The 57671-nt window shown below is 55.0% G+C and carries 53 protein-coding genes and 1 riboswitch; of the genes, 29 read left to right on the top strand and 24 right to left on the bottom strand.

The window, feature by feature from the left end; all coding sequences use genetic code 11:
- Positions 1 to 66 precede the first annotated feature (66 nt).
- From QEN58_RS04840 to QEN58_RS04830, 3 genes are all read left to right on the top strand, one after another.
- On the top strand, positions 67 to 996 hold the full coding sequence (locus QEN58_RS04840; RefSeq protein WP_280106029.1) for an alpha/beta hydrolase family protein: 930 nt from the start codon (positions 67 to 69) through the stop codon (positions 994 to 996).
- Positions 993 to 1577 carry an O-methyltransferase gene (locus QEN58_RS04835; protein ID WP_280106028.1) on the top strand — a complete coding sequence of 195 codons (585 nt, stop codon included), beginning with the start codon at positions 993 to 995 and terminating at the stop codon, positions 1575 to 1577. Before QEN58_RS04840 ends, QEN58_RS04835 begins: the two co-directional genes overlap by 4 nt.
- Before the next feature lie 101 nt (positions 1578 to 1678).
- Entirely contained in the window at positions 1679 to 2110 is a 432-nt protein-coding gene (locus QEN58_RS04830; protein ID WP_280106027.1) for a YybH family protein, read from the top strand.
- 241 nt (positions 2111 to 2351) lie between these two features.
- On the opposite strand, the gene QEN58_RS04825 is transcribed toward QEN58_RS04830, so the two are convergent.
- Both QEN58_RS04825 and QEN58_RS04820 read right to left on the bottom strand, forming a co-directional pair.
- Positions 2352 to 2702: a cupin domain-containing protein gene (locus QEN58_RS04825; RefSeq protein ID WP_280106026.1), complete on the bottom strand. Its 351-nt coding sequence runs from the start codon at positions 2700 to 2702 to the stop codon at positions 2352 to 2354.
- A gap of 176 nt (positions 2703 to 2878) precedes the next feature.
- Complete coding sequence (locus tag QEN58_RS04820) at positions 2879 to 3067, bottom strand: tautomerase family protein (RefSeq protein WP_280106025.1); 189 nt, start codon at positions 3065 to 3067, stop codon at positions 2879 to 2881.
- A gap of 204 nt (positions 3068 to 3271) precedes the next feature.
- A riboswitch (TPP riboswitch) is annotated at positions 3272 to 3426 on the top strand.
- Between the two features lie 87 nt (positions 3427 to 3513).
- Between QEN58_RS04820 and tenA the strand changes: the two genes are divergently transcribed.
- From tenA to QEN58_RS04805, 3 genes are all read left to right on the top strand, one after another.
- Positions 3514 to 4197 (top strand): thiaminase II, encoded by a 684-nt coding sequence (gene tenA / locus QEN58_RS04815; protein ID WP_280106024.1) that lies wholly within the window; start codon positions 3514 to 3516, stop codon positions 4195 to 4197.
- Between the two features lie 27 nt (positions 4198 to 4224).
- Positions 4225 to 6114, top strand: a complete 1890-nt coding sequence (gene thiC / locus QEN58_RS04810; RefSeq protein WP_280106023.1) for a phosphomethylpyrimidine synthase ThiC — start codon at positions 4225 to 4227, stop codon at positions 6112 to 6114.
- A gap of 260 nt (positions 6115 to 6374) precedes the next feature.
- Positions 6375 to 8084, top strand: a complete 1710-nt coding sequence (locus tag QEN58_RS04805) for a hypothetical protein (RefSeq protein ID WP_280106022.1) — start codon at positions 6375 to 6377, stop codon at positions 8082 to 8084.
- Positions 8085 to 8324: 240 nt separating this feature from the next.
- Here the strand turns inward: QEN58_RS04805 and QEN58_RS04800 are convergent, their stop codons facing one another.
- Together QEN58_RS04800 and QEN58_RS04795 are read right to left on the bottom strand one after the other, a co-directional pair.
- Positions 8325 to 8462: a BCCT family transporter gene (locus QEN58_RS04800; protein WP_280106021.1), complete on the bottom strand. Its 138-nt coding sequence runs from the start codon at positions 8460 to 8462 to the stop codon at positions 8325 to 8327.
- An 82-nt stretch (positions 8463 to 8544) separates the two neighbouring features.
- The gene (locus QEN58_RS04795; protein ID WP_280106020.1) at positions 8545 to 8751 is read right to left on the bottom strand and encodes a hypothetical protein; all 207 of its coding nucleotides are present in this window, start codon (positions 8749 to 8751) and stop codon (positions 8545 to 8547) included.
- A 489-nt stretch (positions 8752 to 9240) separates the two neighbouring features.
- Here QEN58_RS04795 and QEN58_RS04790 point away from each other — a divergent pair, with 489 nt between their 5' ends.
- From QEN58_RS04790 to QEN58_RS04775, 4 genes are all read left to right on the top strand, one after another.
- The gene (locus tag QEN58_RS04790) at positions 9241 to 10317 is read left to right on the top strand and encodes an HlyD family secretion protein (RefSeq protein WP_280106019.1); all 1077 of its coding nucleotides are present in this window, start codon (positions 9241 to 9243) and stop codon (positions 10315 to 10317) included.
- Positions 10314 to 13091 carry a ribosome-associated ATPase/putative transporter RbbA gene (gene rbbA, locus QEN58_RS04785; RefSeq protein ID WP_280106018.1) on the top strand — a complete coding sequence of 926 codons (2778 nt, stop codon included), beginning with the start codon at positions 10314 to 10316 and terminating at the stop codon, positions 13089 to 13091. The genes QEN58_RS04790 and rbbA overlap by 4 nt, the downstream gene beginning before the upstream one ends.
- 1 nt (position 13092) lies before the next feature.
- Entirely contained in the window at positions 13093 to 14217 is a 1125-nt protein-coding gene (locus tag QEN58_RS04780; protein ID WP_280106017.1) for an ABC transporter permease, read from the top strand.
- 412 nt (positions 14218 to 14629) lie between these two features.
- The gene (locus QEN58_RS04775) at positions 14630 to 14932 is read left to right on the top strand and encodes a hypothetical protein (RefSeq protein ID WP_280106016.1); all 303 of its coding nucleotides are present in this window, start codon (positions 14630 to 14632) and stop codon (positions 14930 to 14932) included.
- A gap of 206 nt (positions 14933 to 15138) precedes the next feature.
- Here QEN58_RS04775 and QEN58_RS04770 read toward each other — a convergent pair whose 3' ends face one another.
- The gene (locus QEN58_RS04770; RefSeq protein ID WP_280106015.1) at positions 15139 to 16218 is read right to left on the bottom strand and encodes an NAD(P)-dependent alcohol dehydrogenase; all 1080 of its coding nucleotides are present in this window, start codon (positions 16216 to 16218) and stop codon (positions 15139 to 15141) included.
- A 206-nt stretch (positions 16219 to 16424) separates the two neighbouring features.
- Between QEN58_RS04770 and QEN58_RS04765 the strand changes: the two genes are divergently transcribed.
- Positions 16425 to 17891, top strand: coding sequence for a DASS family sodium-coupled anion symporter (locus QEN58_RS04765; protein ID WP_280106014.1), 1467 nt, complete (start codon positions 16425 to 16427; stop codon positions 17889 to 17891).
- Positions 17892 to 18015: 124 nt separating this feature from the next.
- Here the strand turns inward: QEN58_RS04765 and QEN58_RS04760 are convergent, their stop codons facing one another.
- The 4 genes from QEN58_RS04760 to QEN58_RS04745 all read right to left on the bottom strand — a co-directional run bounded on the left by QEN58_RS04760 (position 18016) and on the right by QEN58_RS04745 (position 21607).
- On the bottom strand, positions 18016 to 18201 hold the full coding sequence (locus QEN58_RS04760; protein ID WP_280106013.1) for a CsbD family protein: 186 nt from the start codon (positions 18199 to 18201) through the stop codon (positions 18016 to 18018).
- Positions 18202 to 18324: 123 nt separating this feature from the next.
- Positions 18325 to 19434, bottom strand: a complete 1110-nt coding sequence (locus tag QEN58_RS04755) for a DUF2955 domain-containing protein (RefSeq protein WP_280106012.1) — start codon at positions 19432 to 19434, stop codon at positions 18325 to 18327.
- Positions 19424 to 20485, bottom strand: coding sequence for an HlyD family secretion protein (locus QEN58_RS04750; protein ID WP_280106011.1), 1062 nt, complete (start codon positions 20483 to 20485; stop codon positions 19424 to 19426). Before QEN58_RS04750 ends, QEN58_RS04755 begins: the two co-directional genes overlap by 11 nt.
- Before the next feature lie 201 nt (positions 20486 to 20686).
- A complete protein-coding gene (locus tag QEN58_RS04745; RefSeq protein WP_280106010.1) occupies positions 20687 to 21607 on the bottom strand; it encodes an EamA family transporter in 921 nt (306 codons plus the stop codon).
- A gap of 195 nt (positions 21608 to 21802) precedes the next feature.
- On the opposite strand from QEN58_RS04745, the gene QEN58_RS04740 reads away from it, so the two are divergent.
- Together QEN58_RS04740 and pta are read left to right on the top strand one after the other, a co-directional pair.
- Positions 21803 to 22987 (top strand): acetate/propionate family kinase, encoded by a 1185-nt coding sequence (locus tag QEN58_RS04740; RefSeq protein ID WP_280106009.1) that lies wholly within the window; start codon positions 21803 to 21805, stop codon positions 22985 to 22987.
- Positions 22984 to 25164, top strand: a complete 2181-nt coding sequence (gene pta, locus QEN58_RS04735) for a phosphate acetyltransferase (protein WP_280106008.1) — start codon at positions 22984 to 22986, stop codon at positions 25162 to 25164. Before QEN58_RS04740 ends, pta begins: the two co-directional genes overlap by 4 nt.
- A gap of 90 nt (positions 25165 to 25254) precedes the next feature.
- On the opposite strand, the gene cyoE is transcribed toward pta, so the two are convergent.
- From cyoE to QEN58_RS04705, 6 genes are all read right to left on the bottom strand, one after another.
- A complete protein-coding gene (gene cyoE / locus QEN58_RS04730) occupies positions 25255 to 26178 on the bottom strand; it encodes a heme o synthase (protein ID WP_273190206.1) in 924 nt (307 codons plus the stop codon).
- Positions 26136 to 26465, bottom strand: coding sequence for a cytochrome o ubiquinol oxidase subunit IV (gene cyoD / locus QEN58_RS04725; protein WP_280106007.1), 330 nt, complete (start codon positions 26463 to 26465; stop codon positions 26136 to 26138). Before cyoD ends, cyoE begins: the two co-directional genes overlap by 43 nt.
- A gap of 1 nt (position 26466) precedes the next feature.
- On the bottom strand, positions 26467 to 27087 hold the full coding sequence (gene cyoC, locus QEN58_RS04720; protein ID WP_280106006.1) for a cytochrome o ubiquinol oxidase subunit III: 621 nt from the start codon (positions 27085 to 27087) through the stop codon (positions 26467 to 26469).
- The gene (cyoB, locus tag QEN58_RS04715; protein WP_280106005.1) at positions 27087 to 29081 is read right to left on the bottom strand and encodes a cytochrome o ubiquinol oxidase subunit I; all 1995 of its coding nucleotides are present in this window, start codon (positions 29079 to 29081) and stop codon (positions 27087 to 27089) included. Before cyoB ends, cyoC begins: the two co-directional genes overlap by 1 nt.
- Before the next feature lie 3 nt (positions 29082 to 29084).
- A complete protein-coding gene (cyoA, locus tag QEN58_RS04710; protein WP_280106004.1) occupies positions 29085 to 30092 on the bottom strand; it encodes a ubiquinol oxidase subunit II in 1008 nt (335 codons plus the stop codon).
- 344 nt (positions 30093 to 30436) lie between these two features.
- On the bottom strand, positions 30437 to 31219 hold the full coding sequence (locus tag QEN58_RS04705; RefSeq protein ID WP_280106003.1) for a DeoR family transcriptional regulator: 783 nt from the start codon (positions 31217 to 31219) through the stop codon (positions 30437 to 30439).
- A 330-nt stretch (positions 31220 to 31549) separates the two neighbouring features.
- On the opposite strand from QEN58_RS04705, the gene QEN58_RS04700 reads away from it, so the two are divergent.
- From QEN58_RS04700 to QEN58_RS04665, 8 genes are all read left to right on the top strand, one after another.
- Positions 31550 to 32395 carry an outer membrane protein OmpK gene (locus tag QEN58_RS04700; RefSeq protein ID WP_280106002.1) on the top strand — a complete coding sequence of 282 codons (846 nt, stop codon included), beginning with the start codon at positions 31550 to 31552 and terminating at the stop codon, positions 32393 to 32395.
- Between the two features lie 168 nt (positions 32396 to 32563).
- Positions 32564 to 33847 carry a NupC/NupG family nucleoside CNT transporter gene (locus QEN58_RS04695; RefSeq protein ID WP_280106001.1) on the top strand — a complete coding sequence of 428 codons (1284 nt, stop codon included), beginning with the start codon at positions 32564 to 32566 and terminating at the stop codon, positions 33845 to 33847.
- Between the two features lie 85 nt (positions 33848 to 33932).
- A complete protein-coding gene (gene deoC, locus QEN58_RS04690) occupies positions 33933 to 34727 on the top strand; it encodes a deoxyribose-phosphate aldolase (RefSeq protein WP_280106000.1) in 795 nt (264 codons plus the stop codon).
- Positions 34727 to 36082: a thymidine phosphorylase gene (gene deoA, locus QEN58_RS04685; RefSeq protein WP_280105999.1), complete on the top strand. Its 1356-nt coding sequence runs from the start codon at positions 34727 to 34729 to the stop codon at positions 36080 to 36082. The genes deoC and deoA overlap by 1 nt, the downstream gene beginning before the upstream one ends.
- Positions 36079 to 37323, top strand: coding sequence for a phosphopentomutase (locus tag QEN58_RS04680; protein WP_280105998.1), 1245 nt, complete (start codon positions 36079 to 36081; stop codon positions 37321 to 37323). Before deoA ends, QEN58_RS04680 begins: the two co-directional genes overlap by 4 nt.
- A 12-nt stretch (positions 37324 to 37335) precedes the next feature.
- On the top strand, positions 37336 to 38061 hold the full coding sequence (deoD, locus tag QEN58_RS04675; protein ID WP_008957683.1) for a purine-nucleoside phosphorylase: 726 nt from the start codon (positions 37336 to 37338) through the stop codon (positions 38059 to 38061).
- Between the two features lie 56 nt (positions 38062 to 38117).
- A complete protein-coding gene (gene cdd / locus QEN58_RS04670) occupies positions 38118 to 38525 on the top strand; it encodes a cytidine deaminase (RefSeq protein ID WP_341870835.1) in 408 nt (135 codons plus the stop codon).
- A 136-nt stretch (positions 38526 to 38661) separates the two neighbouring features.
- Complete coding sequence (locus QEN58_RS04665; protein WP_280105996.1) at positions 38662 to 39786, top strand: aminotransferase class V-fold PLP-dependent enzyme; 1125 nt, start codon at positions 38662 to 38664, stop codon at positions 39784 to 39786.
- Positions 39787 to 39842: 56 nt separating this feature from the next.
- Here the strand turns inward: QEN58_RS04665 and QEN58_RS04660 are convergent, their stop codons facing one another.
- Together QEN58_RS04660 and QEN58_RS04655 are read right to left on the bottom strand one after the other, a co-directional pair.
- Complete coding sequence (locus tag QEN58_RS04660) at positions 39843 to 40532, bottom strand: CBS domain-containing protein (RefSeq protein ID WP_280105995.1); 690 nt, start codon at positions 40530 to 40532, stop codon at positions 39843 to 39845.
- A 164-nt stretch (positions 40533 to 40696) separates the two neighbouring features.
- Positions 40697 to 42127 carry a hypothetical protein gene (locus QEN58_RS04655; protein WP_280105994.1) on the bottom strand — a complete coding sequence of 477 codons (1431 nt, stop codon included), beginning with the start codon at positions 42125 to 42127 and terminating at the stop codon, positions 40697 to 40699.
- 114 nt (positions 42128 to 42241) lie between these two features.
- Between QEN58_RS04655 and QEN58_RS04650 the strand changes: the two genes are divergently transcribed.
- A complete protein-coding gene (locus QEN58_RS04650; protein WP_280105993.1) occupies positions 42242 to 43258 on the top strand; it encodes a J domain-containing protein in 1017 nt (338 codons plus the stop codon).
- Positions 43259 to 43334: 76 nt separating this feature from the next.
- The gene (locus QEN58_RS04645; protein WP_280105992.1) at positions 43335 to 43766 is read left to right on the top strand and encodes a hypothetical protein; all 432 of its coding nucleotides are present in this window, start codon (positions 43335 to 43337) and stop codon (positions 43764 to 43766) included.
- On the opposite strand, the gene QEN58_RS04640 is transcribed toward QEN58_RS04645, so the two are convergent.
- Entirely contained in the window at positions 43683 to 46217 is a 2535-nt protein-coding gene (locus QEN58_RS04640; protein WP_280105991.1) for a mechanosensitive ion channel domain-containing protein, read from the bottom strand. The genes QEN58_RS04645 and QEN58_RS04640 overlap by 84 nt on opposite strands.
- A gap of 143 nt (positions 46218 to 46360) precedes the next feature.
- Here QEN58_RS04640 and QEN58_RS04635 point away from each other — a divergent pair, with 143 nt between their 5' ends.
- Entirely contained in the window at positions 46361 to 47371 is a 1011-nt protein-coding gene (locus tag QEN58_RS04635) for an amidoligase family protein (protein WP_280105990.1), read from the top strand.
- A gap of 61 nt (positions 47372 to 47432) precedes the next feature.
- On the top strand, positions 47433 to 48122 hold the full coding sequence (locus QEN58_RS04630) for a gamma-glutamyl-gamma-aminobutyrate hydrolase family protein (protein WP_280105989.1): 690 nt from the start codon (positions 47433 to 47435) through the stop codon (positions 48120 to 48122).
- Here QEN58_RS04630 and tpx read toward each other — a convergent pair.
- Positions 48105 to 48605 (bottom strand): thiol peroxidase, encoded by a 501-nt coding sequence (gene tpx / locus QEN58_RS04625; RefSeq protein WP_280105988.1) that lies wholly within the window; start codon positions 48603 to 48605, stop codon positions 48105 to 48107. The genes QEN58_RS04630 and tpx overlap by 18 nt on opposite strands.
- 136 nt (positions 48606 to 48741) lie before the next feature.
- Between tpx and QEN58_RS04620 the strand changes: the two genes are divergently transcribed.
- Complete coding sequence (locus tag QEN58_RS04620; RefSeq protein ID WP_280105987.1) at positions 48742 to 49458, top strand: glutamine amidotransferase; 717 nt, start codon at positions 48742 to 48744, stop codon at positions 49456 to 49458.
- Positions 49459 to 49488: 30 nt separating this feature from the next.
- Here the strand turns inward: QEN58_RS04620 and nfi are convergent, their stop codons facing one another.
- From nfi to QEN58_RS04605, 3 genes are all read right to left on the bottom strand, one after another.
- Positions 49489 to 50175: a deoxyribonuclease V gene (gene nfi / locus QEN58_RS04615; RefSeq protein WP_280105986.1), complete on the bottom strand. Its 687-nt coding sequence runs from the start codon at positions 50173 to 50175 to the stop codon at positions 49489 to 49491.
- 145 nt (positions 50176 to 50320) lie between these two features.
- Entirely contained in the window at positions 50321 to 52036 is a 1716-nt protein-coding gene (locus QEN58_RS04610; protein WP_280105985.1) for a DEAD/DEAH box helicase, read from the bottom strand.
- A gap of 91 nt (positions 52037 to 52127) precedes the next feature.
- Complete coding sequence (locus tag QEN58_RS04605; protein WP_280105984.1) at positions 52128 to 52316, bottom strand: hypothetical protein; 189 nt, start codon at positions 52314 to 52316, stop codon at positions 52128 to 52130.
- Between the two features lie 228 nt (positions 52317 to 52544).
- Between QEN58_RS04605 and QEN58_RS04600 the strand changes: the two genes are divergently transcribed.
- Together QEN58_RS04600 and QEN58_RS04595 are read left to right on the top strand one after the other, a co-directional pair.
- The gene (locus QEN58_RS04600) at positions 52545 to 52742 is read left to right on the top strand and encodes a CsbD family protein (protein WP_027959898.1); all 198 of its coding nucleotides are present in this window, start codon (positions 52545 to 52547) and stop codon (positions 52740 to 52742) included.
- Between the two features lie 151 nt (positions 52743 to 52893).
- Complete coding sequence (locus QEN58_RS04595; RefSeq protein WP_280105983.1) at positions 52894 to 53382, top strand: PRC-barrel domain-containing protein; 489 nt, start codon at positions 52894 to 52896, stop codon at positions 53380 to 53382.
- 115 nt (positions 53383 to 53497) lie between these two features.
- On the opposite strand, the gene QEN58_RS04590 is transcribed toward QEN58_RS04595, so the two are convergent.
- Both QEN58_RS04590 and QEN58_RS04585 read right to left on the bottom strand, forming a co-directional pair.
- Complete coding sequence (locus QEN58_RS04590) at positions 53498 to 54490, bottom strand: glutathione S-transferase family protein (RefSeq protein ID WP_280105982.1); 993 nt, start codon at positions 54488 to 54490, stop codon at positions 53498 to 53500.
- A gap of 90 nt (positions 54491 to 54580) precedes the next feature.
- Complete coding sequence (locus tag QEN58_RS04585; protein ID WP_280105981.1) at positions 54581 to 55504, bottom strand: LysR family transcriptional regulator; 924 nt, start codon at positions 55502 to 55504, stop codon at positions 54581 to 54583.
- A gap of 435 nt (positions 55505 to 55939) precedes the next feature.
- On the opposite strand from QEN58_RS04585, the gene QEN58_RS04580 reads away from it, so the two are divergent.
- Positions 55940 to 57661, top strand: a complete 1722-nt coding sequence (locus tag QEN58_RS04580; protein ID WP_280105980.1) for a peptidoglycan DD-metalloendopeptidase family protein — start codon at positions 55940 to 55942, stop codon at positions 57659 to 57661.
- Positions 57662 to 57671 lie beyond the last annotated feature (10 nt).

Below are 57671 nucleotides of genomic sequence, written 5' to 3'. Positions count from 1 at the left end.
GACCTCTGGCTAAATTAATCGCAGACAACATGGCATCGCCCTGAAACGCACCAGAGGATCGAGTTCATGCAGCCACAGCCAGAAGACGACATCACTCAGACCCTGAAGGCCATGGCCAAGGGGTGGAGTCAGCCCGGGCGCTCACCCGTGCTCAGGACACCGGCAGATGAGGGACTTGCCTTCGAGAATGTGACCTTTCCGTCACAGGATGGGGTGCCCCTCGAAGCATGGTACATCCCTTGCCCCGACTCTCGTCGACTCGTCATCGTCAATCATCCACTGACGTTCAACCGCTATGGCCTGGCCAGCCACTTGGAACCGTGGCGATCCTTCGGCGCCGCCGGCGGTAACATCTTTGAAGTCGATTATGTGGCCGACTATCGCATACTTCACGAGGCAGGTTATCACGTGCTCACCTACGATGAGCGCAACTTCGGGTTGAGCGGATCTGCCAATGGCGGACTCAATAGCGGTGGTCGATTCGAGGCGCGCGACGTGATCGGCTCACTGCGCTACGTGCGCTCGCGGGCCGATCTCGAAGGCGTGACAGTAGGGCTGTTTTCGCGCTGCAACGGCGCCAACGCGACGCTCTTCGCGATCCATACCGAACCGCAGGAATTCGACAAAGTGCGCTGCCTGGTGCTCTGTCAGCCGCTGTCGATCAGCTCGGTCATGCGTCGCGAATTGGAAATGATGAATCTAGTCAATCACCTCGATACGCTAGAACGCGAGGTGCAACTCGCCTCCAGTTTCACCTTCGACCAGATGTCGCCCAACGACTGGGCGCGCAGCGTTCACACGCCGACATTCATATATCAGGTGCACGACGACCTGATGACCACCCCCGCCGATGTCCAAGCCACCTTCGACTCGCTTCCGATTGAAGAGAAGTCGCTGCACTGGATACACGGCACCAAGGCCCGGTGGGATGGCTACCTGGAGTTCCAGCGCCGCCCCGAGCCGATGCTCAACTGGCTCAACAGGTACATGACATGAAGGCTGCGAATGTCGAATCCGATGCTGCTCGCTTCGAAGCCTTGCGGGCTGAAACCGATGAGCATCGTCAGCGTCACGGTTGCAATGCCTATGTGTTCGAGGACGGCGCTGGACTTTTGGCATTGGCAAGAGCAGAGCGCCCCGAGCGTATTCTCGAGCTGGGTACAGCGATCGGCTATACCGCTTGCCTGCTGGCAAGTGCAGAAGATCGTACTCAGGTAGATACCATCGAGCGCGATCCCTGTCACGTGGCTTTAGCTCGTGAGAACCTTGAGGCCGCTGGATTCGCAGAACGGGTCCGCGTTCACCACGGCGATTTTTTCGACGTTCTCGCTGATCTGCCCGGCCCTTACGATCTCGCATTCTTCGATGGTCTTGCCCCATCGCTGTCGCTCATCGAGCACCTGTACGAACGGCTCAAGCCGAATGGACTGCTCATCTGCGGCAACCTGTGTCTTGCACAGGGTGCCAATCAGCGCCTGCTCGACGCCGAGTTCGCGTACGCCGAACGCTGGCATATCGATGGCCATATCGAAAATGGAGCCACGTCGCTGATACGCAAGAACGGCGGCTCGACTTGACGCGGATCTCACCGGGATTCGCCTCAATCCTCTGTTGACAATGCCCTGACACTGACACACGTCAACATGTTCACTTTCTCAACCAACCCAGGAACCGACCCATGAACCATGATGAGAGACAGATTCGCGCGTTGCGCGCAGAATGGAAAGCTGCAGTGCAGTCACGCGATCTTGACCGAACGATGGCCACCTATTACCCAGGAGAAGAGTATCTCGGCTTCGATGTAATGCCACCCTTCTGCTTTGAAGGCTGGGAGTCCTTCCGCCAAAATTGGATCACCTTCTTCGAGATGTTCGACGAAGACCCCGTATTCGAGTTCAAGGACATGAAGATTCATTGTTCCGGCGATGTCGCCTTCACCACCGGCTTCACCCGCTTCATTGGTTCTGTGGCCGGCAACAAGATCGATCTGTGGACCCGTGAGACCATCGGTTTGCGGAAGCTGGATGGCCAATGGCTGATGATTCACGACCACGTGTCGGTACCCATCGACCTGGACACCGGCGTCGGTGTGACCAATTACCGTCCCTGAGCGCTCCCATCGACGCCGTCGCGTATGAAGGCATAATCACGAAGAAGAACATGTGCCACAACCAGCTAGTGGGCATATCTTTCAAGAGTCATAACGTATCCTCGTGATGTCTAAAGCCACGTTAAGTAGTGAGCAACGCTACCACCTATACCTCAGCTACTGCACCGTAAACACAAAACCCAACCTTGGGCTGAGAACCCCAAGCGTTGGGAACCTGCCTTAAACGCCTTGTTATGGTGATTTACTTTAGGCTTGCTTGAATGATTAGCAACTCAATTTCACTGTCCGAGGTATTAACCAAACCATGGGTGCCAAAACGTTTATTAACTATCATATCTCCTGAAGCCACTTTTCTTTCCTCACCTTCAATGGTCATAGTGCCTTCACCTTTCAAAATGATATACATTTCTTCATCATCTCCATGAGTATGCTCGCCCATGGAGCTGCCCGCTGGCATGACAACACGAATAGCGAAATCCCATGCACCATCAAAATCTTTACGCCTGAACGCACGATAGATGTCTATTGATCCTTCGCCATCATGACTATTTTCATCCACTTCTTTATCGCAAGTATAAAAATTACGTATCACCTTTCCCGAACTCCTTTCCGATTGTTTCCCGCAGATATGCTGAGCGCTTCAACGCACTGCTAAGGGGTGAGCAACGTAACTACCAACTCAACGCATAGCGCCGTAATCACGAAAACCGCCGCACAACAAAAATGTCACGCGTATTAAAGAAATCGACTTTTATTGACTGGAAGAAGTCAAGATCGCTCAGAATGTAACTTCCCTCCTTTAGCCCAATGCTCGTCGTCAAAATCTTGTAAAAAAATTGTGACTGCCTCGGGGCTTGTTCCATATGCTTCTGAAAATGCTTCGGTTATCCGCTGCACTAAGAGTTCACGCTGCTCTTTAGTTCTGCCTGGAGACTGCTGAACGGTTACGATTGGCATATAGATACCCTAATAAAATCCAAGATATATAGGTTTAAATGAGGCAGGCTGCACCACCTTATTAAACCTTACGACCAGTTCATTTAAGTTATGTAAACCCTAGCACGACTCTACTCCACTTTTTCACAACCAAGCAAAGCCTAATTCGGCAGCATTACCCTTCCCCTTGCATCTCCCCCACCCGCCTCCTACACTCCATCAACGAACAGCTTGACGGGGTGCCGGTGATATCCGGCTGAGATGGCGCAGGGTGTGCATTTTGCTACCAAGCGCTGGTCCCGCTGAACCTGATCCGGCTAATGCGCAGCTTTTTTAAGAGCGGCGCGGGTACCGGCGTAGGGATCAAGCGATGGCCATGGCTAGCTCTCACGATTGCACGCCACCTCTCTGCGCCATTTTCTCGATCTCTCCCGCCTGCCCTCCGGATCATTACCACCGGAGGCAACATGGGCTACCGCTTTACTGATCTCACCACCGCCTGCCAGGACGATTGGCGCGCCTATATTGAGCACGATTTTGTGCGTCAACTAGGCAACGCCACGCTGCCTGAAGCGTCGTTTCGCCACTACCTGAAGCAGGACTACCTGTTTTTGATCCACTTCGCCCGCGCCTATGCGCTGGCCGCCTACAAAAGCCCCACCCTGGCGGATTTGCGTCAAGCCCATGAAGGCCTGAAAGCCATTGTGGATGTGGAGCTGGGCCTGCACGTGGGCTTTTGCCAGGAGTGGGGGATTTCCGAGCAAGAACTGGAGGAGCTTCCCGAAGCCCGCGCAACGCTTGCCTACACCCGATACGTATTGGATACCGGCAACCGAGGCGACTTGCTTGATTTGCATGTGGCGCTGGCTCCCTGTCTGGTCGGCTACGGCGAAATCGCCAACTGGCTGAACGACCAACCTTCTACCCTGCGCGGCAGCCAAAACCCTTATGACGCATGGATTGCCATGTACGAAGGCGAAGAGTTTCAGGCCGCCATGCAAACGGAGCTTGAGTGGCTGAATGCCCGCCTTGCCGACGTTACTCCCGCCCGCTTTGCCGAACTGAGCAAGATCTTCCGCGATGCCACCCGCCTGGAAATCGACTTCTGGCAGATGGGCCTAGAGCTAATAGACGAAGACCTCACACATTAATGACTAACAACTAAAAGGAATCTAATCATGAGCAAAACAAGCCATTTTCTAGCCGAAACCGCCCAGGTCGATGCCGCCGCCATTCAGCCGCTACCCGGCTCGCGGAAGGTGTACGTCGAAGGCTCCCAGCCGGAAATCCGTGTGCCGTTTCGGGAGATCACCCTGTCACCGACCAAAACCACCGGCATCGATGAAGAGAACCCGCCGCTACTGGTATACGACACCTCCGGCCCTTACACCGACCCCGATGCGCAGATCGATCTACGCCGTGGCTTACCGGAGCTACGTCGTGTCTGGATCGAAGCGCGAGACGACACTGAATTTCTATCAGGCCCCACGTCTGATTATGGCAACCGCCGCGCCAACGACCCCACCCTTGCCCAACTGCGCTTTGATCTAACACGCACCCCACGCCGGGCAAAGCCGGGTAAAAACGTAACCCAGCTGCACTACGCCCGCCAGGGCATTATTACGCCGGAAATGGAGTTTATCGCACTGCGCGAAAACCAGCGTCGCCAAACGCTGGGGACCGCTGAGGTGGAGCGGATTCTGGGCCACCAGCATAAAGGTCAAAGCTTTGGCGCCAGCTTGCCGGAGGAAATCACCCCAGAGTTCGTTCGCGATGAAGTCGCTAGAGGGCGGGCCATTATTCCCAATAACATCAACCACCCGGAAAGCGAGCCGATGATCATTGGCCGCAACTTCCTGGTCAAGATCAACGGCAACCTGGGTAACTCGGCGGTGACGTCTTCCATTGAGGAGGAGGTGGATAAGATGACCTGGGGTATCCGCTGGGGCGCGGATACCATTATGGATCTCTCCACCGGGCAGAACATCCACGAAACCCGCGAGTGGATTCTGCGCAACTCGCCGGTGCCGATTGGTACGGTGCCTATCTATCAGGCGCTGGAGAAGGTCAATGGCGTGGCCGAAGACCTCACCTGGGAAGTCTTCCGCGATACGCTGATTGAGCAGGCCGAACAGGGTGTGGACTACTTCACCATTCATGCAGGGGTGCTGCTACGCTATGTGCCGCTCACCGCCAAGCGGGTCACCGGCATTGTCAGCCGCGGCGGCTCGATCATGGCCAAGTGGTGTTTGTACCATCACCAGGAGAGCTTCCTGTATACCCATTTCGAGGAGATCTGCGAGATCTGCAAGCAGTACGATGTGGCGTTCTCCCTCGGCGATGGCCTGCGCCCCGGCTCGGTGGCCGATGCCAACGACGAAGCACAAATGGCGGAACTCAAGACCCTCGGCGAGCTGACCCATATCGCCTGGAAACATGATGTGCAGGTGATGATTGAAGGCCCCGGCCACGTGCCCATGCACCTGGTGAAAGAGAACATGGACAAGCAGCTGGAGTACTGCGACGAAGCGCCCTTCTATACGCTTGGCCCACTAGTGACGGATATCGCCCCCGGCTACGACCACATTACTTCTGGCATAGGGGCGGCGATGATCGGCTGGTTTGGCTGCGCCATGCTCTGCTACGTCACCCCGAAAGAGCATTTGGGTCTGCCAAACAAAGATGATGTCAAAACGGGCATCATTACCTACAAGATTGCCGCCCATGCGGCGGATCTTGCCAAGGGTCACCCGGCAGCGCAGCGGCGTGATAATGCCCTCTCCAAGGCGCGCTTCGAGTTCCGCTGGGAAGACCAGTTCAACCTGGGGCTAGACCCGGATACCGCCCGTGAGTACCACGACGAAACCCTGCCCAAGGATTCGGCCAAGGTGGCGCACTTCTGCTCCATGTGCGGGCCGAAGTTCTGCTCGATGAAGATCAGTCAGGAAGTGCGTGACTATGCCAACGAGCATGGCCTAAACGGGGATCAGGAAGCGGTAATGAAAGGCATGGAGGAGCAGGCGGAGAAGTTTCGCAACAAAGGGAGCGAGCTGTATCAGGAAGTTTAAAAGCATCTGATAAAACAGCCCTGCTGCTGACCGTGGCGCCTGAATGAAACCTCAGGCGCCATTTGCGTACCAAGCCTAAACTTGCCGTTTAATAATCAATTTCTCGTTAGCCTTGACTGAATCTGCGCTTAACGTGTGAAACGTATTTGCTATTCAAGCTTAAATTAATTATACATTGCCCGTGTGTGATTCTCATTTGCAGAGTATCCTATTCGCCACGCTTGATTTAAAACCACCAACTTGCAAAGAACTGAATTCAGATGAAAACCAACCTTTCCATGGCGGTATCCCTTGCCCTGTTAAGCACTTTACCGCTAAGTGCCTGCAGCGAAGATAACGAACCAACGGTAACTGCCACAGAGCAGGAAGCGCCGAAAACAGTCACTGCCCCCATGCTGAAATATATTCCGGCTGACTCCCCCTATTTCATGGCTACGCGTGAAACAAAGCCTGAGCAAGAGGCTTTTGATCTTTATCGGCGCATGCAGCCTATGGGGAGCCTTGATGCTGATCTGGATGAACTACGCGAGACACTGCCGGATATAGAAGACGAAGTGCAGCGTTCGTTGATGACGCTGTTAATCTCCATGGGTGAAGAGCTGGACAGCGTTGAAACATTGGACGATGCCCATGCGTTGGGTCTCAAGATGGGCCCTCAGGCCGCTTTATACGGACTGGGGCTGATGCCCGTACTGCGCATGGAACTACACGATGAAGATGCCTTTCGCGAAACGCTACAGCGTATCCTGACCAAGGCAGACCTCAACCCGAGCACGGCCACCACCAACGGCACCGAATACTGGGTGCTGACGCCAGAGGGTCCCATCAAAGCAATCCTGGCCATTGACGATCAGCAACTGCTGGTTTCTATGGTACCGCAGGATGCCAGCGACGATCTGCTCGCCCAGGTGTTGGGTAAAACCCTGCCCGAGAGCAATATCGATGATACCGGTGCATTGGCAGAGCTTGAACAGCGCCATGACTTCACGCCTTACGGCGCCGGACAGATCTTCTCCTCACGTCTGTTTAATGAGCTGAGCACGCCCACGCATCAAGGTACTCAAGCGCTTATGGAAGCAGTGGATGCTGAGCCACTGGATCTATCCAGTTGCCAGGCAGATATCGACCGCATTACCAGCCGCCTCCCCGGCCTGGTAATGGGTATGCGTGAATACAATGACGAACGCATGGAGATGAACCTCATCCTGGAAACCGATGAGGATATCGTCAGCGATCTGCGTGCCCTGACCACTCAAGTTCCGGGCTTTGGCAGCGCAGGGGGAATGGCCAGCTTTGGATTGGGCCTGGACCTGCCTGTATTGACGCAGACTATTCAGAAGTATGCTCGGGAAGTGCGTGAGAATCCCTTTAGCTGTGATGAGCTACAGGATTTGAACAGCTCTTGGAACGAGATCAACATGACGGTCAACAACCCGATCACCCAGATGATGGGTTCTTCGCTGTCTGGCTTCAATGCGCGTATTGACAGCCTGGCAATGAAAAACGGCGACCCTATCGCCACCGGCGTCCTGGCCCTCGCCTCACAAAACCCTATGAGCCTGCTCTCTACAGCAAGCACCTTCTTACCTGAACTGGGGGCTCTTGGCCTTGAACCTGGTGGAGAAGCCAGGAAAATTAAAAGCACGCTGCTACCACCAGATATGCCAACGCTCTATGCCGCTATGTCTGACACAGCCATTGTGCTGGGCGCGGGCATCAGCGACTCAGCAACACTAAAAGAAGAGCTGGATGCCCCTGTATCAGAGCGCGACCTGCTGCTACATGGCCACATGAGCGGTGAGTTTTATCATTCGCTGGCTGATGTACTGGAGCAAGTACCCACGGAGGAACTGACCGAGTCTGATATTGAAATGTTCAAGCAGTACGGCGATATCTACGAGAGTATGGAGTACTGGTTCAGAGTGGATGATGCTGGCGTTGAAATGAGTTTCTCGCTGGAATTGAACTAAGTCCAGACTGTCCCAGCAATTCGGAAAACCCGCTATTGAGTGTATGAATTATCGCTGTATAAGCGCTCGTTAGCGGTTTTTTTCGTCGGCAGCCTCACCGCTGAATGTGGCGCTTGAGTTTTAAGAGACCTCAAGCGCCACTTTCAATACGCCGTCGCGCTGGTGGGAGAAGGGGAGTAAACGCCAAGGCTTGATAGCGTTCGGCCGGGCTTTAGTACGCGCAAAGCGGACTCGAACGTTTCAAGCCCAGAACGCACCGTCAATGGCAGGTTCCGGGTTCATTCCTTCAGCTATAAAGGGGTTTACCTGGAATTGCAGAATGGGCTCAGCTACCGCCCAGCATAAAACACCTACCACAGTACCAGCAGCAAACAGCATTGAAATCCAGGAGTAAAAGGTGAACTCTGGCTGTTCGCCCCCCATAGACTTAGGTTTTTAAAGTGTCTAACACCTAGCCAAATCATAAAAAGTAGTAGAACCCCACTAGCAAGACGCAATACCACTCGAGAAAAGGATTCACTAGGTTGCGTATGCGCTCCAGTACATCTGCGAGATGCTCGGTAAAAAAAGCTTCATAGCACAATGTGGCGGTCACCATGATGATGGAGATCATCGTGACCTGGACATTAATTCCTTTAAACAAACCCGAAGTGGCTTGGCGATGCATTACATCTCCTTGCTTGGCAATCTTGTATTTACCTTCACTCTCTTGGCGCAGGCAATGATATATCTAGCGCGCGGCTATAGCTTAAAAGCCGACCAGTCAGTTTTTAATTGACCAAGATCAATGCTTAAATTAACAAGACAAGGATAATTGAACTAATTTCTAATCTAGCCCCACGTTTTACTTTGAGTATGGCAGCGGCATAGATGGTTTCACTTCTTTATATTCCAAGGACACAGTGTAAGCCTACACAGTACTTGTGCTTTAGCTGATCGGTTGCATCTCCCTCACTGCGTTTCACGCCTTATATTGAGCGGCCCTCTCGCTATCAAGATGGGGTTGTAAATACATCAACATCAAGCAATACCAACCTTCGCTGAAACCAACTAGATTCAGGCCAAGCTTGCTGAGCCATAATAGCCACATCAATTATGCGGTGGCTCGAACGTAAAGTTAACCTATTAACCAACTGCCAACCGTGGATTCGATATTATGAAGACAAGTAGTAAAGGCAAGTTGATCAAGAGCCTGGTAGCCCTTGCCGCTATCAGCATCGTGGCTTGGTTTGTCTGGTGGGAGCTACAGCCAGATGGCCTAGGCGAGGGTATCACTGGCGGCAACGGACGCATTGAAGCCACTGAGATCGATATTGCCACCCGCGTCGCCGGCCGCCTCGACGAAGTATTAGTCGAGGAAGGCGAGTTTGTCGAGGCCGGTCAAGTGGTCGCTCGCATGGATACCGCTACCCTAGAGGCCGATCTGGCCCAGGCCAGAGCACAGACTCGCCGAGCTGAGAACGCACTGGAGACAGCCCGGGCCATGGTTGCTATGCGTCAGAGCGAGCTGGAAACCGCACGAGCGGTGGTCAATCAGCGACAGGCTGAGCTGAATGCCTCTCGAAAGCGCTACGAGCGTTCGTCTGAATTGGTGGAGCGCAATGCCATTTCCCGCCAGCAATTCGACGATACCCTGGCCGACTACCAAAGCCATCAGGCAGCACTGGCCTCAGCCAATTCCCAGGTACTCTCTGCCCAGGCTGCTATCCGCGCTGCCGAATCCCAGGTTATTGAAGCCGAGTCAGACATCGACGCAACCCAGGCCGCCATTCAACGCATTGAGGCTGACCTGGACGATAGTGAGCTGAAAATTAATCGTTTGGCCCGAGTACAGTACAGGGTGGCCGAACCGGGCGAGGTACTCGGCGCGGGGGGAAAAGTGCTCAACTTGATCGACCTCACCAAGGTCTACATGACCTTCTTCCTGCCTACTAGAGAGGCTGGTCAGGTTGCTATCGGTGACGAGGTTCGACTGGTGCTGGACGCCGCCCCGGACTATGTCATTCCTGCCCGGGTCAGCTTCGTGGCCAGCACTGCTCAGTTCACACCCAAAACCGTGGAAACCGAGAGCGAACGGGAAAAACTGATGTTTCGAGTTCGCGCTCAGATAAATCCTGATCTGCTGCTCAAGCACATCAATCAGGTTAAGACAGGGCTACCCGGCATGGCCTACTTGAAGATTGAGGAAGAGGTGTCCTGGCCCGACTATCTCGAGGTCAATGTTTCACCATGAGCCAAGAGATACTCTCTGTCGCCCGCGTCAGTGCGCTAACATTGCGCTACGGACGCATCACGGCGCTTGACGCGCTGGATCTGGAACTGCCAGCAGGCTGCATGATCGGCCTGATAGGCCCAGATGGTGTCGGCAAATCCAGCCTGCTGGCCCTGCTCGCTGGCGCTCGTAAGGTGCAAGAAGGCGAAGTCACCGTGCTAGGCGGCAACATGCGCGACAAACAGCATCGTAGCCGCATAGGGCCACGTATCGCCTACATGCCCCAAGGATTAGGTAAAAACCTCTATCCTACCCTCTCCGTAGAGGAGAATCTGCAGTTCTTCGCCCGCTTGTTCGGCCACGAGGCAAAAGAGCGTCGTCGACGCATCGATGACCTGACTCGCAGTACCGGATTGCATTTGTTCTTGACGCGCCCCGCTGGAAAACTCTCTGGCGGCATGAAGCAGAAGCTCGGGTTGTGCTGCGCACTGATTCACGATCCTGACCTGCTAATCCTTGACGAACCCACCACCGGCGTCGACCCGCTGGCCCGTGCCCAGTTCTGGGATCTGATTAGCCGCATCCGCGTTGATCGCCCGCACATGAGCGTGATAGTTGCGACGTCGTATATGGACGAAGCCCAGCGCTTCGACTGGCTTGTAGTCATGGATGCTGGACGGAAACTCGCTACCGGCACCTCCCAGGAGCTGCTTGCGCTCACCGCCAGCGACTCACTGGATGCCACCTATATCGAGCTACTACCGGAGGAGAAAAAACGCGGCTATCAACCTGTGGAGATTCCCACGCTGGAGGTTGATGCCGATACAGACATCGCTATCGAAGCCCAAAGCCTAACTATGCGCTTCGGTGACTTTGTTGCCGTTGACCATGTTAATTTTCGTATTCGACGCGGCGAAATCTTCGGCTTCCTCGGCTCCAATGGCTGTGGCAAATCAACCACCATGAAGATGCTAACCGGTCTGCTGCCCGCCAGTGAAGGCCAGGCTTGGCTGTTCGGCCAAAAGGTCGACCCGCGCGATATCGATACCCGTCGACGAGTCGGCTACATGTCCCAGGCTTTCTCCTTGTATGGCGAGCTCACAGTGCACCAGAACCTGGTACTGCACGCCAATTTGTTCCAGCTTGCAAAGCACGATATACCCTTACGAGTCGACGAGATGGTCAAGCGTTTTGAGCTAGACAAGGTACTCGATGATCTACCGGAAAGCCTTCCCCTTGGCGTTCGTCAGCGGCTCTCGTTGGCGGTGGCGATGGTGCATAAACCCGAGCTATTGATACTCGACGAACCTACTTCCGGCGTAGACCCTATCGCCCGCGACAACTTCTGGCGCCTACTGGTCGAACTATCGCGGCGTGACCGGGTAACAATCTTTATCTCTACCCATTTTATGAACGAGGCTGAGCGCTGCGACCGCATGTCAATGATGCACGCCGGACGAGTACTCGATAGCGACACCCCGGCAGCGCTGGTCGAAAAGCGGGGTGCAGCAACACTCGAGGAAGCTTTCATCGGCTACCTGCTTGAGGCCGAGGCCGAGGCCGATCAGAAGAGCACCGCATCACAAATCCCGTCACAAGAATCCGGCGGTTCACCAGCATCAGCTAATCTTATTGATTTACCTCGCCCTAATGCACCGCACAACCGGCACTTCAGCCTCCAGCGGCTGCTCTGCTACATGTGGCGCGAAACACTGGAACTACGCCGCGATCCGGTAAGGGCAGCCCTGGCACTCGTCGGCTCGCTAATCCTGATGTGTGTAATAGGTTTCGGTATCAGCATGGATGTGGAGGATCTTCCCTACGCCATCCTCGACCGCGACCAATCTCCGCTTAGTCACAGCTACGCACTGAATATCTCTGGAGCCCCTCACTATTTTATCGAACGGCCGCCACTGACTGACTATAAAGAGCTTGATCGCCGCATGCGCAGCGGGGAACTCGCATTGGCGATCGAGATTCCTCCAGGATTTGAACGCGACGTGCTACGCGGTCGTAATGTGGCAATAGGCGCCTGGATCGATGGTGCTATGCCTCAGCGCGCCGAAACCGTGCAGGGCTATGTCCAGGGGATTCACCAGCAGTGGCTACAGGAGCAGGCGAGGCAGTCTGGCTTCTCTGCCAGCGCGATGGCGGCGACTATCGAAAACCGTTACCGCTACAACCCCGACATCCAAAGCCTTCCCGCTATGGTGCCCGCCGTAATCCCACTGCTGTTGCTGATGCTGCCAGCCATGCTCACTGCGCTCTCAGTCGTGCGTGAAAAAGAGATGGGCTCGATTATTAACCTCTACGTCACTCCGGTCACCCGGGCCGAGTTCCTGATCGGCAAGCAAATTCCCTATATTGGCTTGGCAATGATCAATTTTCTGTTGATGATAGGGCTGGCTATCACCCTGTTCGGCGTACCGATTACGGGTAGTTTCCCGACCCTGGCACTTGCGGCGCTGGTGTTCTCTGTCATCGCTACCGGTATGGGCCTGTTGGCCTCCACTATCACCAAGAGTCAGATCGCCGCCATGTTTTTCGCCATGATCGGCACCCTAATACCCGCTATCCAGTTTTCAGGTCTGACCAATCCCGTTTCTTCACTTGACGGCGTAGGCCGCTTTATCGGCGATATCTACCCGGCAAGCTATATGTTCACTATCAGCCGTGGCGTATTCAGCAAGGCCCTCGATCTTCGCGACCTGATCAGTTCTTTCCTACCGATGCTGCTTTCGGTTCCCGTGATCATGGGGCTTGCAATTGTCCTACTCAAAAAGCAGGAGAGTTAAGATGCGCCAGGTTGCCACTATCTTTCGCCTTGGCATCAAAGAGTTTTGGAGCCTGCTGCGCGACCCGATCATGCTGGTACTTATCACCTACGTGTTCAGCATCGCCGTCTACTCCTCCGCCACGGCGATGCCCGAGACACTGAACAACGCACCTATTGCGATCGTCGATGAAGACGACTCTCAGCTCTCCGCGCGGATCACCTCTGCCTTCTATCCCCCTCTGTTTGTGGATCCAAAAATCATCTCGCTTCCAGAAATGGACGCAGGGCTGGATGCTGGGCAATACACTTTTGTGCTGGTCATCCCTGCTAACTTCCAGCGCGACGTGCTGGCCAAACGCACGCCCGCTCTCCAACTCAATATCGATGCAACCCGCATGAGTCAGGCCTTCTCAGGAAATAGCTACGTACAGCAAATCGTCATGGGCGAGGTCAACGAGTTTGTCCAGCGTTACCGCGCGAGCGCTTTACCACCGGTAGACCTGATCCTGCGCGCCCGCTTCAACCCCAGGCTGGAACAGTTCTGGTTCGGCTCGCTGATGTCGATTATCGATCACGTCACGATGCTTTCCATCATTCTTACCGGTGCCGCGCTGATCCGTGAGCGTGAGCATGGCACCATCGAACACCTGTTGGTCATGCCGGTCACACCTACGCAGATCATGCTAGCCAAAGTGTGGTCGATGGGGGTAGTGGTCTTGCTGGCCGTGGTCCTTTCTTTGACCTTCGTGGTTCGAGGCCTACTGCAGGTACCCGTGGAGGGCTCGGTTGCACTGTTCCTAGCGGGGGCCACCCTGCACCTGTTCGCCACCACCTCAATGGGCATTTTCCTGGCTACGCTGGCACGTAGCATGCCGCAATTCGGCATGCTGATGATCCTGTTACTGCTACCACTGCAAATGCTATCGGGAAGTGCGACACCACGTGAAAGCATGCCCGAACTCGTCCAGAACATCATGCTCATCGCTCCCACCACTCATTTCGTCGAGCTGAGCCAGGCCATTTTATTCCGTGGGGCCGGCTTTGATGTCGTATGGACCCAGTTTCTAATGCTAATCGTGATTGGCAGTGTGCTGTTCGCCATTTCCCTAGCTCGTTTCCGTAAGACCATCAGTCAGATGGTCTGAAATAAATCACTATCCATCAAGCCGGCACCCACTATGTGCACCAAATTGCTCGTACCAATCGACGACAGCCATTCATCTCTTTTGGCTTTGCCCCAGGTAAGCTACCTAGCAATGCTGACCGTCACTAGCATCGAGTTAATTCATATTATTAATGCACGGGAGTGCTCCAATGACTTCGTAAGCCCGCGTGTGTATGACGAGAAAGCACTAGGCTAACTGGCAACAACGTTGTGCAAGTGACGCGTATTACTCCAGCAACCGTCATGCTAGTGCGGAACGCTCCCACACATGCAATTTCTCGTACTCCATGAGGAGAAATGATGAACACTTACGCATTCACCAACTAACTGAAGAGTAATTGTACGCCCTCGCTCAAAGTCGAGTATCAAGGCGTGGTTGGAAGTTGCTCGATATGCCTACGCTCTCGGGTTGGGCAATCACTAACGATTTAACCGGTGTACAACTCGTAGAGGGCGTTGACCTACCTGAGGAGCTGGTTTCTGCGTCACCACTGAGCTTTTCTGGCCTATGCAGTACTTATCGTCGCAATGGCATTGGTGCCGAGCTGGTCGCCATAATGAATGATGCTCATGCGCTTTGGCGATCCAAAGTCTACAGCGAGATTCCCTTTCCAGTACTTACAGCGCTGCTCCTTTTTCCAGGCGAGAACCTTGAGCAGGTCTGGAAATCAGGCGTATCTTGCTTCAAGACCTAACCGAATATAGTAATTGAAATTCATCCCAGCTGCGCTTTACCACCACTGCCTAGTGCCCTGCGCAGATAAGCAATGATGACAGGTAGAGAAGAACGGGCGGAGAAATTTCGCCACAAAAGCAGAGTACTGTACAAGGAGACGTGAGCTGAGCACGCCTCCTACTGAAGAACAGCCTTGCTGCTGAACATCAATCTTAGCTTTGAACCTCAGGAGACCTCAAGCGCCACTTTCAATACGCCATCGCGCTGGTGGGAGAAGAGATCGTAGGCGTCAACGATATTCTCGAGCGCATAGCGGTGGGTGACCATGGGCCCAAGATCCAACCGACCGGCGGCGATGATGCTCATCAGCCTGCGCATCCGCTCTTTACCGCCGGGGCATAGCGAAGTGATGATCTTATGGTCGCCGAGGCCCGCACAGAAAGAGCCCAACGGAATCGTTAGGTCCTGGGAGTAAACGCCAAGGCTTGATAGTGTCCCGCCGGGTTTTAGTACGCGCAAAGCGGACTCGAACGTTTGCTGCAAGCCGAGTGCTTCAATAGCGGAATCTACCCCGCGCCCGCCGGTGAGCTTGAGGATTTCTTCTACCACATCGACTTTACGAAAATCGATCGTGACATCCGCACCCATCTGCTTGGCCATGGTTAGGCGCTCATCAACACCGTCTACGGCAATGATCAACCCCGCCCCACGCAGCTTTGCACCTGCGGTTGCGCATAAGCCAATCGGACCTTGAGCAAACACGACCACGATGTCGCCAATTTTGATACCGGCAGCTTCTGCACCGGCAAAACCGGTGGACATAATATCCGGGCACATCAACACCTGTTCATCGGTCAGGCCATCGGGTACTGGCGAGAGATTGGCCTGTGCGTCGGGAACCAGCAGGTATTCGGCCTGGGCGCCGTCGATGGTATTCCCAAAGCGCCAGCCGCCCATCGGCTTGTAACCGTGGCTGTGGTGACCGCCATCCTGTGAGCAGCAGTCATCCTGGCAGGCATAGGAGGTAAAGCTGGGGCAGATCGCCCCGGCGATTACCCGTTGTCCCTCTTGGTACCCCTTAACGTTGGCCCCCAGTTTTTCGATAACGCCCACCGGCTCGTGGCCAATGGTTAAGCCGCGCTCAACCGGGTATTCACCTTTTAAGATATGGATATCGGTGCCGCAGATCGTCGTTGTGGTCACACGCATCAGTGCGTCGTTGGGGCCGATCTCGGGGATGGGTTTATCGTCTATCTCGATGCGGCCGGGCTCAACGAAGATGGCCGCTTTCATCATGGTAGGCATGGGTCGCTTCCTCAATGAGGGGAGTCATGACACTTCACCATTAAGTCATAGCAGACAGCGTGAGTAATTGCGCTAGATCAAGCTTAGGATTGACGTGGGGCAAGTCGGCAAGCGTCCACCCGATTTAGACTTAAGTAATTTCTTTAGCACTGCTTTTTATTATCTGAAAGCGCGCTACAGACATCTACTTACTTTGGGGTACCACGATGCCGACGCTGCCTTTCAAACCCTGGCCAACCGCTATAGCGGTGGCAATCACTCTACTGATATGGCTAGTTATTCCCTTACCAGAAGGCCTGACCACTGATGCCTGGCTGATGCTGGCTATTTTTGTGGGGACGATTGCTGCGATTATTGGCAAGGCCATGCCCATTGGGGCCATCTCAATCATTGCCATCGCCATTGTGGCAGCGAGTGGGGTGACTAGCGACAACCCGGGCACCGCGATTAACGATGCGTTAAGCAGCTACTCCAACTCGCTGATCTGGTTAATCGCCATCTCGATTATGATTTCCCGGGGGCTAATTAAGACGGGGCTGGGAGCCCGCATCGGCTACTATTTCATTTCGATCTTTGGCAAGAAGACGCTGGGAATCGGTTACAGCCTAGCTTTTTCAGAGCTCTCCATTGCCCCCGTAACCCCCAGCAATACTGCCCGCGGTGGCGGTATCATGCATCCCATTATGCGCTCTATTGCTAAAGGCTTTGACTCACGTCCGGAGGACGGCACGGAGGGTAAAATAGGCAAATATTTGGCGCTGGTGAACTATCACAGTAACCCGATTACCTCAGCGATGTTTGTTACCGCCACTGCCCCCAACCCACTGACAGTAGAGCTGATATCTATCGCCACTGGGGCGGAAATCCAGCTGAGCTGGATGACCTGGGCGCTCGCCATGCTACTGCCTGGTTTGGTCGCTATCCTGGCTATGCCCTATATTCTTTATCTGCTTTATCCGCCGGATATTAAACAGACACCCCACGCCACGCAGATGGCGCGGGATAAACTTGCCAAAATGGGTAAGCTCAGCCGAGACGAAGGCATTATGCTGTTTGTATTCTTAGTGCTATTGCTGCTGTGGGCAGATATCCCGGCGCTATTTCTAGGTGACTCGGTAACCCTTAATACCACCACGTCGGCGTTTATTGGACTATCGATACTGCTAATGACCGGCGTATTAACCTGGGATGATGTCCTAGCAGAAAAGAACGCCTGGGATACCCTACTCTGGTTCGGCGCCCTGATCATGATGGCTACCCAGCTCAACCAGACCGGTTTGATCGACTGGTTCTCTATCAATATGCAGAACTGGATCACCATGATGGGCATCGGCTGGATGGGAGCATCGGCCTTGCTAGTGCTGACTTTCCTCTACACTCACTACTTCTTTGCCAGCACCACCGCACATATTACTGCCATGATGGCGGCTTTTCTTACCGTTGGGTTAACACTCGGCGCACCGCCCATGCCGTTTGTGCTTATCATGGCCGCCACCTCCTCCATCATGATGACCTTAACTCACTACGCCACTGGCACGTCGCCCGTCATTTTTGGGTCGGGCTACCTAACGCTGGGCGAGTGGTGGAAAGCGGGCTTTATTATGAGCGTGGTCAATCTTGTGATCTGGGTAGTTGTCGGCGGTTTGTGGTGGAAATTACTGGGTCACTACTAAGGAAGGCTTTCAAAGCTATTGCCCAATGCTTCAGTACTGAAGGTGAGATACAGTAATTTCCGAGCTCATAAACACCAACAGGGGGCCGAAGCCCCCTGTTGGTATCAGTATTCCATAACTAGCACTAGCGCTGTTTTTTCTGGCTCTCCTTGGCTTCGCCTTTGCCTTTTTGCAGTTCGCCTTTCGCCTGCTGGGCCTTACCTTTGGCTTCTGTTTTATGACTACCCGTCGCCTTGCCCGCGGCTTCTTTCACTTTGCCTGCTGCTTTGTTGCCTGCGCCTTTAGCTTTATCATCTTTACCCGTTGTCATGACGAACACCTCTAATCCGTTAGTAGGGAAAACGCCGTGTGTGAAAGGTGCGAGTAGCACGGCTAATCACACGTCGACACATTCATCAGAGTAGCCTTTATTAAAAAAGTTGCGCTAATTAATTTATGGCGAGTTGCTCGCGGGTAAACGCGTAGGCGTCCAGCGGTTAAACGCAAAATGCAAGCAAGCTAAGGTCAGCAGTGTAAGGACCAGAGCAATGCTCATCGAAGAGAAGCGATAGAGGGCGCTATACACCAGGTCCTGCTGCGGGCCCAGCGACTGGCCAAACAGAATCCCCAGGGTGGTCATCCCGCCAAAGCCAATTCCCGAGCCACCGCCTTCATGAATATGCTCCCGAGCGAAGAGCATGAGCCCCAGCCAGTAGAGCAACACCACCAGCAAAAAATGGTGACTTTGGGTATAAAGAAGTAGCTGCATGAGTAGCGCCAAGTTACACCCTAACAACGTTCCTACCGCTCGCTTGGCGGCTGATACTTTCGCTCCAGAGTAGCCCAGCGTAAACAGCACCAGAATGGTGGCCATTTGCGCAGACAGTGAGCCCTGCAAATCGAATACCTGAAACACCACAAATGAGAGCGTGGCAGTTAACCCCCCCATTAAGGTTTCATGGCGAATTTGCGAGGATGTTTTGGTAACCCGTGGCGGCGGCTTGCGTGCTTCCACGTCGGGAAACAGCGTATGCATCAGCATGGCAATAAATACCGCCAGACCACTGGCGACGAGATTACAGGCGAGTAAATCGCTCAAGTCCACATTGGTGTAGCTGGCAAAGTGCAGCAAAATACTGAGCGTCAGTACGCCATTGGCGCCAAATAGAAACAGTGGCCCCTTCGCCATCAGGTTAAAGCGAAATAGAAAAATGCCCATTACGGCCAAAGTCATCACTACCGGCATATGCTTGAGCAAGCCCACCACCAGACTAACTTCGAGCACGTTGATCGATATATTAGCTAAAAACTGGCGAATGATATGACCGTTAAGAATCGGCACCATACCCAGTAAAAACATCGGAAAAACGGTAAAAAACACCCCGTAGTTCCACCCCATCAATTGGCTGACCACAAATCCTAGCAAGCCACCCCCGGCGACTCTAAAGCACTGACGCAGGCCATTCTTTGAGAGTTCGGGCTTGCGCTTAGTTGTCGCTACGCTCGAAGACCGCAATCTGGGAAGCCTATTTTTTATAGACCTAGAACTGATTTTAATAAACATAGTGCAGCCAACTGATCAGATGGGCCTGTAACCACACAAATGGCTTCGCCAAGGCAGTATCACCGGGCTGAAGCTGCACCGTGGCGCGTGCACCGCTGGGTAATAAATTCACGATTGGCTGGGTAAGCGCTAGGTGTACGCGCATACGCTGGGCATCGCGTACCCAGCGGTCGGTGGTGGAAATATCGGCGAGCTGACCATTGGCGGCCAACTGCCCTTCGAGAACACCGGCCTCCATGGCAAGCACTTGCGCATCAAATACCTGACCCGGCCAGGCATCAAACACCACTTGCGCGGCATCGCTGGGAGCCACATGGCGCAGGCTTTTTTCACGAAAATCAGCAATGATATCTATCCCATCCGCCACTACCGCTACCGCTGGCTGCCCCGCCTGAACGAAGTCACCTACACCTAGCTGCAGATTGGCAACTCGCCCGGCTTGCGCGGCGCGCACCTGGGTATGGGCAAGATCCAACTGTGCCTGCGAGAGCGCATTATCTGCTTGACGCAAACGCAGGTTTGTCTCACCAGCATCGCCCAACTGCACTTCCAGGCTGACAATTTTAGCTCTGGCTGCCGCTACGCCAGCCTGTGCGGTGCGCTCAGCAGCCACCTGCTGTTCGTACTGTTGGCGGGATACACTCTGCTGCGCCACTAGGGTTTCGGCGCGATGAAGTTCACCCTGCCGCTCGGCGGCCGTGGCCTCAGCGGAGGCCAGCTCCGCTTGGGCAGAGGTTAGCTCTGCTTCCAACTGGGCATTCTCCCGTTCGGCCTGCTCGCGATTAAGCTGAGCCTGTTCAACGGCTAAGCGAAACGGAGCCGGGTCGATCCGAAACAGCACATCACCTTTGGCTACATGCTGGTGATCACTCACCAACACCTCGCTTACTGGGCCACTGAGCTCTGGCGCTATACGTGTTACCGGCCGCATCACCCTCGCCTCCGGCGTCATGGGCATAAAGCTATCGGCTACCAAAAAATAGATAAAAAGCAGTACAAAGGCAGCAAGGGCTACCTTCACCCAGCGGGCAAATGTTTGATCAGGGGTCATGCAGAGCTCACTTGTTAGCCACCAGGCAACCACCTGGCCAGCGCCTCTCAACGGGCACGTATCGTATAGGGAATAGCACGAAAGACTTTAGTCTAACTATTAATTAGCACGCTAACAATATGCTTATTAAATGACGACAATAAAAAACCCCATAACCAATTGGCCACAGGGCTTTATATTGAATAAATCACACGAAGATGATTACCGCCCCTTGGATAAACTCAGCACGACAATACCGCTTACGACGACTGCCCCACCCACCAACTGGCCAGGGCTAAGCATTTGCCCCAATACAAAGTAACCGAGCACCAGGGAGGCAACCGGCTCGATATTCATCACCGGCGCATTGCGCGCCATATCCAGCCGCGGCACAAAAATAAACAGTGTTGAAAACGCCGAACCATACAGTAGACCGAGAAGCGTCAGACCCAGCCAGCCGGTACTGTTATCAGGCAGGCTCATTCCCCCAGGCACCACACCGGCGATGCCACCAATGAGCATCACTATAAACACCGTTTGCATGGTCAGCAGGCTGCGCAGAGTACTGCCAACCCCGGCGAGGCGGTGCTCAGTGACCCACAGCGCGCAGGCAAATACGAAGGCCGCCAATAGCCCAAACCCAATGCCTGCTATCCAACCCGGCCCCATTCCATCGGCGCTGGCAATCCATGAGGGAATATCCAGCACCACCAGTAAGCCGATTAAAATCGTGCCCATAATCAGGCAGCTACGCAGCGTTGGGCGCGGACCACCCAGCGCCCAACTGAGCAGGGCCAATTGAATCGGGAAGGTATTGACCAATAGCAGCGCAATCACCACGGGCAGTCTGGCCACCGCCGAGTAGAGACTGACGCTTTGGATCGCGATCAACAGTCCCACGCCGAGTTGCCACGGCCAGGAGCCTGTGGGCAGCCACAGGCGCTTTCTCTGTACGATGACTAACGCCACTAAAATCAGGCATGCCACCCCCGAGCGGGTCAATACCGCCAATAACAGCCCGGTGCCATTATCAAACGCCAGCCGCGCCGAGACGTGATTGGCGGCAAACATGGTAGCCACGGTCATCATTAACAGAATGGCCAAATGGCGCGGCAGTAGTTTCGGCAAAGGGGACGCTGACATAAGAACAGAACGGCTCATTAAGGGGGAGGGTTAAGAAGGTGTAAGGTGAAGATCGGGCGTGTAGCCATCAATAGCCCAGAATGCCTCGCTTTTACATAGTAGGCTAACGAAATCCTGGCACTGCTTTTCCGCAGCGCAGCATGTTAAACTAAAGTCTATCTCTTTGCTCACTAACCGCCTAGCGAAAAGGTTTTTATGAATGCATCGGTGCTGGTAATTAACTGCGGTTCCTCCTCTATTAAATACGCGTTGATTGATTCAGCCCCCCAGGCACCGCGTCTTGAGGGCATAGCGGAACGCTTGGGTAGCGAGGAGGCGTGCTTAAAGGGCAAAAACAGCGCCGGTGAACGTTTTACTCAGCCACTTCCGGGAGCAGACCATACCCAGGCACTTAACGCTATTCTTGAGCGCATGGAGGGCCGCCTGCCAGCGGCGGTGGGTCATCGCATCGTGCATGGCGGCGAACACTTCACCCAAGCCGCACTCATTGACGATAGCGTCATTGCGGCTATTCAAACCACCGCAGCGCTAGCCCCTCTTCATAACCCAGCAAATTTAGCGGGGATTGCGGCGACCCAAAACGTCTTTCCGGAGCTGCCTCAAGTGGCGGTCTTCGATACCGCTTTCCACCAAACCATGCCGCCCCGCGCTTACCGTTACGCCCTGCCTGAAAGCCTCTACGCTGAACATGGCATTCGCCGTTATGGCTTTCATGGCACCAGCCACGCTTACGTTAGTCAGCGGGCGGGCGAACTGAGCAGCCATGGCGCAGGCGGCTGGCTGACGGCCCACTTGGGCAATGGCTGCTCCACCAGCGCGGTGTGGAACAACCAGAGCCAGGATACCAGCATGGGCCTTACGCCACTGGAGGGCTTGGCGATGGGCACCCGTAGTGGCGACGTTGATCCCGGACTGCACGCCCACCTGCACCGCCAGCTGGGCTGGTCGTTAGATAAAATCGACAACGTGCTCAATAAAGAGAGTGGCCTACTGGGGCTTTCAGGCTTAACCAACGACATGCGAGAAATTGAGGAGGCCGCTGAACAAGGGCACGCCACCGCACAGCTGGCGGTAGAGGTATTCTGCTACCGGGTCGCCAAATCGCTAGCGGCGCTCTCCTGCGCACTACCCCACTTAGACGGGGTTATTTTCACCGGTGGCATCGGCGAAAACTCGCCTATTGTGCGTCAACGTGTGCTCGCCCTACTGCCCCACTTCAACTTTGCACTGGATAACGACGCTAACGAAGCGACTATTCGCGGCAAAGAGGGCACGCTGGATAGCGCTGGTCATCAAGGCCCGCAAGTGTGGGTGATCCCTACCGATGAAGAGGGCCGCATTGCCATGGAAACCCGTCACTGCTTAGAGACACATGTATGACTCACCCCGATCAGCCACAAGTCATTCTATTAGTGCCCACCAGCCAGGGCGCCGGGCTTACCTCAGCCTGTCTGGGATTAATTCAAGCGCTGGACACCATCGGACTGAAAGCCGGATTTTTAAAGCCGTTTATGCAGAACGAGCTGAACGGACCAGGCCTGGATCGCTCCACCGCACTTGTCTCACGGGCACTGAATCAGCGCCCTCCTTCGCCGATTTCCCAGGCGCGGCTGGAGCGCTTGCTGCGCGACGACCAAACCGATGAGCTAATGGAAAACGCCGTTGAGCTATATGAGCAGGTTGTCCAGCAGGCCCACCGCGATGGCAGCACCTTAGACCTTGTCGTGGTAGAGGGCGTGGTGCCCACACAGCACACCACCTATGCGACTCAAACCAATGCCCAACTCGCCAACGCGCTGAATGCGCGGATTATTCTTGTCGGCACCGGCGACTTGAACGAGCCCCAGGCCCTGGCCGAACAGCTGGATATGCATGCCCGCAGCTTTGGTGGGGTTAGCTCCAGCCGTACCCTGGGCGGCATTTTAATGCGCATGAAGAACCTGCCCTACGCCCAGGAAGACGATCTTTCTGCCGCGCCGGGCACCTTCAAACCGCAGTTGGAAGAGTCGGTACTCACTGAGCTACGCCAGTACTCCCCGGCCCTGGCGACCGATAAATTCCACCTGATTGGCGTGGTGCCTTACAGCAAAACGCTCAGCGCCCCGCGCACCCTGGATGTGGCGCGTGCGCTGAATGCAAAATTGTTGAACGAAGGCGAAGCCTCTAGCCGCCGCGTGCTTTCCACCAGCCTTTGCGCCCGCAGTGCTGCCAACGCGCTGCATATTTTCACCCCTGGCAGCTTGATAGTGGCCTCCGGCGATCGCGACGATGTGGTGTTGGCCTCGGCATTGGCGACCATGAACGGTATTCAGCTAGCGGGCGTACTATTGACCAATGGCTTTATGCCTAACGACAGCATGATTGAAATGTGCCGCCCCGCACTCAAAACGGGCTTACCGGTATTGGCGGTGCAGACCGACAGCCTGACCACGGCGCAGAACCTCAGCCAGTTAAGCAGCGAAATTCCTATGGACGATTTCGAGCGCGCCGAACAGGTGGCTCGTTACGTCGCGGCCCATATCGATCTTGAGTGGTTGAAAGCCCACCTTAGCAGCGGTTATACCCGCCGCCTTTCGCCTTCGGCGTTTCGCCATCAGTTGGTTAAGCTCGCCCAGTTGGCTAAAAAGCGCGTGGTACTACCAGAGGGCGATGAGCCGCGTACCGTCGAAGCAGCGATTATCTGCCAGCGCCGCGGCATTGCCGACTGCGTACTGCTGGGTAAGCGTGACGATATCGAAAACGTAGCGCGTAACCGCGGGCTTACCCTGCCCGAAGAGTTAACGATTATTGATCCCGAAAGCAGCCGCGCGCGCTATATTGGCCCGATGGTCGAGCGTCGGCGTGGCAAACTTAACGAGCTAACCGCCGAAGCGCAGCTACAAGACAACGTGGTGCTCGGCACCATGATGCTGCAGTTGGATGAAGTCGACGGGCTGGTTTCCGGCGCTGTGCACACCACCGCCAATACCGTGCGACCCGCCTTTCAACTGATTAAAACCGCGCCGGAATACAGCCAGGTATCATCGATCTTCTTTATGCTGCTGCCCGAACAGGTCGTGGTCTACGGTGACTGCGCGGTAAATCCCGACCCGGATGCCGAAACTCTCGCCGAGATCGCCCTGCAAAGTGCCCACTCCGCTGAAGCCTTTGGTATCGAGCCACGTGTCGCCATGATCAGTTACTCCACAGGCGACTCCGGTACCGGCGCCGATGTCGATAAAGTCCGCGAAGCCACCCGCATTGCTAAACAGCGCGCGCCGCACCTGGCTATAGACGGCCCGCTGCAGTACGACGCCGCCGCCATCGAGAGCGTGGGCAAACAGAAAGCCCCCGACTCTCCGGTCGCAGGTAAAGCTACCGTGTTTGTATTCCCCGACCTTAACACCGGCAATACCACCTACAAAGCGGTGCAACGGAGCGCCCGCGTAGTAAGCGTTGGCCCCATGCTGCAAGGATTGAACAAGCCGGTGAACGACCTTTCCCGCGGCGCATTGGTCGACGATATCGTTTACACCATCGCACTCACTGCCATCCAGGCCAGCCAGCGAAAAAGCTGAGTTACAGAAACCTTCCCTCACTCAATAAAAACGCCCCGAGCAGATAACTGCTCGGGGCGTTTTTATTAACTTCTTAAAGGTGTGTGAGGGCTAGACCCACATCGGAACCATCGATTCCAACACCATGACTAAACTCATCGCGGTGATGGTAAGGATAGAGACGCCAAACACCTTTTTGGCCCAGCGCACATCGTCATCTAAACGGTAGCCGCGCAGTGCCAAGTAGAGCCAGTAGCCGCCCATGGTCAGCGCCACGCACAGATACCCAGCGCCCGCTTGGCTGGCCAGCCCTAGCGCCAGCGAGGCGGGAATAAACGCCACGATGTAGCCAAGGATATGGTGTTTCGCCATTTTGACCCCGCGCACCACCGGCAGCACCGGGATCGACGCGCGGCGGTAATCGGCGTAGCGGAAGATCGCAATCGCATAGGAGTGAGGCATCTGCCACAGGCAGAAAATCACCAGCAGCATAATGGCACCGCTGTCGAACTGCCCCGTCACTGCACAGTAGCCCACCACTGGCGGCATGGCACCGGAGAGGCTACCCACCAAGGTGCCGTACTCTGAGCGGCGCTTCATATAGAGGCTATAAAGCCCCACATAAACGCCCCAGCCAATGACTGCCAAAGCAACGGTTAACCCGTTGGTGCCCAACGCCAAACATACCACACCCGACACGCCCAGCAGCGCTGAAACGCCCAGTGCCTGGGTGATGGAAATGCTGCCTCTGACCAGGGGACGATGGCGCGTACGCGCCATCAATGCATCAATATCGCGGTCAATGACGTTGTTACACGCACAGCCCGACGCAATGATTAATGCAATCCCCACCATGACCGCGACAAAGCTGAGCCACTCGAACTGCCCCTGGGCGGCCAGGAAATAGCCGCCTAGCGTAGCAATCAGGTTGCCCCCGATAATGCCGGGTTTAGTCAGCTCAAGCAGATCCCGCCAGCGACTAGGTGCTGAAATCAGCCGATCATCATGTTGAGATGCAGATGCTGCATGATCCACAGCGAGCCTCCTACCACTAGGACGAGAATCGTCAGTGTGAAGACGAAGGACATCAGGTTCCAGCCTTCGTCGGCTTTGGTACTCATATGCATGAACATGACCAGCTGTACCAGTATTTGCAACACAGCGGTCACGACGACCACCAATACGGTAGCCAGTGTGCTGAGCGCGCCACTCATCACTACCGCAAAGGGGATGATGGTCAGTATCAGCGACAATACCAGTCCTGTCACATACGACTTAACGCTGCCATGGGCGTTGGGTGAACTAGACGCAGAATGACTCATCTCACAACACTCCCATCAGATAGACGAATGAGAAGACACAGATCCAGACAATATCCAGGAAGTGCCAGAACAGACTTAGGCACAAAATCCTCGGCCGGGTCATATCGTTCAACCCTTTGGTAGACAGCTGAACCAGCATGACCAGAATCCAGATCAAACCAAAGGTCACGTGTAGGCCGTGGGTGCCCACCAGGGTGAAAAACGACGACAAAAACGCGCTTTGGTCCGGCCCGAACCCTTCATGAATCAAGTGCTGAAATTCGTAGATTTCCATACCCACGAAGCCCGCACCCAGCACGAACGTAATGGCCAGCCACGCTTTTACCTGACCAAGGCGTTCGGCGTTCATCGCCAGCACGCCCATACCGAAGGTGAAACTACTGAACAACAGCAAGAACGTTTCGACCAGTACAAACGGCAGCTCGAAAATTTCCGCCGCCGTGGGGCCTGCTGCCGTGCCTTTCATCAGCACGGCGTAGGTGGCGAACAGCGATCCGAAGATCACCAAATCGCTCATTAAATAGACCCAGAAACCAAACAGTTTCGTGCCCGTGGCATCGTGATGCTCTTCCTCGTGCTCTACCGGGTGGTGCGAGCTATGATTTAGCGTATCAGTCGACATTACGCTTGCGCCTCCACGCCTAGTTTTTGTTCACATTTGAGTTGATGCTCACGTTCGATGCGCTCAACTTCTGCGGCGGGAACGTAGTAATCGATATCGTCATTAAATACCCGTGCCATAAAACTCACGAAGGCACCCACAGCACCGACGCCGGCTAACCACCAGATGTGCCACACCAGCGCAAAACCAATCACGAGTGCGAATAGGCTAATCACCGGTCCTGCCACCGTGTTACGCGGCATGTGAATATCGGTGTAAGGGGCTTCTTCAAGCTGCTCTTCACCACGCTGTTTCTGCGACCAGAAGCTGTCGATGTCGCCCACTTCCGGCAAGCGCGCAAAGTTGTAGAACGGCGCAGGCGAAGAGGTTGACCACTCGAGGGTACGGCCATCCCAAGGATCTCCAGTGACATCAGCATTTTGTTTACGATCACGAATGCTCACCCAGAACTGAATAACGGTGCAGGCAATACCCATCATGATGATCACCGCACCTACCCAGGCCAGAATCATCCACGGTTGCCATTCGGGGTTGGCATAGGACTGCATACGGCGCACGGCGCCAAAGAAGGACAGCACGTAAAGTGGCATAAAGGCGACGTAGAAGCCGATGAACCAGCACCAGAACGAACGCTTGCCCCACTTCTCGCTCAACGTGAAACCGAACGCTTTGGGGAACCAGAAGGTCAGGCCCGCCATCATGCCGAACACCACGCCGCCGATAATGACGTTATGGAAGTGGGCGATAACGAACAGGCTGTTATGCAGCACAAAGTTGGCTGCGGGCACTGCCAGCATGACACCGGTCATACCGCCCAGAGTAAAGGTGATGATAAAGCCCAGCGTCCACAGCACCGGCGAAGTGAGTTCCAGGCTGCCGCGGAACATGGTGAACAGCCAGTTGAAGACTTTTACACCGGTGGGAATGGCGATGATCATCGTCATAATACCGAAGAAGGCGTTGACGTTGGCCCCTGCCCCCATGGTGAAAAAGTGGTGTAGCCAAACAATAAACGACAGCAAGGTAATCGCAATGGTTGCCCACACCATGGTGGCGTAGCCGAACAGGCGCTTACGGGCAAAGGTCGAAATAACCTCGGAGAACACGCCGAAGGCGGGCAGAATCAGGATATAGACTTCCGGGTGGCCCCAGGCCCAGATGAGATTGACGTACATCATCATGTTGCCGCCAAAATCATTGGTAAAGAAGTGCATACCCAAATAGCGATCCAGGGTGAGCAGTGCAATCGTCGCGGTTAAAATTGGGAAGGAAGCGATGATCAGCACATTGGCGCACAGCGATGTCCAGGTGAAGATCGGCATGCGGAACATCGTCATGCCCTTGGTGCGCATTTTAATAATGGTCACGAAGAAGTTGATACCGGTGAGCGTGGTACCTATCCCGGATATCTGCAACGCCCATATCCAGTAATCGACCCCCACCCCGGGACTAAACTCGATCCCCGATAAAGGCGCATAGGCAAGCCAGCCGGTTTTGGCGAATTCGCCCACCACCAGCGAGATATTGACCAGTATCGCCGCTACGGCAAACAGCCAAAAACTTAAGTTATTCAGGAAAGGAAAGGCGACGTCGCGGGCGCCAATTTGCAGCGGCACCACCAAGTTCATCAGGCCGATGACCATGGGCATGGCGACAAAGAAGATCATAATAACGCCGTGGGCGGTAAAGATCTGGTCATAGTGCTCAGGGGGCAAATAGCCCGCTGCATCCCCGGCGGCCATAGCCAACTGGGTACGCATCATTATCGCATCCGAGAAGCCACGCAGCAGCATGACCAGGGCAACAATGAAATACATAATGCCGAGCTTTTTATGGTCAACGGAGGTAAACCACTCGTTCCACAGCCAGCCCCATTTACGGTAGTAAGTTATCAAACCAAACAGTGCGATCCCGCCAATGGCCATAACGGCCGCGACGACCATGATGATCGGCTCATGATAGGGAATTGACTCTAAACTGAGTTTTCCAAACACGGCTTAACCTCCCGCTTCTACGCTAGAGGATTGACTGCGCATGGCATGATCCTGACTAGCATGGTTATTGGTGACATGACCTGATTCAGCCGCTTGATCGGTAGCGTGAGCGCTTTCACCATCGTGCGAGTCAGCATGATCGCCGCCCATCTGGTGATCGCTACCCGTATGGAAGCTTTTCACAATGCTTTCATATAGCGACGGCGAAACAGCCGAGAAGTACTCCACCGGGTTCGATTCGCTGGGTTCCGCCAGCGCCTCATAACCTTCGGGATAGGTCAGCGTTTGTGGAGCACCGCGTACTGTTTCCACCCAAGCGTCAAAATCGGCGGGCGTGGTCACTTTGGCGTCAAAGGTCATGCCGGAGAAGCCTGCGCCACTGTAGTTGGTGGAACGACCTGGGTAGATGCCGATTTCATCGGCGATGAGGTGTACATCATTATCCATGCCCGCCATGGCGTAGATCTGGCTGCCGAGGCGAGGGATAAAGAAGGCATTCATCACCGAGCCGGAACTCACCCGAAAGCGCACCGGCGTATCCACCGGGAAGGCCACTTCATTAACGCTGGCCACGCCCTGCTCGGGGTAGATAAACAGCCACTTCCAATCCAGCGCCACGGCCTGTATTTCGATCGGCGCCACGTCGCTTTCAAGCGGCTTGTGCGGGTCAAGGCTGTGGGACGTTTTGTAGGTTAACAGGGCAAGCACGGCAATGATCGCGCAGGGTACGATCCACACCACTGCCTCGATCACATTGGAGTGCGCCCAGTCAGGCATGTATTTAGCCATGTCATTACTGCGGCGATAGCGCCAGCCAAACAATAGCGTCATGGCAATAACAGGAATAACCACAATCAACATTAGGCCAAAGGCGGTCAGGATCAGCGTGCGCTGCTCAGCGCCAACCTGGCCTTTTGGGTCTAGCAGCGCTGAACTACAACCTGCTAGAAACAGACACAGCGCAAGGAGCACTAGTGTGCCTCGCCTGCGCCAAAGTGAGCGTCGTTGCATGGGGTGATCTCATCCAGGTTTTAAAAAAACAGGTTGATTAGAAACTAGCCAGACACGCCAGCTAGTAACCTAGCAGGCTAACTACCACCTCATACTCTTCCCAAAGCATGCTCATAAGAACGCTGTTAAAAAACGTTGCTAAAAAAGTGCGTATAGCAGTGAGCGTCATTGCTCCGGGAAAAATATGCGTCGCCGAATGGGAATTGGCGACGAGCCCTGCTGGCCCAATCACAAAAGTGTTGGATCAACCAAGACTAAAGTATTTTCCATTGATCGAGATCATGAAAGAAGTGGCGCATTGCCGCACCCAAGGTATTGACAGGTATGGCTATTGGGAAAGTCGCTTACGCCACTGTGACTGAGGGGACCACTATCTCCGGTACAGAGCGATCATTGTCTTTAAGCAGTTGCGGAGCGCCCTCTTCGTCGGTGACCACCACATCAAAGTCGTCAAGTGCGGCGAAGTAGGCGGGCCGTACTACGCCGAACTTGCTGGCATCTACCACTAGCAGGCGCTGTATGGCGGTGGCAATGGCAGCCTGTTTAGGCGCGACTTCGTGAAAGTGAAAGCAGCTCACTCCACGCTCTAAATCCACCCCTGCTGCGGAGATCAGCGCTTTATTAATACCTAGCCGTTCGACAGCGGCGGCCATATTGTCGCTGCCAAACGACTGTGAGGTGGCATAAAACAGCCCACCCAGTAGCACTAAGCGCACATTGGGGAGTGCGGCGACGGCATTGGCAACATTAAGCGCATAGGTCACGACCGTCAGCTCATGAAAATGACTTAACTGGCTCAGCAATGGCATCAGCGTCGAGCCGCAGTCAACAAACAGCGTATCGCCCTCTTCTATGTAGGCTATCGCACGCTGACATAGACGATATTTTGTTTGATAGTGGCTCGCCTGCTGTTCGGTTAAGTCATAAATAGGCGTTACGCCGGGGTAATTTGCCATCACCAGGCGCCCACCCAGCAGGCTAATAGCGGTGGGTTGGGTAGTCAGATCGCGGCGAATGGTCATCTCAGAAACATCGCAAAGCTCTGCAGCATCGCGCAGATGAAGGGTGCCGCCTCTGGCAAGCGCTTCCTGAAGTTTTGCGAGGCGCAGCGCGCTACGGCCATTCATGGTGGGCATCTCCTTGCAAACCCTCTCTCTTATCGTATTGATAGACAGCATTCATTTCTATGCTGCGCGAGCGGCGACGGAATTTCCACTGCTATCTTTCCACTTCTTTATTGCCACTGCCACAACGGTTTTTGTCGAGCCCAGCGACCTTATTTGAACCATGTGAGAGCCATATGTCATTTAAATAGCGTTGATGTGACAACTATTGCAAATCAACGTTAGAAAAATAACACTAAATGTTATAATTTTAACATTAACGCCAGCCCGCACGACTATAACCCCGGATAGCCAAACTCATATGGCTCCGCGATAACCCTTGTTGAGGCTCTCATGACTGCTCGTACACACTCTCACATCCCTTCGTCTAAAATCGCGCTTGCCGCTGGCGTAATAGGGGCAATGCTGACTACGCCACTAATGGCAGATGAGGCTGCCCAGCCGCATCCCCTTGATCGGTTGTGGTCATTCGCCAACGTCTCTGTTAACTATCTGGACTGGTCGAACGGCACCGAAGCACGCACCGCGTCTAACGCCGCGAAAAGCGACTTTATGTTTCTCGAAATCGAAGGTGGCGCTGGCTTTAGCTGGGGCGAATTTTACGGTTTCTTTGATTTCGAGAACCCCACCAATGACCAGTTCGATGAGTCCAGCGGTGGCAAGGACAACTTCCGCACTGCGGGTAAAATAACCTCGCACATTTATCTGGGCGACAGCCCGCTGTCGATTTACGCCCACCTGTATGACTTCCGCGATTACGGTTATGAAAGCCGCGAGCAGGATCAGATTCTGGGTCTAGGCTACCGGACCACCTTTGATAACGGTCTATGGTTTAAACCCTTTATTGGTGCGGCAAGGGTACAAAGTAACAGCTATACCGGCATGAACGGCTTTATGGCCGGCTGGGTCGCGGGGTATGATTTCTCGGCGCTCAACCAGAACTTCAGCGTCACCAACTGGCACGAGCAAACGTTTGGCCGTGATGATGAGTATCTAGAGCAGAACTATATAGGCGATAAAGCAGGCAGTGTGGGCACTAACGGTGCACTGAGCCTGTGGTGGCATCCAAGTGATTTGATCACCACCGGTATTCAGTATCGCTACTCTGAAAACAAGTTGGGCACCCCCGATGATTATCAGAATGCGATGATCTACTCCGTCAAGCTCAACTTACTTTAATCGATTTAGGAGCCTCTGATTAACGTAATGAGCGCAGGCTAGACAAGGCAAAAATCAACGAAAAGGCGGAGTTTACTAGCAGTAAATGAGCACTTTGAGGCGATTTTTAACGCAGTATAGGCAAGCGCAATAGTTAATCAGAGGTTCCAGGACTCGAAGGATCTCCCTATGACACTCCTTATGAGCTTGGTGGGCATGATCACCCTGGTGGCCATCGCCCTGATCTTCTCTTACGACCGTAAGTCTATCCGGCTACGTACCGTGCTGGGCGCTTTTGCCATCCAAGCAGGTATCGGTGCCTTTGTACTTTATGTACCCTTTGGTCAGGCCGTGCTGCAGGCCATCTCCTCCGGCGTTAGCCAAATATTGGTGTATGCCAACGACGGGATCGGCTTTCTGTTCGGCGGCTTAGCCGATGTGGATAACGTCGGCTTTGTATTCGCCATCAAAGTACTCCCGGTCATTATCTTCTTCTCCTCGCTAATTGCAGTGCTTTATTACATCGGCATTATGCAGTGGGTCATTCGTATCCTCGGCGGCGCCCTGCAAAAAGCGCTGGGCACCTCACGCACAGAGTCGCTCTCCGCAACGGCAAATATCTTCGTCGGCCAAACCGAAGCGCCGCTAGTGGTGCGTCCGTTTATCGCCCGGATGACGCCGTCGCAATTGTTTGCGGTGATGTGTGGTGGTTTGGCGTCTGTCGCCGGTTCGGTGTTGGCGGGTTACGCTGCATTGGGTATTCCCATGGAATACTTGGTGGCGGCTTCCTTTATGGCAGCGCCTGGCGGCCTGCTGTTTGCCAAGTTGATCATGCCCGAAACCCAAGACGTTACTGACAGCGACAGCGTTTCCAAGGTCGAAGAAGAGATTGACGCCCAGGAAGATAAGCCCGCCAATGTGCTGGACGCCGCAGCATCCGGCGCTACATCAGGCTTAATGCTGGCCGCGAACGTGGGCGCCATGCTGCTTGCGTTTATCGCCCTAATTGCGCTGATCAATGGCATTCTAGGTGGCGTTGGCGGCTGGGTAGGCTTTGACTCGCTTAGCCTGGAGCTGATCTTGGGCTGGCTGTTTGCCCCGCTGGCCTTCCTGTTGGGTGTACCCTGGGAAGAGGCTACTCTGGCTGGCTCCTTTATTGGCCAAAAATTAGTGGTCAATGAATTTGTCGCCTACATCAACCTAGCGCCTTACATTGATGGGGAACAGGTGGTGGCTGCGACGGGTCAGATGATGACACCGCATACCATGGCGATCCTCTCTTTCGCGCTGTGTGGCTTTGCTAACCTCTCCTCCATTGCGATTCTGCTTGGCGGTCTGGGCAGCATCGCACCTACCCGCCGTAAAGAGATTGCCCGCTTTGGTGTCAAAGCCGTATTGGCCGGTACACTGTCCAACTTGATGTCGGCCTCGATTGCTGGCTTCTTTATCGCCCTAAGTAACGCCTCTGCTTAAAGCAGCGGGGTTGACTGAAGGTGACGGGCACTGCGGCTTTATCCGCAGTGCCCGTTTTTATCTTTTACTGATTTGTGAGAATCCCATGACTGCGACCGCCTCCCCCCATATTGTCCAAGCCGCCCGCCAAGCACTCACCCTCATGGATCTGACGAGCCTGAACGATAGCGACACTGACAGCACCATTGAAGCGCTGTGTCAGCAGGTGAAAACGCCCTTTGGCACTCCTGCTGCCGTTTGCGTCTATCCGCAGTTTATTGTCACCGCCCAGCGTGCGCTGACTGCTCACACTCTCAATGACCAGGTAAAAATCGCCACGGTCACCAATTTTCCCGACGGCGGTGACGACATCATGGGCGCTGCCCGTGAAACCCGCGACGCGGTCGCCTCTGGTGCCCACGAAGTCGATGTCGTCTTTCCCTACCGCGCACTTATGGCAGGCGATGAAGAGACTGGCCTCGCGTTGGTAGAAATGTGCAAAGCCGCCTGCGCGGGCCAAGCGCTGCTCAAAGTGATCATTGAATCCGGCGAACTCAAAGAGCCTGCGCTGATCAAACGCGCCAGTGAACTCGCCATTGAAGGCGGCGCTGATTTTATTAAAACATCGACCGGTAAAGTAGCCGTGAACGCTACGCTGGAAGCCGCCGAGATTATGCTCAAGGCCATCAAGGCGAGTGGTAAAGACGTTGGTTTTAAAGCAGCGGGTGGCGTTAAAACAGCCGAGGATGCAGCGGAATACCTGGCCCTTGCCAATGACATTATGGGTCAAGGCTGGGTAACCCCCGCGCACTTCCGCTTTGGTGCCTCTAGCCTGCTGGGCAATCTGCTGGCGACGTTGACCGGCAACACCAACGCGGCCACTACTGACGGAGGTTATTAATGTCTACCAACGCCACTCAACACTCCCTGCTCCCGCAGGAGCTGATTCGCCTAAAGCGCGATAACCAGCCGCTGCCCGCGGAAGAGATTAAAGCCTTTGTGCAGGGCATTGCCGATGACCGCATCAGCGACGCTCAGATCGGCGCCTTCACCATGGCGGTATTTCTCAACGGCATGAGCCGTGAAGAAGTCGTTGCGCTGACCACCGCTACCCGCGATTCCGGCCACGTGATGCAGTGGAGCGACCTCAACCTGCCCGGCCCGATTGTCGATAAGCACTCCACAGGTGGCGTGGGCGATTTGGTTTCGCTGGTGCTCGGCCCCTGGGTCGCCGCCTGCGGCGCCTTCGTACCGATGATCTCCGGTCGTGGCCTGGGCCACACCGGCGGCACCCTGGATAAGCTCGAATCGATCCCCGGCTATGACCCCTACCCCGCACCAGAGCGTTTCCGCGAGGTGGTGAAATCCACCGGCGTGGCGATTATTGGCCAAACGGGTGATCTCGCCCCCGCCGACAAGCGCATCTACGGCGTTCGCGATGTAACCGCCACGGTAGAATCGATTCCGCTGATTACAGCCTCTATTCTAGGCAAGAAGCTGGCCTCCGGACTGGATGCGCTGGTGATGGACGTTAAAGTCGGCAGCGGCGCCTTTATGCCCACGCCGGAAAAATCCCGGGAACTTGCCAAAAGCATCGCCAATGTGGCCACCCAAGCGGGTACGCCGACGACCGCCCTGCTCACTGATATGAGTCAGCCGCTGGCCCCTTGCGCCGGTAACGCGGTGGAAATCGTCGAGACGCTGGCGCTGCTGCGCGGCGACCGCCCCAACAGCCGCGTGATGCAAGTAACCCGCGAGCTGGCAGTGGAAATGCTGATGGCGGGCAAACTCGCAGGCTCACGTGAAGAAGCGCTAACCAAGCTTGAAAAGGCGCTAACCTCCGGCGCGGCCGCTGAAGTGTTCGCCCGCATGGTGCGCGAGCTCGGTGGCCCCAGCGACTTTATGGAGCGCTCAGAGCACTACTTGGCCAAAGCTGAAGTGATTAAGCCGGTATATGCTGAGCAATCAGGAATCGTCCAGCGTATTGATACCCGTGCTGTAGGCATGAGCGTGGTGGAACTGGGCGGTGGTCGCTTGCGTAACGATGCCAGCGTCGATCACAGCGTCGGCTTCACCGACATCGTCGAGATTGGCGAGAGCGTGGATAGCCAGCGCCCCATTGCCATGGTGCACGCCCGCAGTGAAGCCGCCGCCGAGCGCGCCGCTGAGCAGCTGCGCGCCGCATTTACCATTGGCGAAGGTACCGCCAGCGCCGACACCCTGCTACAAGACACTTTCCGTGGAGAAACCTTATGAGCCGCGCGATTGTATTAGTCCTCGATTCGTTTGGCATTGGCGCCGCCCCGGATGCCGCCACCTTCGGCGATGAAGGCTCCGACACCTTGGGCCATATCGCCGACGCCTGCGCCCGTGGCGAAGCCGATAACGCCAACCGTTCAGGCCCGCTGAAGCTTCCCAACATGGCCAAGCTGGGGCTATTTCACGCCCACCGCGATGCCACGGGCAGCGTTGCCGAAGGCGTCACGCTGCCGGAAAACCTGGAAGGCGCGTACGCCCACGCCAAAGAGATTTCCAGCGGCAAAGATACCCCCTCCGGCCACTGGGAAATCGCCGGTGTGCCTGTACGCTTTGACTGGGGCTACTTTCTGGATAAAACCGACAGTTTCCCCCTTGAGCTGCTCGACGCCATCGTCCAGGAGGCCGATCTCACCGGGGTGATTGGCAACTGCCATGCGTCAGGCACCGAGATCATCGCCCGCCTGGGTGAAGAGCACATCGCTACCGGCAAACCCATCGTTTATACCTCGGCGGATTCGGTGTTCCAAATTGCCGCCCACGAAGAGCATTTCGGCCTGGAGCGGCTATATAAGCTGTGCGAAACCGTCCGCGAGCTGCTGGAGCCTTACAACATCGGTCGCGTCATTGCGCGTCCGTTTATCGGCGAAGACAGCAACACCTTCGCCCGCACCGGCAACCGTCGCGACTACAGCGTTGAGCCGCCCTCAGCCACCGTGCTGCAAAAGCTTGCAGATGCCGGTGGCGAAGTGGTCTCGATTGGTAAAATTGCCGATATCTACGCCCACTGCGGCATTACCCACAAGGTAAAAGCCAGCGGCCACGATGCATTGATGGACGCCACGCTCAAAGAGATCGAGCGCACCAGCCAACGCGACGAAGGCGAGCGCGCCATGATCATGACCAACTTTGTCGATTTTGACTCGGTCTATGGCCACCGCCGGGACGTGCCGGGCTATGCTGCCGCACTGGAAGATTTCGACGCCAAGCTGCCTAAGCTGCTGGCTACGCTAAGCGAAGATGACATGCTGATTCTCACCGCCGATCACGGCTGCGACCCCAGCTGGCACGGCACCGAGCACACCCGCGAGTACATCCCCATTCTGGTACACGGCCCCGGCTTTACCCCCGGCCCGTTGGGCGAGCGCGGCACCTTTGCCGATATTGGCCAAACCCTCGCCGACTTTTTCCTGCTTCCGGCCATGGCCGATGGCAAAAGCTTTCTTCCTGAAGCCGCTTAAAGGAGATATTTGATGGCTACCCCGCATATTAACGCTGCCCCCGGCGATTTCGCTGATACCGTGCTGATGCCCGGTGACCCGCTGCGCGCCAAATACATCGCCGACACCTACCTGGAGAACGTGCGCCAGGTGAACGACGTGCGCAATATGTTCGGCTACACCGGCACTTACAAAGGCCGCGAGATTTCCGTGATGGGCCACGGCATGGGTATTCCGTCGGTCTCCATCTACGCCAAAGAGCTGATCACCGACTACGGCGTTAAATCGCTGATTCGTGTGGGCTCCTGCGGCGCGGTGCGCGACGATGTCAACGTGCGCGATGTCGTCATTGGCATGGGTGCCAGCACTGACTCCAAAGTCAACCGCATGCGCTTTAACGACCACGACTTCGCCGCCATTGCGGATTTTGAACTGACCCAGCACGCGGTTGCTGCCGCCAAGGCCAAGAACGTGCCGGTCAAAGTGGGCAACATCTTCTCAGCGGATCTGTTCTACAACCCGCAAACCGAAATGGCTGAAATGCTCAAGCGTTACGGCATTGTCGGCGTCGAGATGGAAGCTGCGGGCCTTTACGGCGTCGCCGCTGAATTTGGCGCCCGCGCCATGACGATCTGTACCGTATCGGATCACATCCTGAAAGGCGACTCGCTCTCCAGCGCCGACCGTCAAACCACCTTTGACGACATGATGCTGATTGCACTGGACACCGTACTTCGCGACGACGCTGCCCGCGCCTAGCACGTTGAAAAGAGAACGTTGAAAAGAGCGCGTTGAAGCGGCCAAAAGGAAAAGTGATGGAACAGGTATCAGAAGAGATCGTTCAAACCTTGTTAAGTGCGCGGGCTAACGCGTATGTGCCCTACTCCGCGCACCCGGTAGCGTCAGTGATAGTGGCCCCCGATGGTCAGCAATTTGCGGGCACCAACGTCGAAGTGGCGCACTACAAAGGCCTGTGTGCCGAAGCCTCGGCCATTTCCGCCATGATCACCGCCGGGCAGCGCCAGTTGGCGACGGTCTACGTGATGGGCCCTGGTGATCACCTTTGTACCCCCTGCGGCGACTGCCGTCAGCGGATTCGCGAATTCGCCACGCCAGAGACGCAGATCAAGGTACTCTCCGGTAGTGGCGAATTGATGAAAACCTACACCATGGAAACGCTGCTGCCCGACGCCTTTGGGCCAGAGCAGTTGCCGCCACGCTAAGTCAACCCGCTTGGCCTTCAAAACCAGCCCCAACGTGGGCTGGTTTTGTGCTTTTATTGCTCGTACTCTTAGAAACAACGTGTTGCTTACGACGCAATGTGCCGAATAGAGCACAGCACCTACTTAGGAGAATGCCATGGCTGGTTTACTGCCCAACGTCGATCCCGACGGCTTGCTTGAATACTCGGTGGTCTACACAGACCGTTCGCTGAATCACATGTCACAGCAGTTTCAAGGTGTGATGCGGGATATTTCAGCCACGCTGAAAGAGGTGTATAACGCCCACGCAGCGGTAATTGTGCCCGGTAGTGGCACCTTCGGTATGGAAGCGGTGGCGCGGCAGTTTGCCGTTGATCAAAAAACCCTGGTCATCCGCAACGGCTGGTTCAGCTACCGCTGGACGCAAATTATCGAGATGGGCCGTTTAACCGATCAACACACGGTGCTTAAAGCACGACGACTCAATGCAGATGACCCGCGCTCGCCTTTTCAGCCGGTGCCCATTGATGAGGCCGTCGCGCAGATTAATAACGAAAAACCCGCGGTGGTGTTTGCCCCGCAAGTCGAAACCTCTGCTGGCTTGCTGCTTCCAGATGACTATATTCAAGCGCTCGCCGAAGCCACTCACCAAGTAGACGGCTTGTTTGTGTTAGATGCTATCGCCGCGGGCACCCTGTGGGTGGATATGCAGGCACTCGGCATTGATGTGGTGGTGAGTGCGCCGCAAAAAGGTTGGAGCGGTTCGCCCTGCTGCGCCATGGTAATGCTTTCCGAGCGGGCTACACAGCGCTTGAGCGACACCCAGAGCAACAGCTTTGCCTGCGACCTAGGCAAGTGGCACAGCATCATGCAAGCCTATGAGAACGGCGGACACGCCTACCACGCCACGATGCCTACCGATGCACTGCGGCAGTTGCGAGATATCATGCAGGAGACCCGCGCCTACGGCTTTGCCAGGGTAAAGGAGGAGCAGCAAGCGATTGGCCGGGAAGTCCGTGCCATGCTTAATCGCCACGGTTTTGCCAGCGTTGCTGCGGAAGGCTTTGAAGCCCCAGGCGTGGTGGTGTGCTACAGCGACGATAGTGGCTTAGTGGGCAAGCTTGCCCAAGCGGGCGTGCAAGTAGCGGGCGGCGTACCGCTGATGTGCGATGAAGGTGATAACTTCCAAACCTTCCGCATTGGTCTGTTTGGCCTAGATAAACTGCACCACACAGAGCGCAGCGTAAACAGCTTGGAGCAGGCAATTAAAGCAGTGTTTTGAGAGGGTGTTTAAGAAAGCAAAGAAGGTAAAGCCCGCTATTTTAAGCGGGCTTTAGGTCACATATAGCCCACACCCCGTGGCATCATGCCCAGATGGTTTTCGACTTGGGTGACCCCAGGCACGTTTTCCGCAGCAACGGTTACTGCCTGCTTCTGTTCAAGCGATTCAACCAGCCCCCATACCTCCACAGCGCCGCCGTCCACAATCACGCTAATGCCCTCAACGTGTACGCCGGTGTTATGCTCAACTTCATTGAGAATAGACTCCCGAATTTGACGATCATCCGTGGGCGACTGGGTCGGCGCCACTGCGGCATTGGCGATACCTTGGAGCAAGTTAGCGCGGCTAACAATGCCCACTAACTTGCCATCACGTAGCACAGGCACCCGCTTGATATGATGTTTTTCCAGCATTCGCGCAATGGTATGCAGCGGCGTGTTCTCTTCGACGGTCATCGGGTTCGGGGTCATGACCTCGTGAGCTTTACGACCATGGGACTTAACATAGTCGCCAGCATCCTTACCGGCGGTAAACAGCGATAACCACCAGGAGTCGCGATGGTCACCGTCGCCTTTTACTCGGCGCATTAAATCGCCTTCACTGACAATGCCAATCACCCGGTGCTCACTATCTACGACAGGTACCGCACTAATACGGTGCTTGAGCAGCAGTTGCGCAATTTCTCGCACTTGAGCATCAGGCCCCACACTCACCACTTTGGGCGTCATAATATCGATAGCTTGCATTGTACTCCTCCTTGCACTCAACCTTTAAAGACAGGGCCGCAAATGCAGATTAGTCTGCCTGTACTTTGAGACTAGTTCGGTGCAGGCAATTTGCCCATGCCAAGAGGTGATATCAAAGAACGCATTGAGGCTGCGTTGACCTAGCGCAGTTTATTGTCCCTTTCTTACTTGCCCTCCTTCACCACAGTGCTCTCTTCGACTTTCTCAACATCGACAATCCCCGAGCGGCTAACGACGACCTTCCAGCGGGCGAGATAGGGCGTATCCTCACTGCCGGTCTCACGAATCACCAAGTTGAACAGATGGCGACGCTCGACGCCCTCACGCACTGCCTGGCCATCTTTAAGACGGTAGATATGATGTTTTCCCTTACTCATTAGCCGCGTCAACATGGAAATATCCAGATTGAGCGTTTCGCGAGTGTGCTCGTAGCCGCTTAAAAAGCGCGTGGGCGACATACGTGAGCTCGAGCGGTAGTGCAGCACCACTTCTTCACGCTGGGCTACCGTACGGCGACGCATCTGCTGAATATCGTCACCCAGCGAAGCAAAACGCTTGTAGTCAAACCACTCCAATTGGCGTCCCACCACGGCATTGCGCGTGGGGTCTAAATACTGGCGGCGCCACTTGGGGCGGCCTTTACGCAACCAGCGCCAAAGGGTATTGCGCAAATCATCCTTAAACACCTCGCGCATGGCGTATAGCAGCGCCATGGCTAATACGAACAATGCGGTGATATCTCCCAAAGCATTACGCAGCTGCAGCACACCTAACGACACAAAGGCCATTACCACCGCCGTGGCTAGCGCTTTTACCGCTTTCTGCTCGCCGCCCCCCAGCTCCAACGCCTCCTGTTTCAGGGTGATCGGGTGCTCAATCAGGCGCCGCAACAAACGCATTTTATTCGACATTCGCGTGGGGTCGGCCATCACTCGCTCGGCGTTGTACTGTTGCTCACGGCGATACTCGCCCTCACGATGACATACGCTAATAAAACGTCGACGAATATCGGTAAACTCACCGCCGCGGGGCATGTGGGCCACCAGCGCCAGCAACTGCTGTTCGGTAAACCAGGAGAGGTAGTTATCAATATTGGCAAAGTACTTATTGAAGCTTTCATCATCGGGCTGGTGGCGACGCAGCCGCTTGAGAATACCGTCGCTTAGGTCGATCATTTCATGCAGCTGATCGCGTAGGGCGACGGCGCTCTCTTGTACCTCCCTGTTCTCTTCCCGCTCCTCTTGGCGGGCATGACGAAGCTTGTTGGCACTCACTAGCATTGAGCGGGTAGTACGCTCCATGGCTTCCACGTACTGGTAGGCGTAAAGACTTAGACTCAATCGGTATGAGTCGCTGCCGAGCCGATTGCGGCTGGCCAGCCGACTGTGCACCAGTGGCAGGAGATACTCATCACTGTAGTAGGTGCGCGAGACATTGATGGCAGCATGATAAAAGGCTTCTTCTGAGATAAGCTGGGTGCTTAAGCCCAGTTCGCCAGGCACAAAAAGATAGACGTCGAGGTTATGCGATGTCTCTTCCTTGAGCCGCCGGGTAAGACGCAGCTGAAAGCTGTTTTTACGCTCAACGTTGATCAACTCATCAATCTCCTACTCCTTTGCCTAACGTGATGATATACCATGGCTAAAATGATCAGGGTGCCGCATAAAGCCACCGCCCTCTGTTCACCTCTTCATCTGTGGAGCTAGGAAATGTCCATTGCCCGTTTTTCACCCTTTGAGCTGCTGCTATTAAAGAGCCGCAGCCAAGTGGATACGGCAACCCTGCTGCTGTTGGCCTGGGTGCTGGTGCACCGCCAACACGTATCGGAAGGTCAGCGGCGGCGCCGTTTGGCCCAGGTAACAGCGCAGTTTCGCCACGGGCATGAGCTGGGTCCGGTGATGAGTATTGCCCATAGCCAAGACCTGCAAGCGATCCAATTAGCCGCCGAGGTGATTCGCAAAGAGTGCGGCACTGAGCGCAGCCTTAGCGTTATTCATCAAGCGATAACCGTCGCCACCGATGACGGCGAGCTGTCGCTAGCCAACCACTATATTTTGCGTTTTTTGGCCGATCTACTCAGCGTTACACCGATGACTTTAAACACCCTGTTTAAAGAACTCACCGGCACCCCGCTTGGCAACCCCGAAGATCCTAGCCGCGATGCCTACTGGCAAACTCACGATCCAGATTACCATGCTCGCAAAGTACGCGAGGCTGAAGCCGCTGAGCAGCAACACCAACAGGCCAACGCACGGGCCGAACAACAGCAACAAAAGAAAGAACAGCGCCACCAACAGAAGCAGCAAAAACAGCAGGAGAAGCAGCAGCGCCAGGAACAGGCCCGCCAGGCGCGAGACCAGGAACAGCAGCGCCAGCGTGAACGGACACGCCAACAGGAGCAGGAACGGCAAAGGCAGCAACAGCAGCGTGAACAGGCCGAGCGCGAACAACGCCGCTCTCGCCAGCAAGACTATCGCCAACAAGAGCAAGGCAATCGCCAACAGAGACCCTCACCGCCACCACCCGACCGCACCACGCGTGCGCTTTCGGTGCTGGGCCTCACCCCAGGCGCCACCCGGATAGAGGTTCGCCACGCTTATCGGCGGATGGCGCAGCTCCACCATCCAGACCGCTTCTATTCGGAAAGCGAACAGCAGGTCGCCTTGGCTTCAGCGCGATTTCAGCGTATTAAAAACGCCTATGATTATTTGATGCAAACTTACTAAGACCATGCAACGCTAAAGGTTTTGCACTATGCACTGGCACACGAGAATCAGGTCCCAAGAGAAACAATAGCCCCCTATGCGCGATTTGTACCAGCGCCTCGCGGTTTCCCCCGAGGCCAATGAACAAGAAATAAGCCAAGCCGTTGCTAGCTGCCAGCATAGCGCGCTACGTCAGGATGCCGAGGCGGTGTTCACGGTTGCCGAACGCCGCGAAGCCTACGACACGCTGCACGTCACCGTAAGCGATATCGGCAAACTACGAGCGCGTCTGGGACTCAGCCACGGCGCCCACTGGCAGGGCGATGTCGCCAACGACTTTTCGCTACCGCCGGATCACATCATTTCCCGTCACGACGAACTGGTCGACCGCGTTAGCCACGCGGTCTCGCTGTATAACCGCTGGCGTCGTTTACGCGGGCCATGGCTACTCATCGCCGTATTCGCCGCCGGTGCTGGTATAGGTATCGCCCTGGGGCTTGCCCTGTGCCTGGGGCTTTTGCCGATGTGATGCTGCACGATTAGACGTCTTATCATGCTTGCGCGTCTGCTCATCCTGGCGAATCTCGGCTTTTGTCGGGCGTGGTGCGGGCTTCGGCGGTGCAGGTTTCTTATGATCTTCGGGGGGTGATTCACCGGCTTGCGTCGACTCTCCCTTGCCCTGCTCATTCTTAGAAGAGCCATTTTCTTGCACGGTTTGTTCTTGCGAGCCCTCTTCTAAAGAGAATGAAGTGCCCGCAGTGGCCTCCATGCGGTCTTCGGCACGCGCTTCCATACTGACACTAAGACGCGGCACGCCCAGGTCAATCTCTTGAGCTTCCATACGCTGCTTCAGCAACAGGTTAAACGCCCGCGAGACATCCCACTGCATCTCCGGCGCGGTGCGAAAGCGCATGCGTAAAATAGGGCAGCCATCTTCAAAGCCCTGGATGCCCTGCATTTCCAGCGGCGACCAGATGTAGTGGCGCATCATCGGGTCGCGGCGCAGCTCCTGGGCGGTCTCCTGCATCAGCGTAATGGCATCGTCAATTTTCATATCGAAGGGAATGCGGATACGCATCAGCGCGATGCCGAACTGGCGCGACATATTATGAATCGATTCAATCCGGCTGAAGGTGATGATATGCACAATTCCGTCCAAATCGCGCAGCCGCACCGTACGCAACGTCAGACCTTCAACGGTACCGGTATGGCTATTGATCTGTACGAAGTCATCAACCGCCAGGGAATCTTCGATCAAAATAAAGATACCGGTAATTAAATCCTGCACCAGTGTTTGGGCACCAAAACCAATCGCCAAACCGATCACACCGGCACCGGCCAGCAGCGGTGTCACGTTGACACCCAAATTAGCCAACCCGGCGATAACGGCAATAATTAGAATGGTGACGAAGATGACGTTGCGGATCATTGGCGTGATGGTTTGCGCCCGGGCCTGATTGACCCGCCGCCCCCGCGAGCGCGCCGACGACGTCAGCGCCCGCTGAATGGCGGTATCGGCAAATATCCAGACTAGCCACGCCAGGAGCACGGTGGCACCCAGGCTCACCAGCGCTTGGCCAATCCGCGCGCTGGCCACGGCCTGCTGGCCTAGCCCAAAGAACGAACTGCCCCACACCTGCATCGAGAGCTCAGCAAACACCATCCACGAACAAATATGTGCCAACACAAAGCCGAAGCGCTCTAACCGTTTACGGTACTGGCTTTGGCGGTGTCGATGACGACGCTTGCCCATCCGCTCAGACTGCCTGCGCAACAGCCCAGTGACCACCAGCGTTAGCACCAACAGGCTAGCGGAAATAATCGAGCGAGCCAGGGCAGTCCCCACATCGCCGACGGTGATAAAAATTGCCAGCAGCGAACCACTCACCAGCAGTAGCGCGGGTATGTGCCATAGCCCCCCCAAAGAGCGAATCATCTCAACGGCCGTATTCGCATCCCGGCGCTGCTTGTATGGCCGATTGCAAATCAGGTGGCGCACGGGACGCTTGAATTTAAGAATAAATCGCGCTGCGAGTAACGCCGCAAGCATATTGGAGAGAACAGAGACAAGGCTCGACAGTTCGCTACCCAGCATTTCAACTAGACGCGAGGAGTTGACCGCATCACCCAGCGCAATCAAGGCCCCGATTACAAACAGGCCGCGAAGGGCGTGCTGCTGAAGCAGTTGAACCGCGGTAAAACGGTGGCCACGGCTAAAGAACGCGATGACCGTCTCAAACACTACTGAGAGCGCGCGGCCACATAAACAGATATAGGCCACCACCAGCACCAGCGTTCGCCCAGGGCTATCGGGCAGCACCTGACCGATCCCTAAGGTAATGGCAAACGACAGCGCCCAAGGCAGCATGCGGCGTAAAAAGTGCACTGCTAACAACCAGCCCTTCGGATCCCGGGGCAGATCCAGTGGCCACTCACGCCGGGTTGCCAGCATGCGCCCAAAGGCAATCATCATCACCAGCAGCACGATCCATAACAGGGCGAGCACGGTTCCTTCAACAACGGCTCGCATCGCCTCACCCTGGTCCGCATCATCGTTAAGCGCGCGCAAATCCTCCGCACCTTGAACGAGCTGGCGTGACCACTGATCAACCGGTGAGTCTCCCGATTGGGCCTGATCGCCAAGGTCGCTCAAGGTGTCGGCGAGCGCACCCAGCAGCCCTTGGTGCACCACACCCTCATCCTCACCGGCCGCATCTGCAGCGACCTGCAGCTCGCGTAGCGATTTGAGCAGTTCGGTGCGCCGCTCTTCATTTTCGAGCATCGTGATGACGTCGGTTAGCGAATTCTGAAACTCTTCGTTGCTAACATCGGCCGTTTGCTCTTCGGAACCGCTGCTCAGCCCGGGCAGCGACACCGTTTGCGCCTGGGCCTGGGTTATTGCCATGCTTGTCACGGCTAGGCCTGCCAACACATAAAAGCAAAAGCCTATTACCGAATTGATTAACCAGTGCTGTCGCACGCCCTACTCCTGAAAATTAGCGTTGATGGCGCCTTGCTTATCGTGTGCCGCCGCTATGGCTTACTGAACCCAGTAATACGCTCAGTCTCAATGCGTGACTATGATAGGCTGGAGACTTAAACGTTCACCTCAAGGATGCCGAGATGACGCTACAAGCTCCACCTAAGCGCATAAACAGCCACGGGGAAATCCGGCAAGTTGGCGTCGAAATTGAATTCGCTGGCCTGCCGCCCCGAGACACAGCGATGATCGTACGTGAGCTGTTTGGCGGGGAGCTTAACGTGGTAAGCCCCCATCGGCTACTAGTAGAAGATACCCGTTGGGGTGAATTTGGTATCGAGCTCGACACCCAGTATGCACATCCCGACAAATCACTGGTCGACGACCCTCACGCTGAAGACAGCGAATGGGCGCGCCATCAGCACCAGCGGCGGGTCGAGTTTCATCAAAAAACCCGCGAATTGATTGGTGATATGGTCACCGGCCTGGTGCCTACTGAAATCGTTTGCCCTCCGATACCTTGGAATGAACTGGAAGATTTAGACGCGCTGTTCGAGGCTCTGCGTGAACACGGCGCCAAGGGCACCGATGCCAGCCTGCTGTATGGGTTTGGTTTACACCTAAACCCTGAAGTGGAGCGTTTCGACGTTGACTACTTACTCGCTATGCTGCGCGCTTACCTACTGCTGGCTGGCTGGTTGCGTGACGAAATCAAAGTCGATATTACCCGCGAGATGCTGCCCCATGCCAATCCATTTCACAAAGCCTACGCGCTAAAAGTACTGGATAGCCGCTATAAGCCTGACCTTGACACGCTAATTGACGACTACCTGCACCACAACCCGACGCGCAACCGCGAGCTGGATTTGCTACCGTTATTTGCCTACCTGCGCCCCGACCACCCCAATGAATTGCTGCATACCCAACTTACCAAGCCGCGCCCTACCTTTCACTATCGCCTACCTAACGCCCAGCTTTCGCAGCCAGGGTGGGGCTCTGTGACCGAGTGGAATCGCTGGGTGGAAGTTGAGAAACTTGCCGCCAATTCTGAGGTTTTGCTCGCTCGTTGCGCTGAGTATATCGCCGACCATAACCGACCGATGCTGATCCGCATAAAAGAGAAACTGTTTCGTTGGCTTCGTCGTAAGCGCTAGCGTTTTTACCGCACCTCGTTTTGCATTTTTTCATTTCCTGTCACAGTGAGTAACTATCCGCATGACTCGGCCGCTTATCGGAATTACTACCTCTGACCAAAAAAGCCACCTGGCATGGTGGTTTGATTGGTTTGCCGTCTGGCGGCACGGCGGAAAACCGCTGCGGCTATCGCCTTCTCGGCCACAGCCGGAAAGTCTTGATGGTTTAATTATTGGCGGCGGCGACGATATTCAGGCCCACCTTTACGGTGGCGAAGTCCAGTTGGATGTACGACTTGACCCTGCACGGGATGAGCTGGAACTGGCCCTACTTGAACGTTTTATACCGCTGCATACACCGGTGCTGGGTATTTGCCGGGGGGCACAATTAATCAACGTACATCTTGGCGGCACTCTGGACCCGGATATCTACACCACCCATGAAGGGATAAAACGGCGCCGCACCGTACTACCGCGCAAAACCGTTGATATAGTAGGAGCAAGCAAGCTGCATCGCCTGCTAGGGGTCACCTGGTGCCGAGTTAATAGCCTGCATCACCAAGCTGTTTATCAGACGGGCAGAGGCATTGAAATCGTCGCCCGCGACAGGGATGGTTTGGTGCAGGGCATTGAATCGCGGGAGCACGACTTTTTGATTGGCGTGCAGTGGCACCCAGAGTGGCTAATTTTCAACCGCCCCCAGCAGCGCTTGATTCGCGCCCTGGTGGCGGCTTCACAACGTCACGCTAGAAAATCAGTTCAAAACCGCTAAGGCAGCCTCGTAATCAGGCTCGTTTTTCAGCTCGCTTACCAGCTCGCTATGCAGCACGCGGTTATCGGCATCCAGTACCACTACGGCACGGGCGCATAGGCCTTCCATTGGGTTGTTGCACAGCGCCACGCCCCAGGCTTCGCGAAACTCGGGATGACGGAAAGTAGATAGCGTTTCGACGTTATCCAGTCCTTCCGCGCCACAAAAGCGTTTTGCCGCAAAGGGTAAATCCGCTGAAACGACCAATACCACGGTGTCCGCAAGGTTAGACGCCAGCTCGTTAAAGCGACGCGTAGACATAGCGCAGGTGGGTGTATCCACACTGGGAATGATATTGAGCACTTTACGCTTGCCTGCATACGTATCAAGCGTTACGTCTTGCAGATCGGTGTTGGTCAGCGTCATCGCAGGTGCCGCCTGCCCTTTTGCAGGCAGTGTACCAGCCACATCCAGCGGTTCGCCTGCACGGGTAATCTGTTGCATTATCTACTCCTTATGACGTTAATAATTAATGCATTCTTACCATTTAAGAAGCCATGGTAGGCTATCTTCACGCCTTTACGCGCTTCCTGAAAGACCTTTGTTCAACGTTTGCATTTCATCATACAGAGAGAGCCATATGGCCTGTGTATTGATCGTTAAAACCGGCGACGCTTTTCCGGAAGTTGTCGACCAACACGGTGATTTTGAAACGCTATTTATAAAGCAACTTAGCACTGCCCTGCCAGCACATTTGGAGCTACAGGTATGGGATGCACCCCGCCAACCCATTGCCCCTGACCTTGATGCAGTGGCAGGCATTGTGATTACTGGCTCACACAGTATGGTCAGCGAAGCCGAACCCTGGAGCGAAGCGCTTAAACCGTGGCTGCAAGAGGCACTGGCTAACGACACGCCGATGCTTGGCGTTTGCTATGGCCACCAGTTAATGGCCGCCGCGTTTGGTGGCGTGAGCGACTACCATCCCGCGGGCCGTGAATCAGGCACACGCACCGTGCGGCTAACCCAAGCAGGTCAGCAAGACCCCCTGTTTAGCCAGCTGCCGGCGAGCTTTGCCGCTCACCTGACCCATGCCCAGTCGGTGATGCAAGCGCCTCTTGATTGCACGGTGTTAGCCCATAACAGCCACGACGCCCACCAGGCGCTGCGGTACGGGCCGCGCCAGTGGAGCGTACAGTTTCACCCCGAGTTTACGGCGCCAGTGATGCGTGCCTACCTTGAACGCCAACGCGCCGCTCTACGCGACCAGGGCGAAGAGCCCGACACCCTGCTGGCGAACATTGCTGACTGTCAAGAAGCCTCCAGCCTGCTGCGGCGCTTTTTGGCGTTTGTATAGCCCTTAGCAAAAGCGCTTTGCAAACGCCGACTACCTCAGCTGATCGCGCCGCGAAGCCAATCGATCCGCCAGCCGTGTAGGCTCAGGCAGTTTGGTACGCCCTAAGCAGCGCAACACCCAGGTCAGCGAAGTTTCTAAAGTGATTCGGTGCCCAGGTGATACGTACACGGGTTTGACCTTGGTGCGGGAGCGCAAAACGGCACCTATGGTTTCCTGCCCTGCGTAGAGCGGCACCCAGTCGCCACGCTGCTCGCCCACCTCCTCGTGCTGGCCATATAGGCGTGACTTGGCAATACCGATGGTGGGCAAATCCAGCCATAATCCTAAGTGAGCCGCCACGCCTAATCGGCGCGGGTGTGCAATCCCCTGGCCATCGACCATCACCAGCTCAGGTATCACGCTGAGTTTTTCAAATGCCCCCAGCGCAGCGGGAATTTCTCGAAACGAAAGCAACCCGGGAATATACGGCATGCGGGTGGGCTCACGATGAACCACCTGCTCTACCACCCTGAAATCGGGTGCGGTGGCAGGATCCCATTTCAATACCACCACCGCTGCCCGGGTTATTTCACCGCCCTCTTCGAAGCCAATATCCACCCCGGCGATATGCATTATCGGCGCTAGACGATCAGTAAGCTCTAAGCGCTTTGCCATCCGCGACTGCAGTATCCTCGCCTCTCGCGGAGCCAAATTCCATTCGTGTAGCGGTACGGTCATGGCTTCCTCCCTGAACGTAAACAATCCTGAGAATGATGAATAAGGTAGCAAAAAAACGCCCCCGCACCAGTAAAGGTGCGGGGGCGTTGAGATCTTCTCAGCTGCCGCTTGGCGGCAGCTGATTAATCCTTACGTTGTTGAAGGCTTAGGCGCGTTCGCGACGACGAACCGGCGCATCGCCTTCGTCACGACGACGGCGCGGAGCGCGCTCTGCCGGTGCGCTGTCTTCGCTGATTTCCAGCGGGCGACCGGCTACACGAGCACGGGCCATCTTGGTCAGAATCGTCGAGGGCAAGCCGCTCGGCAATTCGACCACAGAGAAAGCGTTGCGAATATCGATACGACCGATACGCGCGCCTTCAATGCCGCCTTCGTTAGCGAGAGCACCGACTAGTTGGCCAGGCTTGACGCCATCTTTATGACCAACCGATACGCGGTAGCGCGTCATGCCTTCAGTCGGCGCGCCAGTGCGTTCGCGACGAGCACCCGGCTTACCGCCAGAGGCGCCATCGCGCGTGGGCTTCTCTTTGCGCGGCGCTTGTAGGCGACCGATCGGCGCTTCGTCAGCGCGGGCCATCGCGGCAAACGCACAGGTCAGCTCGATCGGATCATGGCCTTCTTCGATCAGGCGCTCAATCAAAGCACGCTGCTCTTCTGCGCCTTTGGTTAAGGAGGCGATAACACGCTCATGGAAGACTTCATCGCGGTGGGCGCGAATAGCACTTTCGTCAGGCAGTGGCATTTCGGTCATTTTCTGACCAGTCGCCTGCTCCATCCAGCCGACTTTGCGGCCTTCACGGAAACCGGCGAAGGTAATCGCGATACCGCTACGACCCGCACGACCGGTACGACCGATACGGTGCGTGTAAGCTTCTGCATCCTGAGGCAGATCGTAGTTGATAACGTGAGTGATGCGCGACACGTCAAGACCACGGGCAGCTACATCGGTAGCGATCAGCACGTCGACTTTGCCGCGCTTCAAGCGTGTAATAGTGCGCTCACGCAGGCTCTGATCAAGATCACCCGATAGGCCAGCGGCGTTAACGCCACGAGCAGTCAACTGCTCAACGAGCGTGGTACAAGCTGCACGGGTACGCACAAAGACGATGGCCCCATCAACCGGCTCGACTTCAAGAATGCGCGAAAGCGCTTCAAGCTTAGCGCCACCGTCAACGCGGACAATGCGCTGTTCGATGTTTTCGCCGGTCGTGGTGCCCGACTCAATCGCAACTTTCACAGGGTTAACCAAGTAACGGTTAACGATGCGCTCAATTTCCGTCGGCAGTGTCGCCGAGAAGAACACACGCTGAGCATCTTTCGGGGTATCGGCAACCACGCGTTTTACGTCGTCGATAAAGCCCATGCGCAGCATTTCATCAGCTTCGTCCAGCACTAAGGCGGAGAGGCCATCAAGCTTCAGGCTACCGCGGTCCAGGTGGTCGATAATCCGGCCTGGGGTACCAACAACCACCTGCGCGCCACGCTTAAGGGCGCCCAGCTGTTCACGGTACTCTTGGCCACCACATAGGGTCGCCACTTCGAGACCTTTGAGGTTTTGGCCATACTTACTAAACGAGGCAGCTACCTGCTGAGCCAATTCGCGGGTTGGCGCCATCACCAACACTTGCGGCTCGCGGCGAGTCAGTTCTAAACGTGACAGTAACGGTAATGCAAACGCTGCAGTTTTGCCGGTACCCGTCTGGGCCTGGCCCAGCATATCGCGGCCTTCAAGCAGCGCAGGGATGGTTTGCGCTTGAATCGGCGAGGGAACTAGGTAGCCCTGTGATTCAACAGCAGACAGAACGGCAGGCAAAAGAGCCAGATCGCCGAAGCTCGGCGAGGCGACAGAAGTCGAGGTCATTAATCACACCTTGGTAGGCCGGTAAGCACCGGCAAAAAACATCATAAGCGTCTCTGACTCAGTCAGCGCATAACGACATAAAGTATGGTCGTTATCGATAACAGGCACCGCCGTAGCGGTCAAAGCCATCAATGGAGTCGGAGACGCCGGTCGCACCTAGCATCCGGTTGGCAAACACCGCGTTAGCGGGCCAATCGTTGTGGCGACCTTCTGCGCCGATTTCACCCGTGTGGTGAAATACTGGAGGCGCGCCATCTTCACAGCAATGAACATCTAGCAAATGGCGAGATGTTCCCGCAAGCGCTACTACGAATAACTACGTAGGAGGACGCTTATCGTCATGATGGAGGGGTCAACACATGCGAGGAGGACGCATCCTACCACTGCATTTCACCTCTTACCAGCACTTTTAACTTACACCACATTGGATCAAGTACTTGCACTCATGCAAATATGGTCTAACCTATGAAATGCCTAATTAAGTTCACTATTCTCAAGGAGCGATGCAATGAACTGGGATCAAATTGAAGGCAAATGGAAAGAGATGAAGGGTAAAGCCCGTTCTAGCTGGGGCGAGCTGACTGACGACGAACTGGATCAGATCGGCGGTAAGAAAGATCAACTGGTGGGCAAGCTTCAGCAGAAGTACGGTCTTGAGCGCGAAGAAGCAGAGCGCCAAGCAGACGACTGGGCTGATAAACAGTAATACTCTTACTGCACCCTCTAATTACACCATTTCCGTTTTGGTAGGTCGGTTTCTTAGCAACATAATGTATCGAAGGTTCTTGTCACGTTACCCCTTCAATACCTGCAGCCATATCGACTTACTATCTATCGTAGCCACATGGAGAGATGCTATGCGTAAGACAATCCTGACAACCGCGATCGGTACTGCCCTACTGGGAAGTTTTGCTATGGGTGCACATGCGTCCAACGAGCCTCAGGGCATGTATTCTGCCGATGATATTCTCGATGCAGAAGTCTATTTTGCCGGTGGTTCCGGTGAAGAGATTGGCGATGTTGACGACATCCTGTTTGATGAAGAGATGCGTATTACCGCGATTGTGATCGAAAGTGGTTCAGTACTTGGCTTAGGCGGTCGCGAGATCGTTGTTGATACCGATTACTTCACCCTCGAAACCGAAACGGAAGCCGATGGTGACACAGAACATCGCATAATGGTCGAAGCCAGCCAGGAAGAAGTAGAAGCCTTCCCTGCTTATAATAACGAGTGGTGGGAGCAGACCAAAGCTAACGCTCGCGATGCCTGGGAAACGACCCAAGAAGGGGCTGAAAGCGCTTGGCAGCGTACCCGTGAAGCGTTAGATATCGATGATAATGGTTAACGTCTACTCGCTGCGTTTTGCCGAAACGTAACGTCAGAAAAAAGGGCCGCCCCATTGGGGTGGCCCTTTTTGATGGGAACCGCATGGCGGTACGCAAACTGGTTACGCCACATCTCTATTTACACCGCACACCTTTGCCCGTTAAACGCTCCCGGTCATGAGGCTGATCAAACTCGAGCAACGGCCCGGCAGGCACGATACGCGTAGGGTTAATCGTGTCGTGGCTATAATAGTAGTGGCGTTTGATGTGATCCATATTGACGGTCTCTGCCACCCCTGGCCACTGATAGATTTCCCTCACGTAATTGGCAAGGTTAGGATAATCCTCAATTCGCTTAAAATTGCATTTGAAATGGCCGTAGTAAACCGCATCAAAACGAATCAGCGTCGTAAACAGACGAATATCTGCTTCGGTTAACCACTCCCCGGCTAGGTAACGATGTTCGGCCAAACGCGCTTCCATGCGCTCTAGGGCGTCAAAAAGTGCCTTTACGTGCTTCTCATAGACCGCCTGCTCGGTGGCAAAGCCTGATTTATAAACACCGTTATTGATATGGTCGTAAACATCGGCGTTTACGTCATCAATGACGCCACGCAGGTCTTCTGGGTAAAAATCCAAGTCGTTGCCGGTCAACTCATCAAACGCATGGTTAAACATGCGCAGCAGATCCGCGGATTCATTATTAATGATGGCGCTGCGCTGTTTGTCCCATAACACAGGCACGGTCACTCGACCGGTATAGTTTGGGTCGGTCATGGTATACAGCTGGTGATGAAAGTCGACGCCATTAATGGGGTCGCCACTGGCTCCTTCTTCCTGGCGGTACGTCCAGCCTTGGTCGAGCATTAAGGGGCTAACATGGGACGTGCCGATCAACGGCTCCAGCCCTTTCAGTTTGCGCATAATCAGCGTGCGATGCGCCCAGGGGCAGGCGAGGGAGACATATAAATGGTAACGCTCTTTTTCCGCTGGGTAGCAGTCACCGTCTGTTTCTGGCTGGTCACCCACCCAGTCGCGTAACTGAGCGGATTCACGGACAAACTCACCGCCGTGTTTTTTGGTGTCATACCACTGATCTTGCCATTCGCCGTTTACAAGTAGTCCCACGGGGCGTCTCCTGAAAAGTCTTTTGAGTTCTTAACTATCGCGTTACTTTTTTCAGCATACGCCCGCTTGAGGGAGGCTCAAGCGGATGTTTTACAGCCTTTCATTCGAGTAAGTCGAATCATGCAGCGCACATTCGCTTACCACGGCCTGTTTCAGTGCAGCGGCCATTGCGTGGGCCGCAGGCCCTGCCCGATCCCGGTCGCGAAAAATCATCTGAATCGGCACTTCACGAATACCGCCCGCGGGGAGCGGCAGCGGCTTTAATTGTCCGCTGTTTAACTCCTCTGTAATACGTGTCTCCGGCATCCAGGCAAAGCCCAGGCCTCGCCTTAGCATATCCAGTGAGGTATTAAGATGGCTGACGGTCCAGCGCTGCTCAGCTTTTAACCAGCCAGCGTTGGTTGATTGTCGCAGCGCTGAATCACGCACCACCAACTGACGATGCTGGGCCAAATCGCGCAGATCCAACGAGCGACCCAACTGATGCAGCGCATGATGGGGATGTGCCACCGCAACAAAACGCACGTTTACCAACGGTTCGCCCAAGAAACCCTGTGCCTCAATGCCGGAAACCACCAAGTCTGCGCGGCCATCGTAGAGCATTTCAATGCCGCCATTGAGCACACTCTCGTGTAACTGAACGCGCACCTGGGGATACGTTTCCGAGAAGCGTTCTAACGCTTTGGCTTGAGCTGCAGCAGGGAACACCTGATCGATCGCTACCACTACTTCCGCTTCTAAACCAGCAGCTAGCCGGGTGGCGACATCTTCAAGTGACGCCGCGCTCTCTATTAACTGCCGTGCGCGCCGAAGCAGCAGCTCGCCAGCTTCAGTTAACCGCACTTGTCGACCAATAGGCTCTAGCACCTGGACGCCTAATTGCTCTTCTAACTTATGCACGGCATGATTTAGCGTGGAAGGGCTTTTATGTACAGCTTCTGCCGCACGCGCAAATCCACCGTGGTCAACCACGGCAGCCAACATTTGCCATTGTGAAAGTGTTACCCGGGACATTTCGATTTCCTCAACGCAATACAGCGAAACAATGCGCTTAATATTCGAAAAAACATGGCTAGAATGCCAGGAAACAGCCAACACTTCCGCTTATGCTTGTAAAAGAACTGAAAATGGCCGCTAACAGCAGGCAAAAAAGTGTTCTGTGCTTGGCGAGCAACCTAACGCTCCACATTTATTATATTTCGACCTTAAAAAAGTTAATTTTTGTCCATGTTTAACTCAGGTTATTTAGTTAGCTTTCTTTATTGATTACATTTGTTAGCAAACGGTGTTTATAAATAGTAATCTCTAGCTATTATTGTCATTTTTGTATTAAATTATGCTTTATGTATAGATATACAGTCTATGCACTCATGCTTTCATGGGGTATGGTTTCTGAGTTTATTCACTTTATAGTTATTATTAATCACGAACTCGGCGGCCTATTTTCCCATGTTGCGAATCCTTCATTCGCTGCCCCGCACGCATAAATTATTACTTTTACCCGTGGCCACAATGGTCACTGTGCTGGGCACACAAAAATTACTGACGACATATCAAGATTTAAATCAATCACATACACCACTCGAAAGCGTGCTGGTACCGCTTCCGAGTGACTCTACTCCGGGCGTTCCTTCCCTGCGTCAAGAACGAACACCCGTCGCAGATGCGATCGACCGCGCCTCACGCGCCCTCGACGCCACCCGCGAGAATATCCCCCTCAGTGAGCTCACAGTAACCGAGATCATTGATCTTGACGTCATTGGCAGTGCAGAAGCCGGCACGGCGAATCAACCAGTCCTAAGTAGTGATGTCACTGTGTTGAATGCCGCATCACTCGATGCACCAACGTTGAATACTCCAGCGCTGGGCAGCAACTCCCTTGACGATGGCGCACTACATATTGCGATTGTGCTGGGCACGCTAGCCAGTGGCATGCTGGATGCAGATAACACTTCTTCTGTTGAAATAGCTGACGCTACCTCTTACGAGGATTACGGCGTTGATCTATTTGGCGACATATCGTTCCTGGAGTTAGAGCTGGCGGCAGAAGAGCCGTTCGTGCCTGAATGGAAAACACACATTGTTGAATCTGGCGAAACTTTCGCCGTACTGGCACAGAATGATCTAGGTCTTGGCTATAGTGAAGTGATGACCCTGCTTGAAGATTTACCCGATCAGCGCATGCTAACGAATTGGCGCGCAGGTCACAGCTTTGATTATCAGTTGGATGAAGATGGGCGTTTGTTATCACTGCGGATGATGAAGAATACCCGCGATGGCATAATGGTAGAGAAAGATGCAGACCATTTCGCCATCACTACTATTGAACGTCAGGGCGAACCTGTTCAGCGCCTCTATGCAGGTAGCGTCAGCGGTAGTTTTGCTCGTTCCGCACAGTCGACAGGCTTGGACAGCGGCTCAGTAACCGAACTGACGAAGCTACTTGAAAAGAAGCTTGATTTTCGGCGCGACAGTCGCCGCGGTGACCGCTTCCAGGTGCTGGTTGAGTCAGACATGATCGATGGGGAAACGCTTGATTCTCGCGTATTAGCGGTTCACTACGACGGCGAACGCATGGACTTAACCGTTGTGCGTAATGCCAGCGACGATAATTTCTACACGCCTGAGGGCGGCAGCTTAGACCCCGCTTTTTCCCGCCACCCGTTTGATGGCAGCTACCGCCTAAGCTCCAACTTTAACCCACGGCGTAAGCACCCAGTCACTGGCCGTGTTAGCCCGCATAATGGTACCGACTTTGCCATGCCCATTGGCACGCCGGTCACGGCTCCCGCCAATGGTGTTGTCGAGCGCGTGAGCAACCATCACGCAGCAGGACGCTATATTGTCGTACGTCACGACAATGGCTACCGCACTCGCTACCTGCACCTCTCCCGCCAGCTGGTTAAACAAGGTCAACGGGTAACGATGGGTGAGCGTATTGCACTATCAGGCAATACCGGCCGTAGCACCGGCCCTCACCTGCACTATGAAGTCATCGTCAACAACTCGCCGGTTAATGCGATGACCGTTCCCCTGCCTGAAAACACTAGCTTGAGCGGCGACACGCTGATTGCGTTCCAGACCCAGGCAGCGCCTATGTTAGCGGCGATGGAAAGCGGCGAAACAGGGCCGGTTAGCGTGGCGAACTACCAACGGGAAAGCGACGAATAACGATTCGGCT

The sequence above is a fragment of the Halomonas alkaliantarctica genome (genome assembly GCF_029854215.1).
Classification (GTDB): domain Bacteria; phylum Pseudomonadota; class Gammaproteobacteria; order Pseudomonadales; family Halomonadaceae; genus Vreelandella; species Vreelandella alkaliantarctica_A.
Note: the sequence above shows the minus strand (reverse complement) of the source record. Positions and strands in the feature narration are given on the sequence as shown.

Coding starts and splice junctions, on each gene's coding strand:
- QEN58_RS04840 (WP_280106029.1), top strand. CDS start 67: ATGCAGCCACAGCCAGAAGACGACATCACTCAGACCCTGAAGGCCATG.
- QEN58_RS04835 (WP_280106028.1), top strand. CDS start 993: ATGAAGGCTGCGAATGTCGAATCCGATGCTGCTCGCTTCGAAGCCTTG.
- QEN58_RS04830 (WP_280106027.1), top strand. CDS start 1,679: ATGAACCATGATGAGAGACAGATTCGCGCGTTGCGCGCAGAATGGAAA.
- QEN58_RS04820 (WP_280106025.1), bottom strand. CDS start 3,067: ATGCCAATCGTAACCGTTCAGCAGTCTCCAGGCAGAACTAAAGAGCAG.
- tenA (WP_280106024.1), top strand. CDS start 3,514: ATGGGCTACCGCTTTACTGATCTCACCACCGCCTGCCAGGACGATTGG.
- thiC (WP_280106023.1), top strand. CDS start 4,225: ATGAGCAAAACAAGCCATTTTCTAGCCGAAACCGCCCAGGTCGATGCC.
- QEN58_RS04805 (WP_280106022.1), top strand. CDS start 6,375: ATGAAAACCAACCTTTCCATGGCGGTATCCCTTGCCCTGTTAAGCACT.
- QEN58_RS04800 (WP_280106021.1), bottom strand. CDS start 8,462: ATGCTGTTTGCTGCTGGTACTGTGGTAGGTGTTTTATGCTGGGCGGTA.
- QEN58_RS04795 (WP_280106020.1), bottom strand. CDS start 8,751: ATGCATCGCCAAGCCACTTCGGGTTTGTTTAAAGGAATTAATGTCCAG.
- QEN58_RS04790 (WP_280106019.1), top strand. CDS start 9,241: ATGAAGACAAGTAGTAAAGGCAAGTTGATCAAGAGCCTGGTAGCCCTT.
- rbbA (WP_280106018.1), top strand. CDS start 10,314: ATGAGCCAAGAGATACTCTCTGTCGCCCGCGTCAGTGCGCTAACATTG.
- QEN58_RS04780 (WP_280106017.1), top strand. CDS start 13,093: ATGCGCCAGGTTGCCACTATCTTTCGCCTTGGCATCAAAGAGTTTTGG.
- QEN58_RS04775 (WP_280106016.1), top strand. CDS start 14,630: ATGCCTACGCTCTCGGGTTGGGCAATCACTAACGATTTAACCGGTGTA.
- QEN58_RS04770 (WP_280106015.1), bottom strand. CDS start 16,218: ATGCCTACCATGATGAAAGCGGCCATCTTCGTTGAGCCCGGCCGCATC.
- QEN58_RS04765 (WP_280106014.1), top strand. CDS start 16,425: ATGCCGACGCTGCCTTTCAAACCCTGGCCAACCGCTATAGCGGTGGCA.
- QEN58_RS04760 (WP_280106013.1), bottom strand. CDS start 18,201: ATGACAACGGGTAAAGATGATAAAGCTAAAGGCGCAGGCAACAAAGCA.
- QEN58_RS04755 (WP_280106012.1), bottom strand. CDS start 19,434: ATGTTTATTAAAATCAGTTCTAGGTCTATAAAAAATAGGCTTCCCAGA.
- QEN58_RS04750 (WP_280106011.1), bottom strand. CDS start 20,485: ATGACCCCTGATCAAACATTTGCCCGCTGGGTGAAGGTAGCCCTTGCT.
- QEN58_RS04745 (WP_280106010.1), bottom strand. CDS start 21,607: ATGTCAGCGTCCCCTTTGCCGAAACTACTGCCGCGCCATTTGGCCATT.
- QEN58_RS04740 (WP_280106009.1), top strand. CDS start 21,803: ATGAATGCATCGGTGCTGGTAATTAACTGCGGTTCCTCCTCTATTAAA.
- pta (WP_280106008.1), top strand. CDS start 22,984: ATGACTCACCCCGATCAGCCACAAGTCATTCTATTAGTGCCCACCAGC.
- cyoD (WP_280106007.1), bottom strand. CDS start 26,465: ATGAGTCATTCTGCGTCTAGTTCACCCAACGCCCATGGCAGCGTTAAG.
- cyoC (WP_280106006.1), bottom strand. CDS start 27,087: ATGTCGACTGATACGCTAAATCATAGCTCGCACCACCCGGTAGAGCAC.
- cyoA (WP_280106004.1), bottom strand. CDS start 30,092: ATGCAACGACGCTCACTTTGGCGCAGGCGAGGCACACTAGTGCTCCTT.
- QEN58_RS04705 (WP_280106003.1), bottom strand. CDS start 31,219: ATGAATGGCCGTAGCGCGCTGCGCCTCGCAAAACTTCAGGAAGCGCTT.
- QEN58_RS04700 (WP_280106002.1), top strand. CDS start 31,550: ATGACTGCTCGTACACACTCTCACATCCCTTCGTCTAAAATCGCGCTT.
- QEN58_RS04695 (WP_280106001.1), top strand. CDS start 32,564: ATGACACTCCTTATGAGCTTGGTGGGCATGATCACCCTGGTGGCCATC.
- deoC (WP_280106000.1), top strand. CDS start 33,933: ATGACTGCGACCGCCTCCCCCCATATTGTCCAAGCCGCCCGCCAAGCA.
- deoA (WP_280105999.1), top strand. CDS start 34,727: ATGTCTACCAACGCCACTCAACACTCCCTGCTCCCGCAGGAGCTGATT.
- QEN58_RS04680 (WP_280105998.1), top strand. CDS start 36,079: ATGAGCCGCGCGATTGTATTAGTCCTCGATTCGTTTGGCATTGGCGCC.
- deoD (WP_008957683.1), top strand. CDS start 37,336: ATGGCTACCCCGCATATTAACGCTGCCCCCGGCGATTTCGCTGATACC.
- cdd (WP_341870835.1), top strand. CDS start 38,118: ATGGAACAGGTATCAGAAGAGATCGTTCAAACCTTGTTAAGTGCGCGG.
- QEN58_RS04665 (WP_280105996.1), top strand. CDS start 38,662: ATGGCTGGTTTACTGCCCAACGTCGATCCCGACGGCTTGCTTGAATAC.
- QEN58_RS04660 (WP_280105995.1), bottom strand. CDS start 40,532: ATGCAAGCTATCGATATTATGACGCCCAAAGTGGTGAGTGTGGGGCCT.
- QEN58_RS04650 (WP_280105993.1), top strand. CDS start 42,242: ATGTCCATTGCCCGTTTTTCACCCTTTGAGCTGCTGCTATTAAAGAGC.
- QEN58_RS04645 (WP_280105992.1), top strand. CDS start 43,335: ATGCGCGATTTGTACCAGCGCCTCGCGGTTTCCCCCGAGGCCAATGAA.
- QEN58_RS04635 (WP_280105990.1), top strand. CDS start 46,361: ATGACGCTACAAGCTCCACCTAAGCGCATAAACAGCCACGGGGAAATC.
- QEN58_RS04630 (WP_280105989.1), top strand. CDS start 47,433: ATGACTCGGCCGCTTATCGGAATTACTACCTCTGACCAAAAAAGCCAC.
- tpx (WP_280105988.1), bottom strand. CDS start 48,605: ATGCAACAGATTACCCGTGCAGGCGAACCGCTGGATGTGGCTGGTACA.
- QEN58_RS04620 (WP_280105987.1), top strand. CDS start 48,742: ATGGCCTGTGTATTGATCGTTAAAACCGGCGACGCTTTTCCGGAAGTT.
- nfi (WP_280105986.1), bottom strand. CDS start 50,175: ATGACCGTACCGCTACACGAATGGAATTTGGCTCCGCGAGAGGCGAGG.
- QEN58_RS04610 (WP_280105985.1), bottom strand. CDS start 52,036: ATGACCTCGACTTCTGTCGCCTCGCCGAGCTTCGGCGATCTGGCTCTT.
- QEN58_RS04600 (WP_027959898.1), top strand. CDS start 52,545: ATGAACTGGGATCAAATTGAAGGCAAATGGAAAGAGATGAAGGGTAAA.
- QEN58_RS04595 (WP_280105983.1), top strand. CDS start 52,894: ATGCGTAAGACAATCCTGACAACCGCGATCGGTACTGCCCTACTGGGA.
- QEN58_RS04585 (WP_280105981.1), bottom strand. CDS start 55,504: ATGTCCCGGGTAACACTTTCACAATGGCAAATGTTGGCTGCCGTGGTT.
- QEN58_RS04580 (WP_280105980.1), top strand. CDS start 55,940: ATGTTGCGAATCCTTCATTCGCTGCCCCGCACGCATAAATTATTACTT.